This is a genomic window from Pseudodesulfovibrio sp. (genome assembly GCF_028692895.1).
Lineage (GTDB): Bacteria > Desulfobacterota > Desulfovibrionia > Desulfovibrionales > Desulfovibrionaceae > Pseudodesulfovibrio.
The window spans coordinates 1-57671 of the sequence record NZ_JAQUWN010000007.1 but is presented as its reverse complement, the minus strand read 5'-3'; the positions used below and the strand labels follow the sequence as shown (position 1 = coordinate 57671).

The following is a 57671-nucleotide window of genomic DNA, read 5'->3' as shown; positions in this document are numbered from 1 at the left end:
GGCGTACTCCGCGCCCACGGTGCCCGCCCCGGCCAGGAGCAGGGCCAGGGGGACGAAGGACGGCTCCGGCCGGACGAACCAGAGCAGCCCGGTGGCCGCCACGCACAGGGCGGTGAAGGCCGCAAGCCACGGCTTGCGGCGACCCGAGCGGTCGGCCACGGCCCCGAGCAGCGGGCCGCCCAGGCCGATGACCAGGCCGCACGCCCCCATCATGTTGCCCCACTGGGCCGTGCCCAGGGTCTCGCTCTCGGCCACGGCGCGGGTGAAGTAGGCGGCGAAGACGAAGGTCTGGACCAGGGCGGCGAAGCCGGAGTTGGCCCAGTCGTAGAAGGCCCAGGACCAAAGGGCGCGGCGTTCCGACTCCGGCCGGGCGGGCATGGGCTAGAGGATCGGCGGCAGGTCCGCCGCTGCGCGGCAGGCCGCCACAAAGGCGCGGGCCGCGGCCGGGTTGCTGCCGAAGTGGAGGTGGATGTAGGAGCCGAGCGTGTTGCCCGCCAGGAATCCCTCGGGCGCGTCGATGACGCCCTTGCGACCGGACACGGCGTAGGCCGTCGGCGGCCCGCCGGGCCCCGGCTCGCCCTGGATGAACGAGTAGTGGAATTCGTGGCCGCGCACCGCCGCCCCGGCCGGGCCCAAGGGAGATTCGCGCCGGAGGGTCACCTCGCGGTAGCCCAGGGCGCGGAACTTCCCGCCCATCTCGGCCCGCAGGGGAAAGACCCCGGACATGGCGTAGCGGCCGCGCCCGGTGACGATGTCGTTCATCAGGTACATGAACCCGCCGCACTCGGCGTAGACCGGGCGACCGGACTCGCAGAACTCGCGGATTTCGCGCCTGAGCCGGTTGTTCTGGCCCAGCTCGAAGGCGTAGAGCTCGGGATAGCCCCCGCCCAGGTAGAGCCCGGCCAGGTCGCCGGGCAGGTGCGGGTCATCGATGGGCGAGAACTCGACCAGCCGCGCCCCGGCCGCGCGCAGCAGGCGCAGGTTTTCCTCGTAGTAGAAGCTGAAGGCCGCGTCGCGGGCCAGGCCGATGGAGACGCTGGCGATCTCGGGCACGGGCTCGAAGGGAGGCACGGCCTCCACGTCCGGCAGGGCCGCGAGCAGCCCGTCCAGGTCGATGCCCGCCTCCACCCAGTCGGCCAGGCGCCGGTAGCGGTCCGAGTCCGGGCCGTCCTCCCCGGCCGTGACCAGGCCGAGGTGGCGCGAGGGCGCGGCCAGGGATTCGTCGCGCCGCAGGCAGCCAAAGACCGGCACGCCGGGCACCAGGGCCATGGCCTCGCGGAGCAGCTCGGCGTGGCTGTCGCTCCCGACCCGGTTGAGGATGACGCCCGCGATGTGCAGGCCCGGGTCGAACCCGGCGTATCCGGCCACCAGGGCGGCGGCGGAGCGGGCCATGGACCGGGCGTCCACCACCAGGATGACCGGCAGCCCCAGGGTCTTGGCCAACTGGCTGGTGGACCCGGCGTCGCCCGTGGGCGAAAATCCGTCGAAGAGGCCCATGACCCCCTCGACCACGGCCACGTCGCAGTTGGCCGCGTAGCGGTTGAAAATGTCCGCGTTGGTCGGCGCGTCGAGCATCCAGCCGTCCAGGTTGTGGCTGGGCACGGGCCGCCCGCCGCGCGCGCAGGCCAGGGCGTGATGTCCGGGATCGATGAAGTCCGGGCCGCACTTGTAGGGCTGGACCGCCAGCCCGCGCCGGGCCAGCGCGGCCATGAGGCCCAGGGAGACCGAGGTCTTGCCGCAGCCGCTATGCGTCCCGGCCACCACCCATGCCTTGATCGCGCTCATGGCTCCCCCCGATCCGGCGGATCAGATAAGGCCCTTCTTGTTGAGATAGTTGAGCATCTTCCGGCCGTGCTCGTGGCTCGGATTGAGCTGGAGGCAGTGGGTCACGGCGTCGGCCGCCCCGGCGAAATCCTCCTGCTCGAACCGGGCGCGGGCCAGGTTGTACCAGAGGTTCTCGTCGTCGCGGGTCAGCTCCAGGGCTCGGCCGTAGTATTCGGCGGCCTGGTCCAGCAGCTTTTTCTTGCGCAACTCGATGCCGTACTCGTTGAAGAGGTGCTTGTGCTCCTCCTGAAAGGCCGAGTCCAGGCGGACGATGCGCTCGAAGACCTCCTGGGCCCGGTCGGTTTCGTCCCTGGCGAGCAGGCACAGCCCCACGCCGAAGTTGGCGCGCACGTTCTCCACGTCCAGGTCCAGCGCCTTGTTGAACTCGAACTCGGCGGTGAAGGTCTCGCCCCGCTTGCGGAACTTCTCGCCGCGCGCCACGGACTTCTGGATCTCGCGCAGGTTCCCCATGACCTCCTTGTAGAGCTGGGGCATGGGCAGGTAATTTTCCAGCAGGTCGTCCTTGGAGACCTGCTCCACCGGCCCGAAGGGCACGTTCTTCTGATTGAGGAGCTGGACGTCTACCTGGCCGCCGTCGCGCTCGCGACAGTAGTAGTGCGCGGTCTGGGTGACGCGCCGGGCCGTGGTGCCCGCGCCGATCTTGCCGCTCTTTTCCACGGCGAAGACGCCCTCGATACGTCCTTCGGAGTTGCTCGTCGTCATGTGGCCACCTGTCGCGCCAGTATGCGGTTGAACGTTGCTCGGCCGATACTACACGGCTTGCGCCGGGATGAGAAGCCCCGCGTCACGCCTTCACGGCCGGGAGCCCGCGCAGCAGCAGGTATCCGGCCGCGCCCGCCAGGCAGGAGGCGCCGAGCACGCCGATCTTGGCCCCGGCCAGCAGCGCCGGGTCCCCCTCGAAGGCCAGGGCCGCGATGAACAGGGACATGGTGAAGCCGATGCCCGCGAGCATCCCCACGCCCGCGAAATGGCGCATGCGCAGCCCGGCGGGCAGCCCGCCCGAAAGCGCGGCCACGCCCCACACCGCCAGGACCACTCCCAGCGGCTTGCCGAGCACCAGCCCGGCCACCACGCCCAGGCTCACGGGGTTGGCCAGGACCGGTCCCGCGCCGCCGCCCAGGACCACGCCCGCGTTGGCCAGGGCGAAAACGGGCATGATGGCGTACTCCACCACCGGGTGCAGGGAGTGCTCCAGCCGTTGCAGGGGCGTCTGGGCCCGGGTGGCCAGGTCGTCGATGGACAGGAGCGCCGAATGGATGCCCGCGTTGGTCAGGACCGAGCTCCCCGGCTCCAGGGCGGAGCGGTACTCGTCCAGCAGCCTGCCCGCCCCGGTGATGAACCCCTCGGGCTCGCACCGGGTCCGGGCCGGGATGGCGAAGGCCATGAGCACGCCCGCCACGGTGGAATGGACCCCGCTCTTGAGGACCAGGACCCAGACCACGGCCCCCACCACGGCGTAGAAGACCGGGGTGCGCACGCCCATGCGGTTGCCGGCGAAGGCCACGGCCAGCCCCGCGGCGGCCGCCAGCAGCAGCCACGTGGAGATGGATGAGGTGTAGAACAGGGCGATGACCAGCACCGCGCCGATGTCGTCCACGATGGCCACGGCCGTGAGAAAGACCTTGAGCTGCACGGGCACGCGGTCGCCCAGCAGGGCCAGGATGCCCAGGGCGAAGGCGATGTCCGTGGCCATGGGCACGCCCCAGCCCTGGCCGCCGGGCCCGGAGCCGTTGATAAGGGCATAGATGGCGGCGGGCGCGACCATGCCGCCCGCAGCCGCCACGATGGGCAGCAGAGCCTGGCTCACGGTGGAGAGCTCGCCCACCATGAACTCGCGCTTGATCTCCAGGCCGACCACGAAGAAGAACAGGGCCATCAGCCCGTCATTGACCCACAGCAGCAGCGGCTTTTGCAGCATGGCCGGGCCGTAGCCCACGGTGAACGGGGTGGTCCAGAGCCTCTCGTAGCTCCCGGCCCAGGGCGAATTGGCCCACAGGAGCGCCAGGACCGCGCAGCCGATGAGGAGGACGCCGCCGCTCGACTGGGTCTTGAAAAAACGGGTGAAGGGCATCAGGACCCGGTCGATGGGGTCGAGGCCGCATTTGATAAGCTTCGGCATGATTTCCTCCCTGGTTCACGGCCCGGTCAGGAACCGGCTTTTCCGCAAAAGAGCATGTCGTCCACCTCGGCGGCGGACAGCGGACGGTAGAACAGGTAGCCTTGGACGTACCGGCACCCCTCCTTTTCCAAAAAGGCGAGCTGGGCCGGGGTCTCCACGCCCTCGGCGACCACCTTGAGTCCCAGGGACGAACCCAGGGAAAAGACGGTGCGCACGATGGCCTGGCTGTCCTGGTCGCGCTCCACGCCAGTGATGAAGGAGCGGTCCACCTTGACCACGTCGATGGGGAAGCGCTGGAGGTAGGACAAGGACGAATAGCCGGTGCCGAAGTCGTCGATGCAGACCTGAATGCCCAACCCCTTGAACTGGCGGAGCACCTCCTCGGCCATGGCCGGGTTGTCCATGAGCGCGGACTCGGTGATCTCGATGTTCAGGCTCCCGGCGGGCAGGCCGGACTCCTCCAGCACGCGCGAGACCTGGTTGAGAAGCATGGGCTGGCCCAGGTGCTTGCCCGAGATGTTGACGTTGAGGGTCAGCGAGTCGCTGAAGTGGGCGCAGTAGCAGTCCTGCCACTGGCGGACCTGGGCGCAGGCGTCGGCCAGGACCATGTTGTCGATGGCGTGGATCAGCCCGGTATCCTCGGCCAGCGAGATGAAGTCGCCGGGCATGATGATCCCGTGCTCGGCGTGCCGCCAGCGGACCAGGGCCTCGAACCCGCAGATCAGCCGCGTCTCCAGGCAGACGATGGGCTGGTAGGCCACCTCGAACTCGCGCAGGTCCACGGCGCGCCGCAGGTCCGTCTCCAGGGCCATGAGCTTGAGGGCCTGATCGTGCATCTTCCGGTTGAAGACCTTGAATCGGGACTTGCCCAGCTCCTTGGCGCGGTACATGGCCGTGTCCGCGTCCCGCAGCAGGGCCTCGGGCCGGTCGTAGCCCTCGGTCTTGAGCACGATGCCCATGGAGGCGGAGGTGAAGACCTCGTTGCCGCCGATGACAAAGGGCTGGCGCACGCCGTCCAGGATGCGCCGGGCGATGGTGATGGCGTCGCGCGGGGCGGAGATTTCCTCCAGGAGGATGGCGAACTCGTCGCCGCCGAACCGGGCCAGGGTGTCCACGGACCGGCCGCAGGACTCCAGGACGCGGGCCACGCCGCGCAACAACTCGTCGCCCGTCTCGTGGCCCAGGGAGTCGTTGATGACCTTGAACCGGTCCAGGTCCATGTAGATGACCGCGTAGAGGTGCTTGCGGCGTCTGCCGCGCTCCATGGCCAGGCGGAGGTGGTCCAGGAACAGGGCCCGGTTGGGCAGCCCGGTCAGCGGGTCGTGGAAGGCCTGGCGCTTGAGCTGGTCCTCGGCCTTCTTGCGCAGGGTGATGTCCTCGATGGACCCCTCGTGGTAGAGGATGGTCCCGTCCTTGTCCCGGATGGCCCGGGCGTTCTCCGAGACCCAGATGATCCGGCCGTCGCGGCGGCGGACCTTGGAGACGAAATTCTTGAGTTCGCCCTTTTCCTTGATGAGCCGCAGGTACTCCTTGCGTCGGCCCCGGTCCACGTAGAGCTGGGTGCCGCTGTCGTAGACCCCGTTCATCAGTTCGTCGGGCGACTTGTAGCCCAGGATGCGGGCCAGGGCGGGGTTGGCGCTCAGGAAGCGGCCGCCGGGCGAGGACTGGTAGATGCCCTCCACCGCGTTTTCGAAGATGGCGCGGTACTTCCGCTCCGCCTTGCGCAGCGCCTCGCCGATGACCTGGCGCTCGGCGATCTCGATCTTGAGCTGGGTGTTGGTCCTGAGCAGCTCGCCGGTGCGCTCCTCCACCTTCTGCTTGAGTACGTCGCGCGCCTCCTGCAATTCCTTGGTCTTTTGGCGAACGCGCTCCTCCAGCCCGCTCACCAGCTCGCCGATGTGCCGGGCCATGGTCCGCATGGCCCCGGCCAGCTCGCCGACCTCGTCCCTGGAGTCGATCTCCGGCGCGTCGCCGGAAAAATCGTTGCTGGCCACGCGCCGGGCATACTCCGAAAGCAGGGAGAGGGGTTTGGAGATGCTCAGGATGAAGACGAAGGCGATGACCAGACTGCCGCCGAACAGGAAGGCCATCAGCACCTGCTGCTCCACCACGGCGTCGCGGATGTGGCGGGCGATGATGCTGGAATCCATGCCGATGTGCACATACCCGGCCAGGCCGGTCAGGATGGGCTGGGCCACGTGCAGGTACTCGCCGCCGCCGAACTGGACGTCGCGCAGCAGGTGCTCGTCGCCGAGCAGGGTCCCGGCCGTCTCGCGGATGAGCTCGCGCACCTCGGGGGGCACGTCGGGGATGAAGGTGTGGGCGATGATCTGCCCGTCCTCGTCGGCCACGGCCACGTAGGAGACCCCGGCGATGGCCTGGTACTGGTTGATGCGCGCCTGGACGCTGCCCGCCTCCTGGTCCAGGATGGTCACGATGTCCGACTCGGCCACGCTGCGGGCCAGGGCCAGGGCCTTGGACTCGTACTCCCGGGTCATCTCCTGCTTGAGGCGGTTGCCGAAGGTGGCGGACGAGACCACGGAGATGACGCCGAAGATGATGACCATGAAGAGCATCGGCTTGAGAAAGAGTCTGGGAGCCTTCACGGGCGCAACCCCTCCCAGTCGGCCAAGGGCTGGAACCGGCCTTCCACCACGGTGGTGTAGTAGACCACGTCGAGCCCCTGGTGGTCGCCCGGCCCGAAGGTCACGTTGACCCCGATGCCCAGGTCGAAGTCGCGGATGGACTCCAGGACCTCGGGGATGCGCTCGCGCGTCGGGTTGTCGGCCATGCGCCGGACCATCTCGCCCAGCAGCACGCCGTTCAGAAAGCCCTCGAAGCTGACGAAACTGAACCGGCGCGGCTTGTATCCCTGTTCCGAGAGGTCCGGGATGCCGGCGTAGGCGTCCATGAGCTCCCGGTAGCGGCGCACGCCGGGCAGCGAAGTGTCCTCGTAGCTCGGGACCACCTGGGAATTGATCAGCCCGGAGGTATAGCCGCGCCCGGTCTCCCGCTCGGCCCGCATGAGCAGCTCCAGCATCTTGTCGCTGTCGGCAAAGGAGAGGCCGGCAACGGGGATGGCGTACCCGGCGTCACGCAGGTTGCGGACGAAGGCCGCCTGGGAGGCGTAGGTGCCCACCACGATGACGGCGTCGGGCTCGGCCGCCATGATGTGCTTTACCTCGCGGCCGAAGTCCTGGTCGAAGCTCGCGCCCCGTTGATAGGCCGCTTCGGAGACGAGGGGCAGCCCGTGGCGCCTCAGGGCCCGGCGCACGCCGTCCCAGCCCGTCCGGCCGTAGGCGTCGCTCTGGTAGAAGACCGCTATGCGGCTCCGCCCGATTCCGACAAGGTGGTCCACCAGCCCGGCCGTCTCCTGGAAATACGAGGCTCGCAGGTTGTAGACGTAGCGGCCGAAGGGCGCGGCCCTCAGCGGCATGGCCCCGGTGAAGGGAAAGAGCAGGTAGACGTGCCGGTCCTCGTATTTCTGGAGGAGCGGCAGGATGTGCGTGGTGGTCGGCGTGCCCACGTAGGAGAACAGGGCGAAGACCTCGTCGTCCTCGATGAACTTGAGCGTGTTGCGGAAACAGGGAATCAGGTTGTACCCGTCGTTGGCGGGCTCCACGCGGATGGTCCAGCCGCCCGCGCCGCCCTGGGCGTTGAACTGGTCGATGTAGGCCATGAAGCCGCGATAAAACTCGATGCCCAGCTCGCCCGTGGCCCCCGTGAAGGCCGCGGACATGCCGAACACCAGCTCCTTCGCGGGCTTTTCGCATTGCGCGGGATACGCCGAAAGACCGACCAGGGCCGCACAAAGGGCGCAGGAAAAGAGTAGCTGCCTGATTTTGGACACGATCAAATCAATGCCATCGGTCAATAAAAAGTGCAACCTCTCCTGCGGTTTCACACCATGATTTCCCGCACTGGACCGGCCCGCGCCCAGGGTGCTATAGCCGAAGCATGAGCCGATCCGCAGCCCGCCGACACCGCCTGGCCCTCGGGGCCCTGACCCTCGCCCTGGGCGGGGCCGTGATATTCCTGCTTCTGCGCGTCAACGAGTGGGAGACGGTCCGCTACCAGGCCGTGGGCCGCGTGGTCGACGCCGGGGGCGTCCCGATCCCCGGCGTGGAGATAGCCCTGCTCCTGGCTCCGCCGCCATCCGACGGCCCGGCGCGCGACGCCCTCTTCGAGCGCGAGGGCCTGGAGCACGGCCGCCTGGGCAAGGACGGGATCTTCACCGGCGCCGTGGGCCCGGCCGTGGGGCTTTCGGACGCGGGCGGGGCCATTCTCGTCCGGGCCAGGGGCCGCCTCGGCGCGGCCCACGCCATCCGCATGGGGCTCGACCGCTCCGGCCGCCCCGCCTTCGAAACCGCCTGGCTCGTCCTGCGCCGCCCCGGCAGCCCCGACGCCACCCGCACCCTTTCCCTCCTCGGCTGGCGGTCCGCCCCAAAGGGATGGGGCACCTTCGCCAACCGCATTCCGCTCATCGTCCTCGATCCCTAGGCCGCGCACGGCGCATCCCCTTCCCGGACGCTCCTCCCCCAAAAAAAAGCGGGCGGACCGTTCGGTCCGCCCGCATAGCCTGTCGTTTATCCCTGGGCCGGGGGTTCGTGCTCCCCTGCCCGGGGCTGCGCATCCGGGGCCTCGCCGTCGCCCTTTTCCCCGGGCTGGCCCTGGCCGTCGGGATTGTCCTCTCCCTCGGCCTCGCCCTTTTCCCGAGGCTGTTCCTGGCCGCCGGGCTGGCCCTGGCCCTGGCCCTGGCTCTGGCCCTGGCCCTGACTCTGGCCCTGACTCTGGCCGCCGTCCGCCGCCTGGCCCTGCTGGTCCTCGGGCCGGTCCTCATTGCCGGGCGCGGCGGGCCGCCCCGAGTCGCTGGGCGCGGGCCCCTCGCCCGACGACGATCCGCCGAAACCGGTCAGCGACATGGGCGGGAACTCGATCGGGCGAAGGAGCGGAAGCTCATGGCCGTTGTACTGGGCCGCCAGGGACCCGCGCGTGCCCGGAAGGGGCAGCAGGACCGGCTGGGACCCGCCGCCCGAAGCCGGGGTCTCGCCGCCGGGGCCCACGGGCGTCATCACGTTCACCGGTCGCGGCGAAGGCCGCATGTCCACGACGATCACGCCAGCGCCCACCGTGAGACTGTCGAAGTAACCGCCGGAGTAGATGAAGATCGTGGCCGGGCCGGACTGGAGGTCGATGACGTTCATGTGGGACTTCAGTTCGAAGGTGCTGTTGGCCGAGACCTGGGTGGTGGCGGAGATGTTGCTGAAACGGATGCCGTTCAGGGTGCCGCCGTTGTCGTTGTCCAGCTCCACGAGCCAATCGGCCGGAACCAGGGGGTCGTCGTAGGAGAGCGCGTCGCCCGCCTCGGAGCCGAAGATCTCGCTGACGCCGGTCATCGAGCCGATGCGCGTTGCGCCGCCCTCGGCCGTGAGGCTGCCGGTCCCGCCGCCGAAGCTCCAGGTGGAGCGCGTGGCGAGGCCGCTGCCGTCCACTGCGCCGTATCCTTCGCCCAGGGCCAGGGTGTTCACGCCGCCGGTCCCGGTCAGGACCACCACGTCGTCACCGCTCCCCGCCGCGATCTTCTCGATGGCGGAAAAGGCGAGGTCGAGGTTGCCGTTGCCCATCAGGCCGCTTCCGGGCCCGTCCAGGGTCCAGTTCCCGGCCAGTCCGCTGTCCGCGAAGTCGAGGACGTCGCTGTCCAGGCCGCTGCCGACCAGAACCACCGGACGGCCGTCCGAGGTGTGCAGGGACGCCCCGTCGGCGATCCTGACCCAGGACTCGCCGACGGCGTCAAGGCCGTTCAGCCGCAGGAGCACGTCCGAGCCCGTCAGGCTCGCGCCCTCGGCCAGGTCGATGGTGGAGCCCTCCAGCGCCAGCCCGTTGTCGCCATCCAGGTTTACGACGCCGCTCGTCGACACGGCCCCGGTCCCGGTCAGGGACACGGTGTCGCCCCGCACGGTAGCGCCGTTGGTCAGGGTCAGGGCCGCGCCGTCCACGGACACCGTGACGCCCCGCAGGCTGGCGTTGTCCAGAATGATGTCCGCCCCGGCCAGGGTCAGCGCGGTGGTCGCGGTCAGGGTCGAGCCCGTGGCCGAGATCGGGCCGGTCCCGGTCAGGGTCACGGCGTCGCCCTGCGCGGTCGCGCCGTTGGTCAGGGTCAGGGCCGCGCCGTCCAGGTTTACGATGCCGCCGTGCAGGGTCGCGCCGTCCAGGACGATGTTCCCTCCGGTCAGGGCCAGCGTGTCGGTCGCGGTCAGGGTCGAGCCCGTGGCCGAAATCGGGCCGGTCCCGGTCAGGGTCACGGCGTCGCCCTGCGCGGTCGCGCCGTTGACCAGGGTCAGGGCCGCGCCGCCCAAAGACACCGCGCCACCGTGCAGGGCCGTGTTGTTCAGCGCGATGTCCGCCCCGGCCAGGGTCAGCGTGGTGGTCGCGGTCAGGGTCGAGTCCGTGGCCGAGATCGGGCCGGAGCCCGTCAGGGACACGGTATCGCCCCGCACGGTCACGCCGTTGGCCAGGGTCAGCGAGGCGCCGTCGAAGGCCACCGTCCGGCCCTGCAGCGAGACGCCGTCGCTCACCGCGATGGTCCCGCCTTGGAGGAGCACGTCCTTGTCGCTCGTGATGGCGAGGTTGGAGTCCAGGGTCAGATTTCCGTTGATGAAGGTAACGTTCTCGGTGGAGTGGACCGCGCCGCCGGTGTCCGTGTTCAGCAACTCCAGGTTCAGCGCGGTTCCGGCCCGGTTCTTCAGATTGATCTCGCCCGAGGCGCGGAAGGCCGCCAGGGCGTGGGACCCGATGGTGAACGCGGCGTCGGCCGCGCCCAGGACGCCGTTGCTGGCCTCGGCCACCAGGAGTGTGCCCGCCGAGAGCCCGGCCCCGTCGGCCGTGGCGTAGAGGTTGCCGTCCGCCTTGATGCGCAGCTCGCCCGCCTGGGCCGTGGCGGCTCCCACGGTCAGGTCCTGCCCGCCGCTGAGGCTCAGGCTCTTCACGCCGGTGCCGATCAGGGCGTCCGCCTGGGCGAAGAGGTCGAGCTTGCCGCCCGCGAGCAGGACGTTCAGGTCGTCGTTCAGCCGGATGGTCAGGGCGTCGGTCGCCGCGTCATAGCCGCGGTCCGAGGATTCCGAGGTCCAGATGTAGAAGCGGTCGCGCTCGGTGAAGTCCATGGTCCCGCCCAGCTTGGCCTGGTAATCCTCCACCACGTAGTGTTGCAGCCGGATGGTCATGGTGTCCGCGCCGGTGTCGAGGAGCTTCTCCCCGGCCGTGGCGTAAGCCAGGTAGAACCGCTCGTCGTCCGAGAAGCTGTCCGCCGCCAGCTTGGCCGCGTAGCCGCTGATGACGTACTGCCGGTCGACTCCGCACTGCCCGATGGACCCGGCATGAAGGTTGATGTCGCGGGCCAGGATGTTCGCCACTTCCGTGTACAGGGTCGTGGTGGTGCCGCCGTAGAGGGCGTCCGTCATCTTGGAGGTCAGGGTCGCCTTGTCCCACAGGGAGGACTCGGCCTGCGCCCGCAGGGCGTCCTTCCGCCCCGCGTCGGTCAGGTTCGCCCAGTTCACGGACAGATCGGCGTCGTAGGGGGAGGCCAGGAGCGAGGAATCGAAGTCGTTGAGCTGGCCTTCCAGGTTCGCCCGGTACTCGTCGATCCAGGCGACGGCCGCCGCCTCGTCCGCGAATCCGCGGGACGAATCGGCAGCGAGCCGCGCGGCGTAGGCGTCACGCCCGCCCGCCTGCTCCATGGTCTCCATGAAGTCGTGGTGGCTGTGATAGGCGTTGGTGAGCTGCGCGCACTCCGCGTCGATCCTGTCCTGCACCTGCTGCTCGTAGACCGCCGGGTCGTCCGAGGCCAGGATGCCCAGGCGGGCCCACATGCCCTTGAGCCGCTCCAGGTCCTGCTGGTCCACGGTCTGCCGGGTGTTGGCGTCGGTCAGCGCGCCGGTGGCGAGGATGTCCACCGTGCCGGGGGCCGAGACCTGGACCATGCCCAGGTCCGACCACGGGGCGGAGAGGTAGATGTCGCCCGTGGGGCCGGTCACGGCCGCCGTGACCAGGGCGCCGGCCGAAGGATCGGTTCGGTTGCCGAGCTTGAGGGCGCTGGCCGCGCTGCCCATGCCGCCGAAGGCGGAGAGGGTGATCTCGGCCGCGCCGATCTCGCCGTAGAGCACGCGGTCGGACGACAGCGAGGCCGTCCCGGCCGCCTGAACCGCCACTGTGGCGTCGCCGCCGGCGAACCTGGCGTGGACGTCGCCGCCCGCGTTCAGGGTGATGGCGGAGCCGCCCGCCACAATCTTGAGCGTCGAGGAATCGGACGCGGCGCGGCCCGACTCCCGGCCCACGGAGCCGACGGTCGCCGTGACGGACACGGAGCCCGAGGAGCTGTTGATCCAGCTCTCCGCCGCGTCGGTGACGTCGCCCTGGCTGCTGGTGATGGAGATGTCGCCGGAGCCGTTCACCGCTCCGTCGAGGACCACGCTTCCGACGCTGTTGATCGAGATGGAGCCGGTCCCCTGTCCGGGTGCGGAGACGTTGATGGCCTTGTCGGTATCCAGTTGCACCCAGAACACGGTCTGCTGGGCCTGGGTTATCACGGTCTTGTAGTAGACGGACTGGTACCGCCACAGGAACGCGCCGTGCCAGGACACCTGGGGATCGTAGTTCTGCACCACGGCTTCGCCCGTGTTGACGACGTAGCGCGCATAGGTGCCGGAGACCTGGTTGGTCTCCATGGTGATGTTGAAGCCGATGAGCCTGTTCGTGAGGGCGCCGATGTCTAGCCTCGTGTAGCCGCCCACCGCGACCACCTGATTATGGGCGCTGACGCCGTCGGTGATGTAGCCGCCGGTGTCGTCCAAAGGCGTGTTGTTGGTCCGCTTCTCCTGGGTGAGGCTCATGTCCGACGAGTCGGGGATGAGCCAGTCGAAGGCGTCCCAGCCCTGCCACTTCTTGACGGTCAGTTCGTAGGTGCTGATCAGGCCCGAGGAGCTGCCCACCAGGAAGTTGTACTTGAGATTCCCGTTGGTTTGCCTGTAGGAGCCGGACAGACGGGTCCAGGACTGGCTGGACGTGGAGCGCCGGAAGACCCCTCCGGCCTCGGTGGAGCCGGTGTCCACGCCCTGGACGACCAGGGTGGACTGCGTCGTGTTGCGGATGTCGACGTCCGGGTTGTTGTAGACCGCGATCTCGCCCATGCCCGCGTTGGTGTTGAACATGGCGCCGGTGATGTAGACGTGGCCGCCGCCCGCGTAGATGGGGTCGAGGGTGTAGGTGTCGGTTGTGCCGTCGTAGGTGTAGAGCTTGACGCTGTACTTGGTGGACGCCGTGACCGAGGAGTTGGAATAGGCGGTGCCGTCGTCGCGGATGGCCAGGTACCCGGTGGTCTTGGAGCCCGTGATGTCGATGTCGTAGGACTTGAGACCGGACTGGATCAGCCCGTTGACGTTGATGTAGGTCGCGCTGATGTTGATGTCGCCCAGGGAGCGCAGGCTGCCCCGGCTGCTGAGGGTCAGCCCATTGATGTTGTACCTGTTCATGTCGCCGCCGATGGATATCGGCAGGCCGCCCGCGTTGTACAGGGAGCCGTCCTTGGAGAGATTGATGGTCAGGTTGCCCTTGGCGGTGACCGACATGGTCCGGGCGAAGACGTCGCCGACGATGGACATGTCGCCTTCGCTGGTCAGGATCGTGGTCCCGGAGAGGTTGTACAGGTTCCCGGCCAGCAAGGTGCCGCGCTGGTTCTCCTGCCGCACCGTCATGGTCGCCGCGGAGCCGGAGTGCGACCGGAGCGTCACCGTTCCGGCGGCCGCGCCATTGAAGATGTTGACCTTGCCGCCCTCCTTGGAGCTGATCGTCAGGTTGTCCACGTAAAGGGTGGAGATGGAGGTGCTCACGGTCAGCGAGGCATCGTCCAGGGCCTCCAGCACGCCGCCGCCCGACACGACGTCGGCATAGACGTTCACGTTGCCCTTGCTGACCAGCATGTCCTTGACCGTGACCATGCTGACGGAGCTGCCGTCGCCCAGGACAAAGGCCCCGGAGGCGCTGATGGTTCCGAAGCCGTAGGCCGCGAGATCGGCCTGCATGGACTTCATCTGCGCCAGGATGACCCGGGAGGAGGCGTCGGACTTGCCGTAGATCTCCACCATCCGCTGCAGGCGGCGGTATTCGTTGTAAAGGGCGTTCCCCTCGGTGTTCCTGCTGACCTCGTAGGTCAGTTGGTCCGCGTTCTGTCCGGTGACGTAGTAGCCGAGCTCGGTCTCCAGGTAGGCCTTGACGCTGTCGTCGACCACGTTCACCTGGCTGTTCAGCGAGTAGGCGTTGCAGTAGGTGGCGTAGGCGTGCGCGCCATACAGGGCCGTCAGGTCCGGGTCGCCCATGGTGACCTGCATCAGGCCGACCAGCACCAGTTGCTCCCGGGTCAGCGTCGTCCCGCCCAGCAGGGTGTTGCCCGCCTGTCCGCCGACTTCGCGCACCGTGGCCACGAACCCGTCGTCAAAGAGCATCGGGTGATCCTTCACGGCCTCCAGCCCGTCGAGCATGGACTGGGACAGCCCGTCCGAAACCGCCTGAAGCGCGGTGGCCAGGGAGATGGCCTCGCCCGAGCCCGAGGTCCAGGTCATGTCGGCGACCTTGTAGTACGTGGTCCAGTCGCCGCCCGCCGGACGGACGCCGTCGTCGATGCGCCCGGACAGGAAGGCGTCGAGCACGGCCTTGTCCGCCGTCGAGGCCTGGCCGTAGTCGAAGTTCTCGCCGTCCATGGCCTGGTAGGCGTCCTCCAGGTCGACGGTCCAGTCCGCGTCGTAGGAGACGGTCTCTATTCCCCCCGCCCCGGTGGTGACGTGCGAATCGCGGACCGCGTCCAGCATCCACCGCCAGCCGGCGGCGGTCAGGTTCGAGCCCGTCTTGAGGGTGTTGGCCGAGGTGAGTTGGCCGTAGGCGGCCCAGAGGGTCTTGGCCCGGGCGTAGCTGCCGCCCAGGGCGTCCACCAGGATGTTGATGGCGTCCGCCTGCGCGGCGCTCAGCGCGGCGACGTTCCGGTAGGCCGTGGCCAGCGTGGACCAGTCGGCCGCGCTCATGCCGCTCACGGCCGTGGCGTCGTAGCCGAAGCTCGCCGCGATGGCGCCCAGGGCGTTGGCCGCGGCCAGGTCGTCGGCCTGAAGGGTCGCGAAGTTGTAGCCGTCGGCCTCCAGGGCGTCAAAGTAGTTCATCTTGGTCCGAAGGTCGGCGTCGCCATGCAGGATGGATTGCCAGAAGAGGGCCGGGGCCGCGTTGCCGCCATCGTCCTTGTACAGCGCCTCCGCCACCGTCAGGTCCAGCCCGTCAAACAGGCCGGAGAAGCTGGCCGCGCTCGCCTGGAGGTTCCTGAGCTCCTCCATGGAGGAGTTGCAGAGGGTGGTGAACACGTCGGAGATGAGGGAGGTGACGCCGAAGAATTCGAGGCTGTCCGACATGGAGCCGATGATCTCGGTCCACTTGGCGTCGTCGAAGCCCTGGGCCTGGTTCAGGCCCGACTGCATGAGCTCGGACAGCTTGCCGTCCGGGTCGGCCAGGTAGTCGAAGTAGCTGTAGCCGAAGGCGCTCTCGAAGGTGGCCAGGGCCGCCTTGACCCGCGCCACCTCGGCCTCGGGCACTATCCCGGAGGCCACGGCGTCGTTCCAGTCCTGCTCGGAGGTCAGCTTCTTGATGGCTGCCGCGACGATGTTGTCCACTCCGGCGGTCACGACGCCGTTCATGACCACCTGGTTGGTGAAGATGGAGTCCTTCTTCGTATAGTCGGTCTTGCCGAAGATCGCCGTGGTCCAGTTGTGGGCCATGGTGTGGCTCTTGACGGTGAAGGAGCCCTGCTGGGCGTAAAGCTCCGCGTTCCCGCGCGACATCAGCTCCGCGCCCTGGTCCACGGTGATGATGTTGGACTGGGTCCAGACCAGGGCGCTGCCCGCGCCCGTGGACATGGGCAGGACCGTCCGGTCGTAGATGTCGCCGGACATGTAGAGCGCGGCGTCGCCGATCTCGTGGCCGGTCCCGGCCGCGTTGGCGTTCTCGTCCGTGGCGTACTTGTAGCCCATGCGGCCGGTGCCGACGGCCAGGTCCAGGGTGCTGTAGAGCAGCGCGTCCGCGTGGACGTTGACCTTGTTGGCGGAGGTGACCTCGGCCCTGGCCTTGAGCTCTCCGGCGCTGGCCAGGCCCCAGAGGCTGGACCCGACGTCCAGGTTCACGGCCTCGTAGCTGCCCGCGTGGATGACGAGATCCGCGCCCAGCGGGTTGGAGGTGCGCACCACGGCGCGCTCGCCGATGTCCACGGTGGCGTTCAGCTTGGTCTTGACCGAGCCCGCCACCACGGCCAGGTTGAGCGCCCCGCCCGCCGTGAAGGCGAGGGAATCGCTCACGTCGAGGACGTTGAAGGCCTGGATGGCCATCCGCTCGCCCGAGGGGATGCCGGTGGTGTCCTTGGTGGAGGCGCCGGTGTGCGTCAGCTTCGCGTCGCTGCCGATGAGCACGGAGCTGTTGGCGACGATATTGGTGGCGGAGCCGCCCGCGTTGACCGTGATGATGCCCACGGCCGTGCTGTCCGCGCCGTTGTCGTGGCCGCCCTGGCCGCGCACGATGACGTTCTCGCTCAGGATGGAGAGGTCCTCGGCCGTCAGCTCCGTGCCGTTCCCGACCACGGCCCGGGTGTCGGCCCCGATGTTCAGGACGCCGGTGCCGCCCGCGCCGCCCAGGAGGGCGACCGCGTCGGCCGTGAAGTACATGTTGGTGTAGAAGGCGTTTTGCGCCCGCAGGTTCAAGGTCTTGGCGTCGAAGATCGCCTTGTGCGAGGCGGCGGCCTCGTTTTCCAGGTCCGCGCCGATGGCGCTGGCGGTGATGCCGGACAGGTTCTGCCGGGCCGTGCCCGCAGCGATGGCCAGGCCGACCGCGCCCGCGCCCGCCGTGGTGTTCTGGTCGGTGTATACGGCGGATTCGGCCACCACGCTCATGTCCCCGGCGATGGACGCGGTCTGCTTGCCCGCGGGGTTGTCCGCGCCGGTGACGAAGGCCAGGGTGATCCCCTGCGACTTGACGGAGCTGGCCGCCACGCCCACGCCCGCCAGGAGGCTGACGCCGACGCCGAGGCCCTCGGCGTTCAGCGAGACCTCGTTCCTGGCGCGCACTTCGAGCGAGCCCATGCGGCTCTCCACCGCCAGGTTGCGCACGTAAGCCTCGACCACCGAGGCGTTGTTGGCCACGGCGCTGGTGCCGCTCACGCCCAGGAGGAGCCCGGCGGACAGGGCATAGCCGATGGCCTCGGCGCTGTACCCGAGGGGGGGACGCTTCAGCTCGGCCGAGATTGCGACGTCGGTGGGCGACAGGGAGGGATCGAAGGTCTTGACCGAGATGTTGTCGGCGTAGGCCCGGATGGTCGGGGAGATGTTCACTTCCGCATCCGCCGCGCCCACCGAGCCGAGAATGGAGATGGCGGGGGAGATGGAGAGGGCCCGGACGTTGCGGGGCGTGCCCGTGGCCTTGACGTCCACGCGGCCCACGTTGGCCAGGGTGACGCCGGAGAGGTAGGCGTCCACGGAGCCCTTCACCGAGACCGTGGTCACGGACGCGCTGCCGGAGACGATGCCCGCCGCGCCCGCCACGCTCAGGCCGTAGAGGTGCCAGTCGCCGTTGCCCAGGATGTCCACGGACCCGACCCTGCTCAGGGTGGAGTCCTTGACGTAGGCGGCGATGGGGTTGGTCAGGGAGATGGTCGAGACCACGACGCCGCCCGCGATCGCGCCCACGGCCGCGCCGATGCCCTTGATGGTCAGGTCCGCCGTGGACTGGGCGTCCACGGTCAGGCTGGCCACCGTGGTGAAGTCCGCCTTTTCCGCGTACGCCTTCACGGTGCCGGTGGCCGTGGTCACGGCCACGCCCGCGGCCAGGGAAATGCCGACGCCGCCCGCCGCCTGCACGCCCAGGGTGGTGGCGATGGTGGTTTCGTGCGCGCGCACCAGGACCGCGCCGGTGTTGGACACCGAGAGGCGTCCGGCGCCGCCGGAGAGGCCCGCCGTGGTGCTGCCGGTCAGCCTGTTGACGGCCACGCCGCCGGAGACCGCCCCGGCCAGGCCCAGGGAGACGCCGATGGCGTAGGCGTTGATCTTGCTGGCGCGGTCGGCCGTGACAGCCAGGCCGCCCGCCGCCTGCACGCTGCCGCCCCGGATCAGGGCGCTGACGTCGCCGGAGAGGGAGTTGACGACCAGGCCGAACCCGCCCGCGCCCGCGCCCGCCGCCACTACCACGGCCAGGCCGGTGATGGTCAGGTTCTGGATGGCCGCCACCGAGGAGGTGGTCACCACCTGGGAGACGTTGCTCACCTCGGCGGTGGTCTTGCCGGTGATGGCGTTGATGCCCAGGGAGCCGGCCAGGCCGATTCCGCCCACGGCGGCCGAGACCACGTAGGACTGGACCGAGGAGGCCATGCCCGATTCCACGGTGAAGCCGTTGGACCGGATGCTGGCGTCCTTGACCACGGCCCGGACGCTGCCGGAGATGTTGTTGATGGCCAGCGCGCCGGAGGCGGCCACGAGGCCGCCCGAGGCGGCGATGGACACCGAGAGGATGCCCGTGGCCGAAAGGCTGCCCGCGAAACTGGTGGCCTGGGTGTCCTCGTCCGGGGTGTCCGCGTGGGTGGAGTTGGCCTCCAGCTCGGCCGCCTGGTAGCGCTCGCTGGCCGTGCCGAGGGTGCCGGAAAGACCGCTCTTGCCGCTCGCCAGGGTGGCGATGTTCGTGGTGGCGGAGGACTTGCCCATGACGGCGTGGACCGCCACGTCGCCGGTGGCGGTGATGCTCTCGCCGGAGATCCGGGCCAGGGTGCCGCCCTTGATCGAGGTGACGGCCACGGTGGCCGCGCCCGCCCCGATGGCTCCAGCGGCCGCCAGGTTGAGGTTGAAGGCCGTGAGGGTCGTGTCGGCCGCGACGGTCACGTTGCGCACGCTGGTCACGCGGGTGTCCAGCAGTTCCGCGTTGGTGTCGCCGGAGTCCACGCCGACCGATACAACGGCCCCGCCCGCGCCGAAGGCCCCGGCCGCCACGGCCACGCCCACGCCGTAGGAGCCGCCCACGTTGTCGGCGGTCACCGATAGGTCGCCCCCGCCCAGGGCGAGAACGGAATTCTGCACCACGGCCTGGGTGAGGTTGTTGCTCACCGCCACGTTGACCGAGCCGTAGCCCGACGCGCCGCCGGAGGCCGCCACGCCAGCCGCCACCGAGACCGTGGTCCGGCCGGAGCTCGCCGCCACATCAAGGTCCACGTCGCCCACTACGCCGCCGATGTTCTCGCCGGTGATGGTCGCGCCGTCAACCACGGCCGTGGAGGAGGCCACTTCGGCCACCGCGTCGGAGGTATAGATCGGCGCGCCGTAGGGATTGCTGCGATAGAGGAAGGTCGCGTCCTCGGGCACGGAGGCCAGGCCTCGCGCGCCGGTCTCCGTGTCGACCAGGGCGGCCGCGTTGATGCCGCCGTCCGGGAGGAGGTCCGCCAGGGTGAAGGAGTAGAGGGTCTCGCCGCCGTCCTCGTCGGTCAGGGACAGATAGTGCGTGCCGTTGGTCACGCCGTTGCCGGACAGGGGAACCACCGAGTTGAAGTTGTCGAAGAGGTACAGGACCCCGTTAACGACGCGGCCGGAGAAGCTGGCGTTCTCATCCACCTGCCTGCCGCCGGTGCGCAGCCGGGTCGCGCCCGCGTCGGTCAGGCGGATCTGCCGGGCCGTGTCGGCCAGGCCCTCCTTGGAGGAGATGTTGATGGAGATGGAGCCGCCGCCCGCCGCCGTGCCGGAAGCGGCCACGCCCACGGAGCCCGCCACCAGGGTGGAGTTGTTCCGGCTCAGCACCTTGACCGAGCCGCCGCCGTCCACGGTGAGCACGAAGCTCGGACCGGGACCGGCGATGGAGGCCTTGGTCGGGTTGGTGGAGGCGTTGATGGCCAGGGAGCCAGCGCCCGCCGCCGCGCCCGAGGCCGCCACGGCCAGGGCCAGGGCGTACAGGTCCGCGTCGGACGAGGCCGAAACCGTCACGCCGCCCGCGCGCAGGGCCGCGCCCGCGATGCCCGCGATCTCCGCGGTGCTGCTGACGTCCGAAAGGTTGAGGGCCAGGGAGCCAGCGCCCGCCGCCGCGCCCGAACCGGCCACCGAGGCCATGGTGGCCCACAGCCTTGTGGTGTTCTCGGACGTGACCGAGACCGCGCCGGAAGCCGTGGCGTTGCCCTCCACGGCCAGGGTCGCCGAGGCGGCGGAATCCATCATGTTGAGGACCAGCCCGCCCGCTCCGGCGGCCGCGCCCGAACCGGCCACCATGATAAGGGCGGCCACGTAGGAAGACTTGTTCAGTGCGCGGACCGTGATGTTCCCGGCGTCGATGCCCGGGCTCTCGACCCGCGCGCGGGTGACGAACCCGGCGTCGGCCGCGTTGGTTCCGGCGAACTCCAGCGCGTCGTAGGAGCTGGACTTGGCCGTGGAGCCGGAGTTGGCCGGGTCGTAGGCGGCCGCCTCGCCCCAGGTGGCCAGGTTGATGGCCAGCCCGCCCGCCCCGGCGGCCGAGCCCGAGCCGGACACGCCGAGCGAGGTGGTGATGACCGAGGTGGTGTTCTCGGCCGTCACGGCCAGGTCGCCCGCCAGGTCGAGGGTGGCGCCGGTCACGTCGGCCGTGACAGTGTTGCCGCCCAGGGCCAGGACCACCGAGCCGCTGGCCGCGACCGTGCCGCCCGCGCCCACGCCCACGCCCACGGTCAGCATGTCCGTGCCGCCGTAGGCCGAGACGGTCAGCCCGCCCGAGAGGGTCGTTATGGAACCGCCGTCGGTGTAGGCCTGGGCCGTGCCGCCCACGCGGGACACGGAGAGCAGGCCCGTGACGCCCACGGTGCCGCCCGCGCCCACGCCGATGAGGAAGGCCCACGCCTTGCCGCCGCTCTCGGCGTTGACCCTGGCCGATCCGGCGGTGACGCCGGTCCCTGCCGTGTTGACGATGTAGGCGGCGGAGTTGATGGAAAGCAGGTTCAGGGCCACGGCCCCGGCCACGCCCGCCGTGGAGCCCGCGCCCACGGCCAGGTCGACGGAAAGGAACGCGCTGTTCTGGAGCGCCTCCACCACCAGCGCTCCGCTGGAGTGGATGTCGGTGTTCCGGACCCCGGCCTCGGCCGATTCGCCGCCCAGGGCCGAGGAATCCGAGGTGTAGGAGCCGGAGCCGTTGGTCAGCAGGTCTGAATAGTACTGGTCGGCGACGCCGGAGAGCTGGCTGTTGCGATCGGACGCGCTGGTGGAGGTGAAGCCCGGCTTGCCCGCGCTCAGGCCCAGGTTCAGCGTCATGGACGCGCCCACGCCCGCCGAGCCCGCGGTCGCGCCCACGCCCACGGCCAGGGCGATGGCCCCGGAGGTGTTGTCGGCCTTCACGGTGACGTTGCGCAGCCGGGCGTCGTTCCACGCCCCGCCGGACCAGCCGCCCACGGTGCAGTCTGCCAGGATGGCCTGGGTCTTGTTGTTCAGGACGTTGATGGCCGCCGCCGCGCCCACTGCCGCCGAGCCGGTGCCCGCGCCCACGGAGAGCACGCCGCCGAAGGCCGAGGCCGAGGACTGGGCCGACACGGTCATGGACCCGCCGCCCGTGAACTTGATGGCCCCCACGTTGCGCACCGTGGCGTTGACCTCGCGCTCCAGCCAGTTGAAGTTCAGCGCGCCGGAAACGGAGGCCCCGCCGCCGGCAGCGGCCGCCACCGAGACCACCAGGGAGAAGATGCCGCTCTGGGGATTGAAGAGCGCGGCGTTGGGGTCAACGCTGTGCTGCCCGCCGTCGGCCACGCCCACGCCGGTGTCGTTGTCGCTGGCGCCCTGGAACACGGACGTGTTCACGTCGCCGACGCCCGTGTTCGCCGCGTAGCTCTTGAGCCGCCAATCGCCGATGGCGGCGGGCTGGGCCTCGAATCCGCGCACCACCAGGTCGCCGCCCACCAGGATGTCGCCCACCCCGGAGATGCCCGCGTTGACCGAGCGGGTGATGACGTTCTCGCTGGCCGTGGCCTGGATGGCCGCGCCGCTGCCCATACCCACGGCCGCGCCGATGGCCACGTTGACGATCTGGGTGGAGGAGGAGGCCTCCACGGTCAGGCCGCCGCCCACCTGCATGGCGGGAAGCGCGCTGACCAGGTTGCCGTCGCCGTCCAGGAGCGAGGTGATGCTCGCCTCCACCGTGCCGACGATGACGTTGGTGTTGTTGGCCAGGCTGGCCGCCGTGCCGGTGCCCACGGACGCGGCCACGGTGAAGGCCCAGATGGAGGAGGTGTCGCGCGCGGTGACGCTGAAGTTGCCGCCGGAGACGAAGGTCCCGGACGAGTTGTAGCTGCCGGACACGGTGGCGATGGAATCCACTGCGATGACGTTGACGCTCGCATAGAGGCCCACGGCCTTGCCGCCGGTGGAGACCGCCGCATTGACGGCCAGGGCCAGTATGTCCGCATTGTCCAGGGCGGAGACGGAGACCTCGCCCAGCGGGGCCGCGAGGGTGCCGGCCGCGACCGTGGCGTAGGCCCCGCCGGTGATGGTGTTGGAGGCCAGGCCGCCGGAAATGGCCGAGCCGGTCCCCACGCTGACGGCCGCGCCGATGGCCACGGCCCGGATCACGGCGCTGTTCACGGCCGAGAGGTGGAGGCCGTCCGCGCCCGAGGCGTACAGGGAGGAGCTCTCCACGGCCGCCCTGGCCGTGGAGGTGACGACGTTGACGGCCACGGCGCCGGCCAGGGCGGAGCTTCCCTCGCCCATGGTCCCGGCCACGTTCAGGTTCAGCGACAGGATGTTGGTGTTGAAGTCGACGTCCGTTGTGTCGAGGTACTGGTCCAGGGTTGCGTCGTTGTCCGTGTACTTCCTGGTCCAGGACTGGGCCACGGCGGACCCGGCGGCGGCCTGCTGCGCCAGCACGGCGAAGCCCCCGGCGTTCAGGCTGCTGCGCACGATGTTCACGGCCGTGTCGTTGACGATGATGTTGGGGTTGACCGTCAGGCTCGTCCCGGAAAGACCCAGGTTGATGGCGCTGATGCTGTTCCTGCCCTCGGCCCTGATGGTGAAGAGCCCGTCCGCGTTCAGGACGACGTCGCTGATGGTGACGGTCTGGTCCGAATTCACCACGTTCACGGCCACGGCGCCGCCCAGGGTGGAGGCGTCCACCGAACCGATGGCGAAGGCCACGGTGGCCGAAATCCCGAGGATTTGCGAGGAGTCGGTGGCCCGGACCGTGACCGGCCCGGTGACGGTCTTGGCCGCGGCGGTCTTGCCGCCGCCGATGGTGGCGGCCACGTCCTTGTCGATGACGTTGACCGCGACGGAGACGCTCTTGGCCGAGGCGGACCCGCCGGAGTTGAGGGACACGGCCACGGACCCGGTGATGCTCAGGATCTGGGCGATGGAGTCGGCCATGACGTCCAGCCCGCCGCTGACGCCGGTCTGGGTCAGGTCGGAGCCGGTCAGCCCGGCCTTCACGTCGCTTGCGATGACGTTCACGGCCAGGGCCGCGCCCGCCTGGGAGCCGCCCAGGCCCACGCCCACCTGCCCGGCGATGGACAGGATGCGGCTGCCCTGCTGCGAACCGCCGCTCATGATGTAGTCGCGGGCCACGATGCTGACCTTGCCCGCCGCCAGAATGTCGCTGTCCGTCACCGTGGCCGAGACGTTGCGGGCGATGATGTTGATGGTCGCCGCGCCCGCCAGGTTCGTCTTCTGGGACGCGTCCGTCTCCGAACCGGTGGAGACGCTGATGCCCGCCGCAATGGAAAGGATGGAGCTGGAGGTCTCGGCCAGGACCCGCATGCAGTCGTCCACGTCGCCCGAAAGATTGATGGACGAGCCGGAGACCGAGGCCGTGACGTCCAGGTTGCCGGCGCCGGCGCCCCGGGCGGCCTTGATGTCCGCCGTGTCCGAGTCCGGGCCCAGGGCCGGGATGTCCGCCCCGGCGATGACGTTGGCCGCGATGGCCGCCGCCTTGTTGTTGCCGGTGGAGAGCCCGATCCCGCCCGCGATGGACAGGATGGTGGACTCGTTGCCCGCGCGCACGGCCAGGGTCCGGCCGGTGATGTCCGCGTCGGCCACGGACGCGGCCGCGCCCGCCGAAATGACGTTGACGGCCAGGGTCACGGCCACGGCGTCGCCCTGAGCAGCCGCGGCCGCCCCGGCTATGGCGAGGATCTGCTGGCTGGAGAGCGAGGTCACCGAGACGTCAGGGCCCGGGCCCGCCGTCCGCTTGCCCACGGTGAGGTTGCGGGCGTAGGCCGCGCCGGTGGAGTGGATGACGTTGACGGCCAGGACCGCGCCCACGGAGGTGGACTTCCGGGCCGTGGTGTTCCCGCTGTTGGCCGGGTCCGCCTTGGCCTTGCCCGAGAGGCCGAGGGAGCCGCCGATGGACAGGATGCCGAACTTGTCTGCCGCCAGCACGGAAACGGAGCCGTCGGCCAGGATCGTGGTCGGCTTGGCCGCGTCGCCGATGTAGGCCGAGGTCTCGCTGCTGACGATGTTCGTCACCAGGGTTCCGGCCAGGGAGCTGCCGCTCAGGCCGATGCCCGCGCTGGCCCCGATGGCGATGAGGTTGTACCCGCCGTCGATGGAGTCGATGCCCGAGACGGACGCCTCGGGATTGTCGTCGTCGATGTCGATGCCGTTTCTGTCCGTGCCCGCGCCGCTCATGGCGGTGACGGACACGGAATCGGAGACGGAGATGACGCCGTGGTTGATGTAGGCCGTGGCGTCGCCGGCGAGGACGTTCACGCCCAGGGAGAGGCCCACGCCCTTGGCGTCGCCGAACCCGCCGCCGCCGGCCACCGTTATCATGGTCACGTCCTTGAGGGCCGAAACCGAGAGCGCGCCCTGCTCCACCGTGAGGTCGCAGTCGGCCACGCAGGCCGTGACGTCCGAGAGGCGGGCGTTGACCAGCAGCGTGCCGCCGTAGCCCGAGCCCGTGGTGCTGCCCGCCAGGCCTGCGGCCGCCACCAGGGCGAAGCCGTCGTCCGTGGCGCTCACGTCCACGTCGCCGTCCGTGGCCCGCAGGGTGGCCACGTGGTCCACGCGCGCCTCGGTGTCGCGGTCGGTGACCGAGACCACCACGCTGCCCGCGCCCGCCTTGGATGAGCTGGAGCTCTCGTTCTCGGCGAAGGTCGCCTTGCCGCGCGCGTCGGTGGACTTGGTCTTGCTCTTCGTGGTCACCGAGAATGCCCCGGCCACCGTGATCTGCTTGGTGTCGTCCAGGGCCTTGGCCACAAACCCCGCCACCACCAGGCTGGAGAGGTTGCGGACCATGGCCTTGGTCTCCTCGGAGGAATAGCCCACGAAGATCTCGCCCGTGTAGGCCTCGCTGACCGCCGGGGCGTCGCTCTGCTGGGCCGGCTGGGTCTGGCCGCTCTCGCTGGTGCCCTGGGTCAGGCCGTTGACGTTGGTGTTGGCCTGGGTCAGGCCGGAGTCCAGGGCGGTGCCGATGGAGGCCGCCTTGTCCGCGCTGCCGGTGAGCAGGCTCAGGTAGTTGCCGCCCTGCTTCTGCGCGTCGCGCTTCTGCTTTTCCTCCTCGGTCAGGGCCGAGTCGTCGTCCGTGCCCTGAGGCAGCACGTTCTGGACCGTGGACTGGACCGTCTGGAGGCCCGCCAGGGGCGAGGTCGCGCCGGACTGGCCGGAGGTGGTGCCGGACGTCTGGGTCGAGGTCGTGGCGGTGGAGGCCTGCTGCTGGGCGGGCGAGGCGTGGCTGCCGCCGATGAGCACGGACACGCCGCGCCCGGTGTTCAGGGCGTTGACCTCGGCCGAGCCCAGGACCAGGACGCGGCCCGAGAGGTCGGCGGACCCGTCGATGGTGGCGGTGGTGGAGCGGTTCACCACGTCCACGAAGACCGTGCCGCCGATGGCGCTCTGGCCCGAGGATATGGCGGCGGAGAGCTGGGTGTAGATGGTGTTGTCCGTGGCCCGGACGAGCAGGCTGTTCACCCCGTCCGCGCCCAGGGCGTCGCCCAGGGCGACGCGGCCCGAGCCCACGCCAAGGGCGGCCGTGGTGACGTTGTCGAGCAGGAGCACGCTCCCGGTGCCGGAGATGGCGTCGAGCTGGCCGCTCGACCCGGCCTGGACGATGGCGATGACCCCGTTGTCCGAGTCGGCGGTGATGGACAGGCCGTGGCCCATGACCAGGGTATCGGCCGTGTTGGCCGCGGTGCCGAGGCGGGCCGTGGTGGTGCTGTCCAGGTTGAGGATCTGGAGCGAGCCGCCAGCGCCCGAGCCGGAGTCCGGGCTGCGCTGCGGGGAGATTTTGCTCTTCACGGCCTGGGTGATCTTGTCGCTGGAGAAGGCGGCCTTCTTGCTCGCCGTGGCCGTGGTGGTGCGGATGGCCCCCTTGCCGGTGCCCATCTTGCCCGTCAGGTTCACGGTCTTGTCCGAGCTGGTGGCCTGGATGAAGATGCCGTACCGCTGCGCCGTCTTCTGCAGCGTGCCGCCGGACGCGGAGATGGCTTCGGTCCGGGCGTCGCCCGCGTAGGCGTCCTCCAGGGAGTCGGCCAGGTAGAAGGTGTCCGCGTCGCGCGCGATGACGTAGCAGGTGGTCGTTTCCCCGGTGTCCTTGTCCTTGTATTCCAGGGCCTGGCCGGTGACGAACCCGTGGCCCGCCTCGGTCACGTAGACCGGGTTGTCCACCATGTTGTCGGCCGCGAAGGTGATGGACTCCACCGGCCGGCTCAGGGAGATGGCGGCTTCGCCGTCGAAGACGTAGGCGCGGTCGGCCCGCAGCCCGGTCTCCAGGTCCGTGAGGGTGAAGGCCTTCTCGCCGTAGGTGGTGACGGTGTAGCACTCCACCGAGCCGTCGGCGCGCTCGATGGTGACCACGCTGCCGTCGATCAGGTCGTGGGCCCCGGCGGTCTCGAAGACGTAGGCCCCGAGGGTGACGGTATTCTGGTTGAAGGTCTGGGTCGCGCCCACCTGGGCCAGGGCGCCGGAAAAACCGGTGACGTAGAGGCAGGCTCCGGCCAGGTAGTCCTCCTCGCTGCCCGCCAGGCGGACCGAGCCGTTGCCGTCCACGCTCGCGTAGAGCACGGAGCCGCGCGCCAGGACTTCCTCGGAGCCGTCGGAAAGGCGCACGGTGACCGGCGCGTCCACGGTCACGGCCATGCCGTCGTAAATGCCGGTGGTCGTGTCGGCCGCCACCCCGCCGCTGCCGTCGGCCTGGGCCGCGTAGGTCCGGGCGGAGGCCAGGGTCAGCAGGTGCGCGGCGTCGGTCAGGGCCACGGAAATGGCCGGGCCGCCCCTGGAGGCGGAAAGGGCGATGGCGGACGTGCCGTCGCCGTTGTCCATGACGCCCGAAACGTAATAGGTCGCCCCGCTGACCAGGCCCATGGCGGCCTGGCCGTCCACGGCCCGGTAGACCACGGCGTCGCCCGTCTCGAAGGTGTCGGAAAGGACGGTCAGGACCCCGCCATGGTCGGTGTCAGCCGCCATGGGGGAGCCGGAGGAGACACGGGTCAGCCGGTAGTCGTCCAGGCCCGAGCTCTCGCCCGTGGGCACGGCGTAGGCGTTGCCCTGGGCGTCGAGGAGCTTCACGCTGCTGTCCGAGAGGCGGACCAGGGTGAAGACGCCCACCGCGTTGTACATGGGCGTGCCGTCCGCGTTGAGCATGGCCCCGCCGTCGGCGTCCAGGGCCAGGCCCGCCAGCTCCACGGCGTCGCCGGTCTGAAAGTCGTTCGCGCCGATGTGGAGCGCGTTCCCGTCCGAGACCTGGGAGTCGGCTTCGATGGCCAGGGGCGCGTTGGCGTTGCCCTCGGTCAGGGTGAAGGTGTGGGTGGCCGATCCGTCGAGCCCTGCGCAGCGGTAGTCCACGGAGACGGCGTCGCCCGTGGCCTCGCCGTTCTCGTAGGCGTAGAGGGCCAGGGTCCCGGCGGAGACCTCCTCCACCACGTATTCCTTGCCGTTCTCCAGGCCGTCGATGGCCTCGCCCGAGCAGGTGTAGGTCAGGATGTCGCCGCTGCGGAAGGCGTAGCCCGCCTCGGCCGCCAGGGTGACGGTCCGCCCGCCCGTGGCGGCCGTGCCCACGGAAACGCCGCTGGAGGTGGAGACCGTCAGTTCGCCGCCGTCCAGGACGGCCGTGGCCCCGGCCTTGCCGAAGCTGTGGGTGGTCGCGGCAGCCAGGTCGTTCATGCCGAAGGAGACCAGGGTGTCGCCGCTCTTGAGGGCGAAGGTGGACCGGGAGGTCAGGATCAGGGTGTAGGTCCGGCCCGAGGTCAGGCCGGTCAGGGCGGACGCCGGGTCGGCGGCCTCGTAGGTGACGACGTCGCCGCTGGCGAAACCCGCGAAGGGATTGTGCGTCTCCGCGTTGGCCGCCTGGTAGTCGGCGGTGGTCATGGTCACGGACAGGCCCGCGTCGGTGCGCTCTCCGTCCGTGGCCAGGGTGATGGCGTAGCTGTCCCGCGCGGTCGGGGCCAGGGTGGCGAAACCGGCCTCCACCTGGCCGCCCGTGATCTTCTTGAACGCGAGCTCGGTGTCGCCCTGGACGAAGACCATGTACAGGGCGTCGGCGTCCAGGCCGAGGCCGTCGCCCACGGTGACCACGTCGCCGGTGGAGAAGCCGTGGGCGTCGTTGAGCCGCAGGATGGTGGACGTCTCCTCGGTGAGGTCGGCCTCGATGGCCGCCGCCGTCCCGCCGCCCGCGGGCTGCTGCTGGAAGAGGAAATAGTGCGCCACGGCCGCGTCGCCGCTCTTGCCCACGGTTATCCGCGAGCCGCCCTGGTCGGCGTACAGGCTCAGGTTGCCGCCCGCGTCCACCACGCCCCAGTAGGTCGCGCCGGAGTCGAGCCCGGCCAGGTCCGTGCTGGCGTTGCCAGCCTCGTAGGTCACGTAGCCGCTGTACCCGTTATAGTCGCCGTTAAGGCGCACCGTGCCGGAAGCGGTGTTCACCGCCGCGTCGGTGACGCCGCCGGTGCGGACGATGGACACGCCGTCGTCCACCACGGCCGTGGAGGTGTTGTCCTGCCCGATGTACGCGAAGCTCGCGGCCGTGGAGCTCGTCTTGGCCCCCTGGGTCACCGCATACACGTAGGAGTTGGGCATGAAGAAGGCCGAGTCAGTGTTCTGGAAGTTGATGGCGTCAACGCCGAAGAGGGAGCCGAGGGACTGCTGGGCGTCGAGGTAGGCGTCGTCGATGGACGAGGCCAGCTCCTTCACGGAGCCGACGGCCTCCTGGAGAAAGTCGACGGGCACCTGGGAGACCGCGCCCGAGACCTTGGTCATGGCCCCGGAGTTGGCCAGCAGGGTGCGCGAGCTGGTGGGGACCTTGTAGTTGGCGTCCGAGGTGATCTCGACCAGGGTGTTGTGCACGATGCGCGCGCCGCTGGCCACGGTGGTGGAGGCCGTGTTGGTGAACACGGTGACGCCCGCCGCGATGCTGACGCCCTTTTCCAGACGCGAGGCCGGGCTGGCGGCCCGGGTGAAGATGTGGTCCGTGGTCGCCGCCGCGCCGGCGGTGGAGACGTTGACCAGGTTCCCGTTGCTGTCGGCCAGTTGGAAATAGCCCTGGCCCACGGCCTTGACCGTGTAGGCCTGGCCCACCGTCATGCCGGTCAGGGCCGTGCCGCCCGCGGCCACGGAATAGGTGACCTTGTCGTTGACCTTGAACGGGATGGAGGCGGCCGTGAACTTGTTGCCGCCCTCGATCTTGGAGCCGTTGACGATCACCGTGGCCCCGGTGGTGGCCGGAGCCGTGCGGGTGAAGGTGTGGACCGTGGCCGCGTCGGCGTTCTGCGCCAGGGTGATGACCTTGCCGTCCGCGCCCTTGAGGGTGAAGAAGGACGCGCCGCGGGCCGCCACGGTGTACTTCTGGCCGCTGGTCAGGCCGGAAACGGCGTCCGCCGGGTCGGAGCTGGTGTAGGTCAGGATGTCGCCCACGGCGAAGGTGTTGGCCACGTTGACCTGGCCCATGCCGATGTCGGCCTTGGTCACCGTCAACGCCGCGCCGGCGACCGGCTCCACGTAGCGGGTGAAGGTATGCTGCGAGCCCGCCGCGGCCGCGCCGACGGTGATCTTCTTGCCCGTCATGTCGGCCAGGGTGAAGGTGTCAGCGGTCGCCGCGAAGACCTTGTACTTCGTGCCGCTGGCCAGCCCGGCGGCCGCGCCGGCCGAGGTGTAGGTGACCACGTCGCCGATCTTGAAGTTGTGCCCGGCGCAGGTCACCCCGCCGTTCACCAGGTTGGCGGCCTTGACCTCGGCGGCGTCCGCCGTGACCGAGATCACGCCGTTGTCCTGGGTCGCGGCCACCTTGGTGAAGGTGTGGGTGGCCGACGCCCAGTCCGTGGACGAGAGGTTGCGGAAGTGGAGGACCGTCGCCCCGTCCGCCGAGCGGAGCACGAACTGCTTGGTCTCGCCGTTGTACACGGTGACGGTGTAGGCCTGGCCGTCCACCAGCCCGGCGATGGCCTTGGCCGGGTCGGAGCTGTGGTAGACGACCTGGTCGCCGGTCTGGAAATTGTGGTCCGCCGTGGTGGTGACGACGCCGACCCCCGTGACCCCCGCCACCGTGGCCGGGGTCGTGGCCGGGGTCGTGGTGGCGGCCGGGGGGTTGGTGGTCGAGGTGGTGGGCGACTGGGTGGCGGACTGGCTGACCGGGTCGGCGATGGACGACGCGCTGACCTTGAGCACCGGCGTGGTGTTGGACACCGAGTCGAGGACGACCGCGCCGCGCCCTTCCGTGACCGGGCCGGACTCGACCTTGCCGAGGGCGGTGATGGTCGCGGTTCCGCCCACCGTGGTCTTGGCCTCGGCGTCGTGCAGGGCGAACCCGAGGGCGATGCCGAGCCCCATCTTGGCTTCCTGGAGCTTGGCGGTGGCGAAGCTGGTGGGCAGCGCGGCCAGGATGAAGTTCGTCAGCTTGGAGCTGACCTGGCTGGACACGCCCTTGACCTTGGAGACCATGTCCTGGGTCTCCTCCTGCGGCGGGGCGACCGGGGCGGCCGCGCCCACGGCCGAGGGGATGTTGGTGGTGCTGGTCGTATTGACCTTGGACTCCACGTCCGAGGTCCCCTTGATCGAGCCTTGGGCGGTGAGCTCGCCGTTGATGGTGGCGTAGCTCTTGGCCCCGCCGAAATTGAGGGCCAGGCCGATGGCCAGGTTGCCCGCCGAGGTGGCGTTGGCCAGGGCGGAGAGGGTCAGGGACTCGGTGGTCTTGCTGGTGACGACGATGTCGCGCCCCGCGTCGATGGTCACGTTCTCGCCGATGAGGACCGAGGCCTGGGCCTCGTTGACGCCGATGGCGATGGCCATGGCGTAGGTGTTCTTCTTGGCCGTGGCCTTGGTGGTGGTCTTGGTGGCGGGGCTCGTCTTGGAGGCGAATATCCTGGACGCCTGGTTGGCCGTGGCCGCGTCGTAGGTGCTGGTCAGGGTGACCGAGTTGGTGTTCTTGCTGGTGGCCCCGACAACGGCGTCGCCGCCCGCGTCGATGGCCGTGTTCCCCTGCACCGTGACCGAGGCGTTGGCCTTGTTGATGGCCAGGACGAAGCCGAACAGCTTCGCGTCCTTGGTCTGGGAGTTGGAGACCGAGCTGGAGGCGGTGATGGTTACGTCCCCGGTGGCGGTGATGGAGGTGTCGCCCTCGATGACCACGTCGGCCGTGGCCGAGCCGTAGGTGATGAGCACCGGGGCGCTGATCTCCAGGCTCTGGTACAGCTCGTTCAGGGTGTCGGAGAGCGGGCTGGAGAGGGTGTCGAGATACGAGTTGGCCGTGCCCAGCCCGGCGGGCAGGAAGCTGAGGGACGAGACCGAGGTCAGCGGGTCCTGGACCTGCTTGATGTCGATGCCCAGGTAGGTCTTGAACAGGTCGGCCGCCGACGTGGTCAGGAAGGTGTCCACCAGGGAGAGGTACTGGTTGTCGGTCAGTTCGCCCAGGGAGGGGAGCTGCTTGGTGGTCTCGGTGGTGGCCGTGGCCGTGATGGTCACGCTTTTCGCGTTGATGACGGCGTCGGCCACGCTGACATGGGCCGAGCCCGAGGCGATCTTGATGGGCAGGCAACTGAAGAGCGTGTTCAGGTGCGCGTTCACCGTGGCCTCGGCCTTGAAGTCGCCGCCCACGTCGATGGTGGTGGCGCCCGCGCCCGCCTCGCCGATGTCGATGGAGGACGCGCTCAGGGTCAGGTTGTTCAGCCCGTCGAGGTCCGCCCCGGCCGAGACCGTGATGGAGTTGGAGGCGGTCACGGTCAGGTCGCCCTGGCCGTCGCCCGTCACCGTGGAGCCCGAGGTGAAGTTGGCGTAGTCCATGGCAGAGATGGTCAGTTCGCCGCCGTTCAGGGTCAGGGATGTGCCGGAGTCGAAGGTCACGGACGCGGCCCGGATGGTGATGTACTCGACGCCCGAGAAGCTCACGTCCTGGAGGGTGACGTTGCCCGAGGCCATGATGGCCACCGCGTTGTAGTCGAAGCCGGTGTCGGAATGGAACGAGCCGGAGACCGTGACGTTCTCGCTCCACAGCGAGACCCAGAGGCCCGCGCTGTTGGCCAGGTCGTGGTCGCCGTCCAGCGAACCCTCGAAGAACCCGCCCCTGGGCAGGGCGTCGCTGATCTCCTGGCCGATGGCCGAGAGATCGAGGTTGTCCAGGTCCAGATTCTCCAGGCCGGGCACGTTCCGGATGGCGCTGGTGATGTCCGAGAAATCGGGCAGGGCCGCCTGCTTCAGGAGATCGGCGAGGTCGGAGACGGAGCCGAGCGGGTTCGACGCGGCGGACGAGAACGACTCCGCCACCACCGGGGCGCCGGCCAGGTTCTCGGCGGCGTCCACCTGGGTGCCGGAGAGGAGCTGGCGCGGCTCCAACTGCTCGAAATAGGAAGGAATCCGGTTCTGGCGAGCCTGGGGCGCGGAATAACAGGTGCTGACGCCGGAATCGGTGATGACCTGGGAGCTCTTCCTGAACAACTTGCGAATGGCGGACATGACGGTCTCCAACTCTGTCGGGTAACGCGCCGGCGGGGGGGTCCGCGCGGCTGCGGTTCCGGGTGATCGATCGCTATTTTGGAATACTAGGCGACAATAGGCGGGAAAACGGTCCGCGAATCAAGATATACGAACGTATACATTGGTCACATCATCCCGACATAACAGGATTTTTATCAAAAAATAGTTGCGTTTTTTCTCACTGGGGAAAGGGGGCGGGACGGGACGGGAAAAAACGGGCGGCAAACGGGGCGGGCGGCCGCCCCCCGGCCAGGGGGGGGCGGGTCAGCGTTCCGGGCCGCGCAGGAGCATCCACTTGTGCACCGCGTCGGTGCGGTTCCTGGCGTCCAGCTTGCGATAGGCGCGGGACAGGGCCTTGGCCACGGTGATGGTCCGCAGGTTCAGGCCGCGCGCGATGTCCGCGTTGCTCTCGCCCCTGGCCGCCAGCTCCAGCACCTCCCGCTCGCGCGGGGCCAGGGCGGCGACGCAGGGAATCTCGGCCGTGCAACCCAGGCGGGCCTGGAGGGCGTCGGCCACTCCGGAGAGGCGAGGGTCGCTGGCCCCCTTCTCTCGCAGGACGCGCAGGAGCGGCTCCGCGTCCTGCCCGTTCTCGGCGATGGCTTGGATCAGGGCGTCGAGCCGGGTGTCCGCGTCCCCATCCCCGCCCCTGCCCAGGGCGGTGCGGACCAGGGACTCCCAGTCCCCGCCGGAGGGGCCCAGCGGCAGTACGGCGCGCGAGGCGATGCACTCGCCCCCGGCGGCCACGGGCGCTTCGGCCCGGGAGGGAGCCACGTATTCCGGCAGGCCGCGCTTGGGCACCTGCGGGGTATAGATGCACGCCCCGATGTTGAGGCGGTCCGCCCGGATCTTCTTGCGTTCGGTTTCCCGGTTGTTTCCGTTCATGGTTCACTCCTGCCCGGCCGTGGCCGGGGTTTCAGCGCTCCCCGCCGCTGTAGCTGATCATGTCCGCGAACTGGCGCTTGCTGCGCACCATCCGCCGGCGCATCCGGAAGGCCTTGTAGTCGCCGAGCCGTTGCAGCAGCCGGGCCACGATCCAGGCCGCGCGGCGCGCCTGCCGCTCCGCCCGGCCGGTCCGGAGCAGCGCGGTGAGGGCGCGGCGGGCCCAGCGGGGCAGCGTGGCGAAGAGGTCGTCCTCCAGGCCGATGATCTCGGCCACGGAGCCGGGGTCGCCCTGGCGTCCGGCCCGGCCGTGGAGCTGGCGGTCCACGCGGACCGATCCGTGCAGCTCGGTCAGGATGACATGCAGCCCGCCGCTCTCGCGCACCCGATCGTCCAGCTTGATGTCCGTGCCCCGGCCGGCCATGTTGGTGGCCACGGTGACGGCCCCCTCGCGGCCCGCCAGGGCCACGATCTCCGCCTCCCGCCCGTGCTGCACGGCGTTGAGCACCTCGTGGAATATTCCGGCTTGCCGCAGGGCCTTCGAGACCTGTTCCGAGGCGCTGATGGACTTGGTGCCCACCAGCACGGCCCTTCCCTTTTCGTGTTCCTGTGCGACGTTGGCGACGATGTCGCGGATCTTTTCATCGTTCGTCACATGGAAGGCCCTGTAGCACACGCGGCGTATGCAGGGGCGGTGGGTCGGAATGCGCACCACGGCGAGCCGGAAAAATTGCAGGAACTCCCCCCTGGCCTCCCAGGCCGTGCCGGTCATGCCGCCCAGGCTCCGGTAGCGCAGGAAGAAGTCCTGGAAGGTGGTCTGGGCGCTGGTGGCGCGCGGGGGCACGACCTCCACCCCTTCCTTGGCGGACACGGCCTGGTGCAGCCCGTCGCGCCACTCGTGGTCCGGCATGGTCCGGCCCGTGGCCTCGTCCACGATGACCACCTTGCCGTCGCGGACCACGTACTGGACCGACGCCTGGAAGAACTCGCGCGCCTCCACGGCCTGGAGCGCCAGCTCCACGGCCCGGTTGCGCCTGGCCCAGGGCCGCGGCCCCTTGAGGCTCTCCGCCACCTTGCGGCGGCCCGCGTCGGTCAGGCTCGCCTCGCGGAACCGCCGGTTCACGCGGTAGTGCACGCCGATCCGGAGCGTCTCGGCCAGGGCCGATGCGGCCAGGTACTGCTCCGCGCTCGGGGCGTTGTCTTTGGGCACGGAGATGATGAGCGGCGTGCTGCCGCCGTCGCACAGCACCGAGTCCGCCTCGTCCACGATGGCGCAGGAAAGCCCGCGCTGGACAAGAACCGGCACCTCCCCGCCGGCGAGGGCGCGGGCCAGGACCCGGGCGTGGGTGCGGACCGTGCCCAGGGCCATCTGGTCGCGCAGGAAGTCGGCCGTGGCCTCCTTGCTGGTCAGGTAGGTGACGTCCTTCGCGTAGGCCGCGCGGCGCTCGTCGGGCGTGCTGTCCTGGGAGACCGAGCCGCAGGAGACCAGGCAGGCGGCGTAGAAGCCGGTCATGGTCTCGGCGTCGCGCGCGGCCAGGTAGTCGTTGGAGGTGACCACGTGGCACCCCTTGCCCCGCCAGCCCGCCACCGCGGCGGCCAGGGCGGCGGTCAGGGTCTTGCCCTCGCCGGTGGCCATCTCCACGATGCAGTGCTGGAGGATGCCCAGGGCCCCGGCCACCTGCGGCAGGTACGGCAGCTCGCGCCGGGTCCGCCAGGCCGTCTCCCGGACCAGGGCCATGGCCCGGAGCAGGTCGTCCTCCCCCTCGCGGCCCAGGCGGAACACGGCGCGCATCTCCTCCAGGCCTGCCGTGAGCTCCCGGCCGGACAGGGCCGCCGTCTCCGCCTCCAGGGCGAGCACGGCCCCGGCCTGCTCCAGCAGCCGGGCGGTCTCGGGCCTGGGCGCGAAGAAGAGCTCCGTGCGCGCCACGAGCCAGTCCCACCCCAGGGGGATGAACCGGGGCCTGTCCCGCCCCGCGAAGACCTGGTCGAAAAGATAGCCGTCCGCAAAACCCATGTTGACCGCCTCGCCCTACCGGGCCGTGAAGAATTGGCGCGCGCGGCGCATCCACTGCATGGCCATGGGCCGCTCCCCGAAGACCAGCCGGACCAGGACCCGCCCGCCGGGCCGGAGCATGGACGCGGCCCCCGCCGCCGGAAGCAGCCGCAGCTCGAAGAAGCGGCTGGCCGCCATCTCCTCGCCGCCCTGCCCCTCCACCGTAAGGATGTCCCCCCCGGCCCGCATGGACAGGGAGGGATGGATCAGCTCCCGGCGGCCCGCCGGGGTGGGCGGGCCCTCGGGCGTGGCCGGGAACAGCCCGCCGTCCCGCCCGCGAACGTCCATCCGGCCCGAGACGCAGAACTCGGCCCGGACGATGGGCTCGGCAAAGAGCCGGGCCGCGTCGAACTGGTCCACCACGGCGCGCAGCCGCAGCTTGTCCGGGGAATAGATGCTGCCGAGCATGTCGCCCTTGCCGATCCACTCGCCGTCGCGGCGGGAGAGCTCCGGGGCCACCCATACCCCGTCCACCGGGGAGCGGATCGCCTGGCGGGCCACCTGGGCGCGCAGGATGGCCAACTGGCGGCGGGAGGCGCGGTACGCCAGGGCCTCCATGCCCGCCCGGTCCATGTCTCCCCGCTCGCGGGCGTATTCCAGCCTGGCCCGGTCCACGGCCACGGAAAGGGCCATGCGGTTGCACTCCGCCACCAGGCCGGGGTTGCGGATGGTCACGATGACGGACTTGCCGCGCGCCACCCGCGTGTCCGTGGCCGCGTAGGAGGCCAGGGTGCCCTCCACCTCGGCGAAGATCAGTTGGCGGTCGCGGCTCTCCACCACGCCCTCCACGGTCACCGCGCTCTCCACCGGGACCCCGAGGAGCAGCACGGCCAGGACCGCGCAAAGCGCCCCGAAGCGAAGCACGGCCTTTTCCCGCGTGCCCGAGAGCTCGGGCCCGGCGGCCAGGTAGGCCAGTCCCTTCACGGCCGGGAAGCCGAACCAGACGCAGAACAGGCCGAGCGAGAGAAGCAGCCCGAGGGAGGCGAAGTTGTCCTCCAGGATGAGGAAGATGCTCACCGTGATGAGGGTGCGGTAGAGAAAGGCGGCCGTGGCGAAGACCGGGTACAGGACCTTTTCGTTGCGCCGGTGGACCACCGAGGCCGCCTTGTCCACGCCCAGGACGTAGCGCTTGAACAGGTAGACCACGTAGGCCTGGGAGCGCTGGTACAGGTTGGGCAGGCCGAGCAGGTCCGAGAGCACGAAGTAGCCGTCGAAGCGCAGCAGCGGGTTCACGTTGAACAGGAGCGTGGTCACCGAGGTGATGATGACGCAGTTGCGGGCCAGGAGGTGCAGGCTGGTCCCCCCGGCGGTGACGGACCAGAGCAGCACGGCCAGGAAGGCGAGAAAGAGCTCGGCATAGACCCCGGCCAGACCGATGGCCGCCCGCCGCCATTTGGAGCGGATCTGGACGCTGCTGCTGACGTCGATGTACGGCACGGGCGCGAAGAGCATGAGCATGACGCCCATGCTGTGCACGTCGCCCGTCAGCCCGTCCCGGGCCGTGAAGTACTTGCAGGCGAAGGCGTGGCCGCACTCGTGCGCAATCTTGGCCAGGATGATGACGAAGTAGACCCACGGCAGGTTGGCCGGGTTCAGGGTCTCCCGCGCCTCCAGGGCGAACTGGGGCCAGCCCAGGAGCAGGGACCGGGCGGCCAGGACCATGAGCAGAAGCCAGCAGGCGAACCCGGCGGGCCGGAAGAGCAGGCCGCCGATGCGCTGGTGGCGGGTGAAGAAGGCGTCCGGCGTCCACAGCGGAATGCGCAGGAACAGGAACGAGGACAGGGTGCCGCCCAGCTTCTTGAGCCGCCGCTCCTGGCGGCGGCGGAGCAGGTTCTCGGTGTCGGCGGGCATGTCGAGCAGCAGGAGGTTGGCCGCGTGCAGCCGCCCGAGCAGGGCGATGACCTCGCCCTGGGTCAGGCCCTCGTCGCCGTTCTCCTGGCACGCCTCCCAGGCCTCCTGCACCGTGCGCCGCCCGTCCAGCAGACAGACGAAGGCGTAGGCCCCGTGCGCCAGCCGGAAATGGGCGTTGTTGTCCGGTTCGCTCAGGATGTACCAGGGCGCGCCCCAGTAGGTCTGGCGGCGGACCGTCACCTCCGGCCGCAGGGCCGGGGCGAGGTTCTCCACCAGATACCACTGGTCGTGAAATGTGCTCTGCCGTTCGCGGCTGGTGCCTGTCGCCACTGCGTCTCCCCATGCCGGGGCGGTTTCCCCGGCGGCTCCGGCCCGGCGCGCGGCGCGCCGGGACCGGGAAAAATCAGAACCACCGCCACCAGAGCAATCGGACCCGATTGGCCAGCTTGCGCGTCCACAGGGCCAGCAGCGGGGTGGAGCCCGCGTCGATGCGGGCGTGCCCCTCCATGCCCGGCCGGAGCACGATGCCCTCCGGGACCCGGTCGATGTGCCCCCGGACCTCGAAGCCGTTCTCCCCGTCCTCCACCGTGGCGAAGGGATGGATGCGCTCCACGGTGAAGGGGATGCGCTGGTCCGGATAGGCGGTCAGGGTGAAGGCCCCCGGCGCCGCGCCCCCGGCCACGGCGCGGCCGATGTCGCTGATGTCCGCCTCGGCCACGTGGGCCACCACGCGCAGGGAGGCCGTGTCCGTGATCTCGAAGAGCTTCTGCCCCCGGCGCACGGGCTGGCCCAGGCGCGGGAACATGTCCTCCGAGACCACGAAGCCGTCCACGCTGGACCGGAGCTCGGTCATGCCCATGCGCTCGCGGGCCCAGGCCAGGTTGGCCTCGGTGCGCCGCTCCTCCAGGCGGGCGATGGCGGCCTCGGCGTCCTTGCCCTCCTGGAGGTACTGGTCGGCCTGGCTGGCGTTGATGTTCTTCTGGGCCTCCAACTCGGCGATCTCCAGGGATACCTCGGTGGCCTCCAGCCGCCCCAGGAGCTGGCCCTTCTTCACCTCGTCGCCGGGCCGGGCGTCCACCTCGTAGAGGTAGCTGTCCATGGGCGCGGTCTGGGTGTAGCTGTGCACCCCCTCGATGGCGACCGGGGCCGCCACCTCGATCTCGCCGGGGATGATCAGCGAGAAAAAGAGAAAGGAGCCGAGCACGGCGGCCCCGAGCTTGAGGGCCGTGCGCTGCGGCCCGAAGACGTCGGCGGACTTGAGCAGCACGTACCGCCACGCCTTTTTCAGGGGCAGCTCCTCGGCCCGCTCCAGGTCGCGCAGCCTGGGTTCGGCCAGGCGGCAGACCAGGGCCAGGGAATCCTGGAGCCGGGGAGAGAGCGACTCGCCGTCCATGACCAGGGCCATGACCAGGCGGACGCCGTCCGGCCCGCGCAGGGGGATGGTCAGGACCCGCCGGGCGTTGGCCAGGGTGGCTAGCTCGCGCGCGGCGCGGTTGATGACCCCGGCGACCTCGGGTTCCCCCTCGGCCGCGTAGAGGACCATGCAGTCCTGGTCCAGGGCCTCCTGCATGACCTCCTCAAGCTGGCGGACGCTCCGCGTCCCGCGCGCGAAGCTGTCCATCTGGTCCAGGGCCACGGCCTTGACGTGATGGTCGCGCACCACGCCCAGGGCCGCCCGCCGGCACTCGAACTTGCGCGCCACCTGGGCGCAGAGCGTGGTGGCCGCCTCGAAGAACCGGGTGCATCCCTGCACCTCGCCCACGATGTCCACCACGTCGAGCAGGGCCGTGTCGCCGCCCTGCCCCTCGGTTGCGGCGGCCGCGCCGTTGGTTCCGCCCCGCTCGGCCACCAGCAGGCCCGCACGCACGAGCTGGAGGATGTCCCCCACGCTCTGGAGGCGGATCTGGCGGCCGCCGTAGACGTAGGCCGCCAGCGCCAGGCTGCCCTGCTCGCCCGAGGCCAGGGGCACGAACACGCCGTAGCCGCAGTCCGGCCCGGCGCCCAGGGCCACGCTCTGACTGTTCTCGGCCAGCATCTGGCCGTAGCACTTGGCCAGGTCCAGCAGCCAGACCGGCGTCTCCCCTCCCTCCGCGGGCGGGGACGACGAGGTCACGACCCGGACCTTGCCCCGCTGCCGGGCGAGCAGGGCGATGCCCACCGCGCCCGCGGCCTCGCAGCCGAGGTCGCAGATCACCCGGAAGAGCGCTTCCGGGCCCTTGGCGGCGGCCAGGGAGGCGATGAGTCCGTCCAGCCGGTGGGCGGACTTCCTTCCCTCCCGCTCCCTATTGGTGCGACTTTCCGCCGTCATCGGTTCCCGCCGTCTGGTGCAGCCGCTTGGACACGTCCAGCTCGATGACGCCGAACCGCTCCTCGTGCTCGCGCACGCTCTGGAGCAGCGAGAGGGTCAACCGCTTGGCCGTGTAGTGGTTCATGATGATGCGGTCGGTGAACTGCAGGATCATGTCGGCGGCCACGCCTTCCTCCTGGGAGGGCAGGGTCTGGTTGATGCCGAAGGAAAGCAGCAGCTCCTCCGGGGTGGAGTGCGTCTGGAAGGCGTTGGCGTAGACCGTGTTCATCTTGTCCGCGTTGACGTTGAGGCGAATCTGCTGGTTCTCATTTTCCTGACTCATAGATTTCTCCTTGGTTGGTGTCGGTGGTGGCCGCGTCGGCGCGCGCGCCGGCGTCGATGCCGGGAAAACGGACCGTGACCATGAGCCCCACCGGCATCTTCCGGGGGTTGGGCACGTGAACGCGCACCTTCAGGGTCCGGTTGGAAAGAATGGCTATCTTGGCGATCTGGTCCACCTCGCCCGCGAGCACGGTCTCCGCGCCGGGCTGGCGCACCTCGACCCGGTCGCCGATCCGCAGGCGCATGGCCTCGTCCACGGGCAGGGTCAGGTCCACGAGGATGGGGTCGATGGCCACGAGCCTGAGCGCCGGGACGTTGCGGTCCACGGCCATGCCCTTCTCCACCGCGACGTCCTCCACGAAGCCGTCGCACGGGGCGTAGAGGTAGAGGTGGTCGCGCTGGGCCTCCAGCTCGCTCAGGCCGCGCCGGAGCTGCTCGATGCGGAACCGCTCCTCCTCCAGGGCGAGACGGCTCAGGTCGAAGGCGAGCTGGGCGTGCTGGTACTCCATGACCGTGGCCGCCTTGTGGCGCAGGGCCTCGCCGTAGCGGTCCATGTCGAGCTGGGCCTGCTTGATCCGGGTATCCAGGGTGCGGACCTTGATGCTGCTCGCGATCTCGCTCTTGAGCTGGGCGATGCGGCTGTCCTCCGCGCGCGAGTCCAGGTGCATGAGCAGGTCCCCCTGCCTGACGGCCTGGCCCGGCTTCACGGCGATCCCGTAGACGCTGCCGGGCGCGGCGAAGCTGAGCTGCGCGTTGTACTGCGGCCGGGTCACGCCGCTCGCCTCCAGGTCGCCCGCGCGGGCGGCGGAAGGGAGGAACGGCGGCAGGGCCAGCAGGGCGAGGGCCAGGAGCGGCCCGGCCCAACAGGGCCGGAACGGACGGCGCGGAGCGGTCACTGGATGCTCGCCTCCTTGTCGTCCACCGTGATGTGGCATTTGTCGAGCAGTTGGGAGCAGGCGTAGTTGTACTGCGCCAGGGCGATGTTGTAGTTGACGATGGCGGTGTAGAGCGTGATCTCCTCCCGTCCCAGGGCGTCCTGGGAGGTGAGCAGGTCGCGGTTGTTGACCCCGCCCAGCTCGAACCGCTTCTCCTCGCCCTCCTTGGTCATCACAGCCGCCTCGCGGGCCGCGCGGGCCACGGGCAGGCCGGACCGGGCCAGGACCAGGTTGTGCAGCGCCTCCCGGACCTCGGTCTGGACGGAACGCTCGGTCATGCTGATCCGGTCCTTGGAGATGCGGATCAGCTCCTCGGTCTTGGTGACGTTGCCCTCGGCCTCGCGGTTCTGGAGGGGGTAGGAAAAGGAGAGGCCCACGAACCAACTGGCCTTGTCGTCGGTGTCCTTGAAGTTGTCGCCGCCCTTCAGGTAGTCGTTGCCGTTGGAGCTGGTGGCCCCGACCGTGGCGTCCAGGGTCGGCAGGAGCTTGTTGCGGTTGACGTCGTACTCGATGTTGAGCTGCTTGAGGAGGATGGCGAGCTGCTTGAGCTCGTAGCGGTTCTTCAGGGCTGTGACGAGGGACTCCCGCTCGTCGGGCAGCGGGTCCACGTCGCCGTTGGGCGTGGAGGCGGTGATGATCGTGGTCTCGTGGGAATAACCCGGATAGTTGAGCAGCAGGGCGAGTTGCTCCTGGGCCACGGCCATGTCGCGCTCGTACTGGAGCACGACGTACTCCCGCTGCTTGACGGCCTGGTTGGCGCGCTCCACGTCCACGCCCTGGGACAGCCCCTGGTCGAAGCGCACGGCCTCGCGCCGCTGCACCTCGCGGGCCATGCCGAGAATCTGGCGGGCCACCTCCACGTTGTTGCAGGCGTTGTCGAGCTGCCAGTAGGCGCGGATGACGGCGAGAACCACCTGGGAGACGACCAGGTCCCTGGCTTCCTGGCTGTCCTGGACCGCCAGCACCGCCTTCTCGATGGCCCCCTGGTTCTCCTTGTCGCCGATGTTCTTGAGCAGGCTCTGGGCCAGCTCGATGGTGACGTAGCTCTTCTCCAGGTTCTTCGGCAGCCCGCTGGTTCCGAGCATCTTCTCGTGGGAATAGGTGTTGTAAAGGGAGACCGTGCCGCCCGTGGCCACGTGCTGGCGCAGCCCGGTGTCCAACCGGCCGTAGGACTTGGACGCGTTGGTGAGCTGGGCGGGGGAATAGTCGGCCGCGCCGAGGGAAGTGAAGCTGCCGTACCGGCCCGCGCTGAACACGTTGAGGTCGTAAGCTCCGCGGGCGACCAGGGCGGATGCCTCGGCCGCGCTGATCCGGCGGAAGCTCTCCTGGACGTCCTCGTTGTGGGCCAGCGCCGTACCAATGGCGTCGGCGAGGGTCATCCGCACGTCGCCGGACGCCCCGTCCGCCGCCCCGGCCGGAGCGGCGCAGGCGAGCGCCAGGAAAAGCGCGGCCGCCACGGCCTGTTTCCAAAAAAATGAACGAACTGGACGCATGAACTGTCCTCCACTGGGGATTGCCGAAAGCCCGCGCCGCCGAACCGGCCGGGCATACGCTGCTGCCATTCGAAGAAAATCAGGCGGGACCGGAGGCTCCTCCGGACGGCCGCACCCGGCTGAGCGACACCGAAAAGCTCGGGACATGGCCGGAAGGCCTCACGGGATCATCACCGCCACCATGGATTCGCCCCGCCGCCCTCCTCTCGTTGCCGAAATCGGGCATTCGGCGAATACCGTTGCGCCCTGGGCACGCCGGACCGAACACCCGTCCGGTCCTCCTGGCCCAGGGAGAAGGAACCATGTTTAGCCTTCCGATTTTTTTGCGGCAATATCACCCAAGGTGATAGCCACAACTGAAATTCAGTGATTCCGTATGGTTAGGGTGTTAATTATTTTTTCTTTTGAAAATCAGCATGTTATCATAAAAAATACAACAATTATCAGGACAGGACAGCCGGTTAGAGGGGAAAAAAGGCGAAATGCGACGGTTAGCCCCTTCCATGCGGCGACAAAGCCCGGTCGCCGGGCGCGGCAAGGGCCCCGAAGGACCACGGCGAGGGAACGTCATGGAAGGAAGGGCGGCGGGGACCGGTCGGACGGTCTGTCCGCGAAGGAGGACCGGCGGCCCCTCAGCGGCCGCCCGCGTCCTCGGCGTGAAAATACTGCTTCAACTGCTCGCGGTTGCTGATGCCGAGCTTCTTGTAAAGGGCGGCGAAGTAGCGTTTGACCGAATTGGGCGCCAGGCCGGTCGCCGAGCCGATCTTCTTGTAGGTCATGCCCGCCAGGGCCAGCCGGACCAGCTCGCGCTCGCGCGGGGTCAGGGGCCGGGTCGCCTCCGGGAAGCAGCGCGAGACGATGCCGTTGCGCGCCTTTTCCAAGATGGCCGACAGTTGCAGGATGCGTGTAACGCCGGGGCCATAGGTCGGATCGTCCTTGAGGGGCTTGAGCTGCGGCAGGAAGGAGGCGTGAACCGCGAAGGGCATGAGGATGTCGTCCGGCAGGGCGAGGTCCAGGGCGGCCAGCAGGGCGGTGTCCGCCTTGCCCAGCAGGCCCAGGCCGGTGTCGCCCGCCGCGACGAGCAGGTGGCCGTAGATGGAGAACATGAGGTTCCGGGCGAAGATTCCTTTTTCCAACTGCTGGCTGATGCGGCCAACCAGCTCGGCGTATTCCCCGGCGTGCAGCAGGGAGTAGCCGAGCACGATGTAGGAGCAGCCGCCCGCAAAGGCGTAGAACTTCTCGTCCCCGCCCTGGGCCAGCCAGGGCGGGATGCCCTCGGACCGGTGGAGAAAGGCGTGCAGGAACCCGGAGCACAGGTCAACGGTCTGGAGCAGGGAAAAGGCCCGCTTCTCCTCGATCCGCTCGCGCATGGCGCGCAGCCGGTCCATGGCCTTGCCGAAATCGCCTTGCACCAGTTCCAGCAGGGCGAGCAGGAACAGGGCGCAGATCTCGATGCCGACCTGGTCATACTCCCTCGCCGTGGACAGGGCCCGGTGCCCGGCAACGGCCGCCGCCTCGAACTTTCCGGCATAGAACAGCGCCTCGCCCAGCATGACGTCCTCGGCGCCGGCCCCATGCATCCCGGTCAGCCGGGTGTAGTGCGGCAGGCAGGCGCGCATCTGCTGGAGCGTCTCGGCCAGGGTCCCGCTCTCGCGGTAGAACATGTACAGCACCGACGGCGACCCCAGGGTCCACGGGTCATGGCCGAAAAAGCGGCTGCCCTCGGCGCCCGCCCGCTCGAAATACACCGCAGCGCGCCGATGGCACTCCGACATGCCCACGATGTCGTTGTACCGCGTGAAGGCGCGCAGGAGCTCCAGCTCCCCCCGCCAGTTGTTGGCCGCCACGTCGTCCTCGGGCAGGGAGGAGCAGTAGCCTTCCAGGCGGGCGAGCTGGGTCGTGAAGGTGGGGAAATCCTTGCCGCTCAGCGCGGCCATGGCATAGCGGAACATCACGCCGGGGTACTGCTCCAGCAGCTCTGGCGGGCAGGAGCGGAACAGGGCGAGGCGCAGGCCGCTGCCTTCGGTGATGCGCATGCGCTCGGCCACCGTGTTCAGGAGGTCGAGCATGCTGGCGCAGTCGTCCACCTCGGCCAGCAGCTTGACGGCCCGGCTGACCTCGTCACGCCGGATCAGCCATTCGGCGCTGCGCATGTAGGCGTCTCGACGCTGCTCCATGGGCAGATCGCCGAACCGCTTCCTCAGGAACTCCCGGAACAGCGCGTGCAGGGTGTAGCTCGACGTGACCGGATCGAAGGCGATGAAGGCGTTGCGGCGCAGCAGCTCCGCGAGGATGGCCTCGGCCCGGTCTGAAAAAAGCCGGGCCAGGGCCACGGGAAAACTCTCGTGGGGCGAAAGAAGCAGGAGGAGCAGCCGCGTCTCCTCCGGAAGCCGGTCGAAAATCTGGTTGGCCAGCAGGGTGTGCGGCTCCGTGGGCTCGGCCAGGTTCCCGTGGCGGACATAGTGCAGCAGGTAAAGGTAGAGCGCGCTGATCCAGCCGCCGGTGGCCTTGAGCAGGCGCGCGGCGTCCTGTTCATCCAGGGAGATGCCGCAACCGGCGTAGTAGGCGCGGATCTCCTCCCGGTTCAGGGCGAAGAGCGAGGGCTCGACCTCCGTGACCACGCCCTTGAGCAGAGGCTCGGCCAGGTCCTGGCCCGGCGCGTGGCGTGAGATGAGGACGATGGGCGGGCACCCGCCCTGCCTGGCCAGGAGCAGGCAGAGCGCGACCAGCCCCCCGGAGGCCGACTCCGGCAGCAAGTGCACGTCGTCGAAGACCAGCACGGTGTCGGGGGGAAAATCCACCCGCGCGATCATGCCCCGGGCCGCGTCAAGCTTGACGGGATCGGTGGGATAGCCGAGCTCTTCCAGGGCGTCCGCCACTCCCGACGCCTCGGGCAGGCTGCGGCGCAGCATCCGGCAGAAATCCCCCCAGAACGCGCTCTGGGCCGGGGTCAGCACTGTCGTCCAGATGGTCCGGGCCGCCCGTTTCCCAAGGTATTCCCGCACGGCCACGGTCTTGCCGTACCCCATGGGGGCGTGCACGAAGGTGATCGGCCTGGAGTAGATGACGGCGAGTGCCTGCATGAGTCGCCGGCCATGGTGCAGAGTGGAGGTGTCCACCGGAGCGGAGGCGTTGAGCATATAACGCATTTCACCTCAACAACGACCGAATGTAAAGCAGGTTGAGCGCGTCTTAAGGAATTCCCCACCCCAAAAGTCATCTTTCCGTCGTAAATGCCGGCGAGCGTTCGGCCCTGCCCCGCTATCGGAGAACAAGGGCCGCGGGAAGGCGGCCCCGAACGAGTGCGGGCTAGATGTCTATGAAGCGGCAGGCCATGCCGCCCTGCTCGTCCACCTTGATGTGGGCGAGCGAGCCTTCGCCGAGGGAGCCGGGGTTGCAGACCCGGACGCCGTCGAGCACGGACCAGTCGCGGATGTGGGTGTGGCCGTAGCAGACCAGGTCGCAGCCGGGACCGAAGGCGCGGGCCGCGGCCAGCCCGACTTGGGAGCGGGGGCCCCAGCCGTGGGTGACGCCCACGGTCAGCGGGCCGAGGGCGGCGGTGAGCATGGGTTCGAGCTCGTCCACCAGTTGGAGGTCGTGGTCGCAGTTGCCGCGGACGCAGTGGAAGCTCGGGTGCTGAAGAAAATAGGACCAGGTGGCGGGCGAGGTGATGTCGCCGCAGTGGACGAGGTGGTCGGCGGGCGCGAGCCACTTGGCGTAGACGCGGTCGAGCCAGGCCTCGGGGCGGGCCATGTGGGAGTCCGAAATGACGGCGATCAGCATGGGGAAAGGCCCTGGCGGGCCGGGGCTACTCCTGGACCTTCTTGGCCCGGAAGCGGATGTAGGCGTCGCGCACAGCGGCGTACTTGTCGATGGCGCCGCTGGTGATGGCCTCGTACTCGTTGGTCTGGAGCTCCAGCGAGATGTTGTTCACGTTCTTGTAGGCCTTGATGCCCGCCATCTCCAGCAGCGTGAGGTCGCAGTAGGAGAGCGGGTCGAGGAAATAGTCGCCCACCCAGCCCACGGTCTCGCGCACGGAGCTGGGGCCGAGGAAGGGCCAGACCAGGTAGACGCCGTGGCCGACCTGCGCCTTGCCCAGCGTCTGGCCGAAGCCGTCGGCCGTGGGGCGCTCGGGAAGCCAGAGCTTCTTCTTGTCCGCCGTGACGTCCACGAAGCCGAGCAGGCCGAAGCTGGTGTTGGCGATGAACTTGGAGAATTCCATGTAGGCCGCGTCGAACTTGCCCTGGAGGATGTCGTTCACGAAGCGGACCGGGAAGAGCATGTTGACGAAGAAGTTGCGCACCCACTGGCGGGGCTTGGCCGGCACGGCCCAGGCGTAGCCGGTGGCCACGGGCTTGAGCACGCCGTGGAACATGGCGTCGTTGAAGTAGAACCAGAATTTGTTCCAAACCACCAGGGGATCGTTGATCAGGGTCTTGGTGTCGGCGTATTCATCGTCGTTGAAGTCGGCGTAGTCCGAGGAGTCGGTGGCCGCGCCCGCGCCCTTCATGTCCGTGAGCTGGGAGACGACGATCTTGTCACCCCGGTTGGCGTCGGCGGCTAAGGCGGACCCCGCCCCCACGAGGAGGAGCGCGGTCAGGACAAAAGCGATCACCAGCCGGAGATTCATTTTCTTCAACTATCCTTTAGAGCACGTGGCGTTGTCGTCGCCGCCGTCGCCCTGTTCGTCCAGTTGCTTTATCCGCTTCTGGATCAAATCAAGCAGCTCCTCGCCGGTTCCGTCGGCCAGCACCTGGGAAAACTGACTGCGATAATTGGCCACCAGGCTCACACCTTCGGCGACCACATCGTATATCATCCATACTTCTTGTACCATTCTCAATCGAAATTCAACTACTAATTTCTTATCCTTGTCATTTATTTCCGAAACGACCTTGGCTTTCTTGCCGTCGATCTCCTCCTTGAGGTACTGCACCCCCTGCCCGTTGTAGGCGGGAATCCGCTTGAGGTAGGTGCGCTCCATGAGCTGGATGAAGGCCTCGGTGATCCGGTCCTGCAGGTCCTTGGACATTTTGAGCCAGGGCTTGCCCACCGCGTACATGGTGGTCAGGCGGAAGTCGATGTACTGCTCGGCGACCGTCCGCAGCTCCTTGATCGCGGCGTCGTGTTGGGCTGTGTCCCCGATCGCGGGCTCGGAAAGTATCTTGATGATCTTGTCCGCGCCTTCCTTGACCCGCTCGGTGGGGGTCTGCCCTGCGGCAGCAGCCGAGCCGACCAGGCACGCACAGATGAGCACGAACGCCGCAAATGTCTTTTTGTTAAGCATCGTCTCCCTCATGGACCCTAGAGTCTCTAGACCTTGCCGAAGGCAAATTTACTGATTAGGTCTTCTAAGTCGATAGCCGGGTTGGTGTCAAACAGCGTGTCCCCGTCCTTGACCGGGTCGCCCAGCCCGCCGGGCGCGATCTTGAGGTACTTGTCGCCGATCAGGCCGTTGGTCTTGACCGATACGATGGCGTCGTCCGCCAGCTTGACCTCCTTGTCGATGAGCATCCGCACGCAGGCCACGCCCTTGTCCTGGTTGAGCGAGATGGCCTCCACAAACCCTATCTTGACGCCGAACATCTGGACCGGGGCGTTGACCTTGAGCCCGGAGATGTCGGAAAAGTTGGCCTTGACCGTATAATACTTGTCCGTGAACAGTTGGACGTTGCCGAGCTTGATGCTCATGTAGGCCACGGCCACCAGGCCCACCAGGACGAAGAGGCCTACCGCCGTTTCTTTCTTGAACTTCATCGCTTACCCTTCCGGACGTTATGATTCACCCAGTATTTTGTCGCAGTTGCGCTTCATGACGCCCCGGTCCTGCCCGAGGGGGGGGCGGGTCAGCCTGGGCGCGTCACGCCCTTCGGCGGTGCGGTCCAGGAAGTTGCGCAGGTACGGATCGCCGGTGCGCTCCAGCTCCTCAAGGTTTCCCTGGAACAGGCACCGCCCGTCCCCGAGGACCACGACGTGATCGGCCAGGGCGCGCATGCTCGCCAGGTCGTGGGTGACCACGACCATGGTCATGTCGAAATGGCGCATCATCTCCAGCAGCAACTGGTCCAGCTCGGCGGACATGACCGGGTCCAGGCCCGAGGTGGGCTCGTCGCAGAACAGGACCTGCGGGTCCATGACCAGGGCCCGCGCCAGCCCGGCGCGCTTGCGCATCCCGCCCGACAGCTCGTTGGGGAAAAGCTCCAGCGCGTGGCCGAGCCCCACCAGCTCCAGCCGGTCGGCCACGATATCCATGATCTCCGCCTCCTTGAGCCGGGTGTGCTCCCGAAGCGGCAGGGCGATGTTGTCTTTGAGCCTCAGCGACCCGAGCAGCGCGCCGTCCTGGAAGAGGACGCCCATGCGCTGGCGGATGCAGTGCATCTGGTTGCGGGACAGGGAGCACATGTCGTGGCCGCCGAAAAATATCTTGCCCTCGATGGCGGGCTGGAGCTGGAGGATGTGCTTGAGCAGCGTGGACTTGCCCGAGCCCGAACCGCCGACCACCATGGTCAGCCTGCCGCCGGGAAACTCCAGGTTCAGCCCGCCGACCACGGCCTTGCCGCCGTATCCCACGGCGAGGTTCTCCAGCCGGATGCTCGGGGCCTTGCTCATTACCATATCGCGCAGTCCCTACCAGAGCAGCGAGGTGAGCACGTAGTCGGCCGCAAGGATGACCACGCAGGATTTGACCACCGCGCTGGTGGTGGACTGGCTCACGCCCTCGGGCCCGGCGTGGCCGGAGCGGATGTGCGTGAAGTACCCTTCGTAACAGCAGATGGTGCAGACCAGGACGCCGAAGACCACGGCCTTGATCAGGCCGCCCTCGATGTCCCCCCAGTCCAGGGCGTCCTGCACCCGCGCCCAGTACACGCCCTCGTTGGCGCCCAGCAGCTTGACGCCGGTGAGCCAGCCGCCCCACATGGCTATGAGGTTGAAGAAGGTGGTCAGGATGGGGAATGAAAGCAGGCAGGCGGCCATCTTGGGCGCCACCAGGTAGCGCTTGGGGTTGATGTCCATGATGGTCAGGGCGTCGATCTGCTCGGAGATGCGCATGACGCCGATCTCGGCGGTCATGGCCGAACCGGCGCGGCCCGTGAGCATGATGGCGGAAAGGACCGGCGCGAGCTCGCGCACCATGGACAGGGCCACGCCCGTGCCCAGGAAGCCGTCGGCCCCGAAGGTGGACAGGGCGTAGTAGAGCTGCATGCCCATGACCATGCCGGTGAACAGGCCGATGAGCGCGATGACGCTCACGGACTGGACGCCGATGAAATAGATCTGGCGCACGGTCTTGGCCAACTGGCCCCAGCCCGCGAATATCAGGGCCACGGACTCCAGGAAGAACAGGAACAGGTTGCCGAGTTCGTCCAGAGTCCTGCCGATCACGAGCCCCGCCGGGGAAACAACTGCGCTTTGCGCCTTTTCGGCCATGAACGGTCCCACCTCTTCCGCCCCTGCAAAAAAGGGGCGGATATCCCGAAATGCACTCCCGCCTCCTCGCCGGGACCACCGCACTTGCCCGACGTCTCGACGCTTACAACCTACTATAATTCTATGTTGTGTACCCAATCCGGCGACAAACGGCAAGGGCATTGCCCGATGAAATCGGGTCAGCTAATTATTTTCTTCTGTGCGCCGGGCCTACTCCGACTTGGGCTTGCCGTTCTTGCGGGTCCACCAGTCCCTGTCCGGGCCAAGAAACCACCACTCCTTGTGGTCTGTCCTGGCCACGGTCTCGGCCAGCTTGCGGCCCCACTCCGTGCGCACCCGCTGCACGGCCATCTCCAGCCAGTCGCCCGCATACCGGTTGCCCTGGTCCCACTCCTCCTTGAGGTTGAGGATGAAGTCGATCTGGTCCGCGTCCTGGGCCAGCTTCGCCTCCAGGGTCTCGGTCTCCTCCAGCTCCTTCCAGTAGCCGAGCACGTCCTCCTCCAGGCCGGTCCCCCTGGTGGCGTGCTCCAGGGCCTGGGTGCGGGTGGACTTGTTGTAGATGCGGTTGACGTAGTTGAAATCGCCGGTGCGCGCCTCGTGCAGGTCGTGGAAGAGGCACATGTAGGTGGTGCGGGCCACGTCCGCACCGGCCATGAGCGCCAGCACGTGGCCGATGACCGCCGTGCGGAAGGAGTGCTGGGCCACGTCCTCGCTCCCGGAGCCGAGAAACTGGTAGCCGGTGCGCGGCGTCTTGCGCAGCATTCCGCACTCGTTGAGGAAATCCACTATCCTGGTCAGCCTGTCGCGCCCGTCGGTCTCCGCCATCTCTTCCGCTCCAAGGTATTGTGTGCGGGCCCGGGCCCGCGTTCTTGCCGTGGCGCGCACCTTACAGCAAACCGACCCGGTTGGCGAGCGCGCCGGGGCCTCCACATGAAACAGCGGCCAAACCCGGCGTCCCGCGCCGCTTATGCGACGATTTATCCTCCCGATTATAATATGTTGGACACAAGTCTCCCGCATGGCTTACGAGTGTTTGCAAAGGCATGGCGAATACCCCGGCCCGCATGGCAGGGCCCTCGAAGCAAAATCGCGTCCGCGCGTGAACCTTTTTGCCAACCGGAGCCATCCTTGCGCACAGAGTCTGTGAAACCAACCCGTGAACGGGAGAAATGCATGGCGCAACCATTCGAATTATCCGATGAAATGCTGGACATCATCTCCGGAGGCCGCATGCTGTTCATCGCCGACAGGGTGACGGAATGCCTGGTGGACGAAAGGGGCTATACCCTGACGCTGGAGACGGGCGAGCGCTACTTCAAACCCCATGACGACGCATGGCGGGCCATATACAAAACCGACCCGAAGGCCTTCAAGGCCTTCTTCGACAATATGGTCAACGACAACGAACACTTCCACCTCGTCGATGTGTGGAACTATGAAAAGATATAGCCCCGGACTCGGCAGGAGAGAACCATGAGCGACAAAATTCCGCTTCCCGACGAACTGCTGGACGCCCTTTCCGGCGGCGTCTTCACCTACCAGGGAGAAATCACCCAGGTCCACCGGATCAGCCGGCGCGGCATCGAGGCTGAAACGGCGCAGGGCAGGATGTTCTTTCCCTGGAGCGACAAGGCGTACCGTGAATTCAGCACCCTTGGCGGCATAAATGAAAAAGAAGCGATGGTGGCGGCGCTGGTGCAGCACAAGGAATACCGGCTGGAGGAATTCGCGGGCATTCCCGGCTTCGTGGACGACTAACCGTACGAAAACAAGGAGTTTTCAATGACCAAGAAGATGGCGCTGCCCGACGACGTGCTGGACGCCCTTTCCGGCGGCGTCTTCACCTACCAGGGAACGGAAGTCCGCCGGATAAACAAGATCAGCCTGATCGGGATCGAAGCCGAAACGGCGCAGGGCAGGATGCTGTTCCCCTGGAGCGAAAAGGGCCACAACGAATTCCTCGGCATCTTCGGCGTGGACAAGGAGAAAGCGGCGGCGGCGATGTTCGACAGAAACAAGGAATACCGGCTGGAGGAATACGCGGGCAACCCATGCCCCATGGACGACTAACCGGACGAAACGAACAAGGAGTTCCCCATGACCAAGAAAACGGCAATCCCCGACGACATGCTCGACGCCATCTCCGGCGGCCTCATGACCTTCGGCGCCCACAAGGTGATCGGCGCCGACGTCGACGATTCCGGCGTAACCCTGACCCTGGACAGCGGCGACAAGTACTTCCGCGGCCACTCGGCCCAGGACCGGGCCATGTTCCAGTCCGATCCCAAGTTCTTCCAGACCCTGTTCACCAGGAGCGTGACCGACGACAACATCTACGCCCAGGCAGACCCCGGCCAGTACACGAAGATCTGAGCCCAGCCCACACCGGAGGAAACCCATGGGCACGAAAGCGCAGCTCCCCGACGCCACCAAACTGGCCATGGACAACGACGGCCTCACCATCACCCTGTTCGACGGCCACAACCTCTCGCTGAAAGGAGACAAGGAAGTCCGCACCAAGGCGGTCTCTTCCCCAAGCGGACTGCGCGACGCCCTGTTTGAAATAATGGACAAACACGCGGGCGCCCTTGATACCTACCGACTGGAAGACTACGTCGCATAGCGCCCCCAAACGGGCGGCCACGGCGGCCCGTCCAACCCGACAACCGACAAAAGGATGCGAAAAATGGCCAAGATGCAAATTCCCGACGAACTCCTGGACATGGTTTCCGGCGGCACCCTCTCCTATCGCGGTATGCCCGCCACCTATACCGGCATCAGCTCCTCCGGCATGACCTTCGACGCGGGCGGCGACTCGTACACCATCCAGTTCACCGACGAGATGAAGGGCTTCCTGGACAAGAACCCCAAAACCCTCGGCGACATGGACAGCGCCTTCAAGCAGGCCCAGGCCCATGGCGGCACGGTCAGCATCGAGTCCGCATTCATGGAAATGTTCGGCGAGTCCGTCTAGCCGGGAGCCACGGAGGCGACCATGCAGGAAAAAAGGAAGCTCCCGGACGAAGTGCTGGACCAGTTGGCGGGCGGCGTGGGCTTCGGCCTGAGCGTCCCGCCCGGCGTCACCTCGGGCGCGGACCCGGCCTCCCCGCCCGCCGACAACGAGTTGGCCGAGCTCATGGACCGCCTCAAGCAGGACATAACGGCTCTCGGCAAGTGACGACTGTCCGGCTTTGATACGCGCCATGAAAAAGCCCGCCGATTCGGCGGGCTTTCTTTCGCTATCTGTCCGGGAAACGCTCGGTGCAGAGCTGCCCGGCCGCGCCCCAGTTTTCCTTGGGGACCTCGTCGATGACAACGGTCACGGCCTCGGGCGGGCAGCCCAGGATGCGCACCGTCTCGCGGGTCAGGGTCTCCACGAAATCCTTCTTCTTTTCGACCGGCAGCCCGGCCCAGGTCTCCACGCGCAGGATGGGCACGGCGTCCTCCTCTCTCTTGTCATTTCCGATAAACGAACGGTTCAAAAATGGTGAGATGCAAGGCGCGAAAAAAAGCGAGGCCGAAGCGTACTCCCCGTACGCGAGGGTTCGCTTTTTTGCAGCAACGCCGCAGATCGCCGTTTTTCAACCGTTCGCTAGGAACGGTAGTCCGCGTTGATGGACACATACTCCCGCGTCAGGTCGCTCGCCAGCAGCAGGGAAGAGCCCGGTCCGTCGCCCACCGCGATGTGGATGACGATGTCCCGCTCCTTCATGATCGGCCCCAGCAGGTCGTCCATGTCGCCCGGCTCCGGCGTGCCGTTTCGGAATACCAGCACGCCGCCGATCTTGAGCACCAGGTCGTCCGCCTTGAAGTCCGCGCCTGAATAGCCCGCCGCGCAGACGATCCGCCCCCAGTTGGGGTCGGACCCGAAAAGCGCCGTCTTGACCAGCGGCGAATTGCCCACCGCCCGCGCCACCTTCTCGGCGTCCGCATCGTCCTTCGCGCCCGAAACCTCGATGAAGGCCACCTTGGTCCCGCCCTCGGCGTCCATGACGATCTTGTAGGCCAGGTCCTCCAGCACCGCGAGCAGGTGCTTGCGCAACAGGACGTAGTCGTCCTCGCTCTCGATGGCCACGCCCGACGCGCCGTTGGCCAGGGCCAGCACGCAGTCGTTGGTGGACATGTCGCCGTCCACCGTCACCCGGTTGATGGAAAGATTCACGCAGTCGGCCAGCATGGTCCGCCACGCCTCGGCCGAAATGTCCGCGTCGCAGATGACGAACGAAAGCATCGTCGCCATCTTGGGCGAGATCATGCCCGCGCCCTTGCACATGCCGAGCACGCGCACCTCGCCGCCCCCGAGCTCGAAGGACGCCTCGGCGATCTTGTGCACCGTGTCCGTGGTCATGATCGCCCGGGCGAAATCCTCGGGCGCGCCCGTCTTCAGCGACTCGGCCAGGGCGGGCATCGCCGCCTCCCACTTCGACATGTCGAACTGCGCGCCGATCACGCCCGTGGACGCGGGCAAGAGCCCCTCGGCCGGGACGCCCAGCGCCTTACCCGCCAGCTCCAGGGCCGCGCGGCAGTTGGCCCGGCCCGTCTCGCCCGTGCAGGCGTTGGCCTGGCCGGAATTGGCCAGAAAACCGGACATCCTTCGCCCCTCGGCCAGCATCTCCCGGCACTGGAGCACGGGCGCGGCCTTGAACTTGTTGGTGGTGAACACGCCGGCGGCCACGGCCGGGGCGTCGCTGACGATGGCCCCCAGGTCGAGCTTGCCGGGCTTCTTGAAACTGGCCGCGGCGGCGGCGAACCGGAATCCCTTGGGTACGTTCATGTCTGTCTCCGAATGATGTCGTGTTGCCGGGAGCACATCCTGTAGCGCAGAGCCCGGCCGATGAAAAGCAGAAAACCCCTTGTGCCCGCCGCCGCCCGGGCGTACCACCAAAAGGCCATGGACCCGTTCATCATCGCCTGCATCCTCGCCACCTTCTTCTTCGCCGCGTTCCTCAAAGGCACGGCCGGGCTCGGATTCGCCACCACCTGCCTCGGCGTCATGGCCGCCTACCTGGACATGCGCCTCGCCATCCCCCTGGTCATCATCCCGTCCCTGCTCGCCAACAGCATGGTCATGGTCGACGCGGGCGGCTTCGGCCGGGTCTGGAAACGGTTCTGGCTCATGTACGCCGCCGCCGTGCCCGGCCTGTGCGCCGGGCTTTGGCTCCTGGGCTCCAGCACCAGCGCCCTGCCCCGCACCGTCCTCGGCGTCGCCATGGTCCTCTACGCCTCCTGGGGCCTCTGGGGCGGCAACCTCCACCTCAAGCACACCCCACTCACCGCCACCGCCGTGGGCCTCTCCACCGGCCTGGTCAACGGCCTCACCGGTTCCCAGATCATGCCGATCCTCCCCTACCTCATCTCCCTCGACATCACCAAGGACGAACTCGTCCAGGCCATCAACACCTCCTTCACCGTCGCCAGCATCATCATGCTCCTCGGCCTCGGCAAACTCGGCCTGCTCTCCACCAACGCCATGCTCGTCTCCGCCGCGGGCGTCGTCCCCGTGGGCCTCGGCATCTGGCTCGGCGGCCGCGTCCGGCGGCTCCTGCCCGAACCCGTCTTCAGGCAGGTCGTCATGGTCCTGCTCATCCTCCTCGGCGCAGGACTCGTGGCCCGCTCCGTCCTCGCCTGATTTGCACTCCCCCATCTTGCCTTCCGCACCGCTTGCAGGCATAAACTAAACAGCCCAACCCCCATCCCAAGGAGCGCCACCATGCCCGCCCGCTGCAAAAAACCGACCCTTTTCCTTCTGAGCCTGGCGCTCTGCGCCCTGCTCGCCACCCCCGCCCTGGCCGGCCGCGCACTGAGGCACGCCACCGGACAGGAAGTCTACGTGCCCGTCTACTCCCACGTCTACCAGGGCATCAAAAGCCGACCCTACAACCTCTCCGCACTGCTCTCCATCCGCAACGTCGACCACACGGGCTCCATCGCCATCACCTCCATCAAATACTACGACGACCACGGCAAAATGATGAAGGAATACCTCGCCAAACCAGTCACCATCGGGCCCATGGGCACCTACGAGGTCCACCTTCCCGAACGCGACCAGCAGGGCGGCTCCGGCGCCAACTTCACCGTCAAATGGGCCGCCACCCGACCCGTCACCGCCCCGGTCATCCAGTCCGTCATGATCGGCACCGCCTCCACCCAGGGCATCTCCTTCGTCTGCGACGGCGTCGTCATCGAAGAACACTAGGCCAGGCCAAGCGACAGCCAGGCAGGCAGGGGAATGCCTCCGGCGGCCCCTCCGGGGAGGCCAGGGCGCTGCCCTGGACCCGGCAGGGACAAAGCCCCTGCACCCCACTCTCCGCTGCGCGGGCGAGTAGCGCGGGGGTTTGGGAGTTGGTTGGCGGGGAGATCGGCTGGCGGCGGCCAAGCGACGTCCGCGAAGACTCGACAGGCCCCTTTCCGCCCTGACGGGACGGAAAGGGGCCTGTCGAATCTTCACGGACACTAGCCCACGCCGTGTGAACCGCTCGGAGCAAATTTGCAGGTCATGCCATTACGGCGTCTGAGACATTGAGAGAGGCAAAGTTCTTAATTTGAAGAATGGCCTTTTCTTTGTCTTCAAAAAACACCCCGGCTGGGGCCGAAGGGGGCGGCGGGCGGTGTCCCGGTAAGCGGCACATACCTCCACCCGTCCCCTTCGGCCCCAGCCGTTAACCGGCACGGCGGGGCGAGCGGGCAGTCCGTCCCCGCGGACATGAGTCGCTTGAGCAGGCTATGGCCCCGCGAAAGCGGAGAGTGGATTCCAAAGGCTCGCCTTTGGCGGGTCCAGGGCAGCGCCCTGGTCTCCCCGAAGGGGCCCCCGGAGGGCCGCCGGAGGCATTCTTCCCCCTGCCGGTCGGCTATTTGTAGTAGAGCTTCCACCCTTCGGGGGTGGCGGCGCTGAGGTCGATGTGGATGGAGCCGAGGATTTGCTGGAGAACTGTTTGTTCTTTGACGGGTCCTTCAAGGAGGGCTACTTTGCCTGTGATATTGCAGAGTTCCTTGAGCTTGTCGAAGGCCTGGCGGCGGCCGCCGAGCATATCGACGAGCCCGAGTGCGAGGGCCTGTCGGCCGGAGACGGCGCGTCCGTCGGCGATGGCGGCGACGCGATCGCGCTTGAGGGAGCGGGCCTTGGCGACGTCGGAGACGAACTGCTCGTGCATGTCCTGCATGAGGCCGAGGAGTTGTTCCCGCTGTTCGGAGGTAAGGTTGCGCAGGGGGGTGCCTGCGCCTTTGTAGCGCCCGGTGGCGAGGACTTCGGGTTTGACGCCGAGTTTTTCCAGAGCGTCGGCCACGGTGACGAATTCGGCGACCACGCCGATGGAAGCGGTGAGGGAGCCGGGGTTGGCGACGATGACGCGGGCCGGGACCGAGGCGTAGTAGCCGCCGCTGGCGGCGACGGAGCCGTAGGAGGCGACGACGGGTTTGACTTTGTCGAGCGCGGCGACGGCGGCGTAGATTTCCTGTGAGGGGGCGATGGCTCCGCCGGGCGAGTTGACGCGCAGGAGGACGCC

The 57671-nt window shown here is 68.4% G+C and carries 35 protein-coding genes (1 of these 35 running past the window's edge); 10 read left to right on the top strand and 25 right to left on the bottom strand.

All coding sequences use genetic code 11. From position 1 onward, the window contains the following. The 6 genes from PHP91_RS03225 to PHP91_RS03200 form a co-directional block, all read right to left on the bottom strand. Window positions 1–378, bottom strand: the 5' portion of a protein-coding gene (locus tag PHP91_RS03225) for an MFS transporter (protein ID WP_300136769.1). Its footprint begins 894 nt before the window's first position; only the first 378 of its 1272 coding nucleotides appear in the window; it begins with the start codon at window positions 376–378; its stop codon lies off the left edge, out of view. Window positions 379–381: 3 nt separating this feature from the next. Then, window positions 382–1785, bottom strand: a complete 1404-nt coding sequence (locus tag PHP91_RS03220; protein ID WP_300136766.1) for a cobyrinate a,c-diamide synthase — start codon at window positions 1783–1785, stop codon at window positions 382–384. A 21-nt stretch (window positions 1786–1806) separates the two neighbouring features. Continuing rightward, window positions 1807–2547, bottom strand: a complete 741-nt coding sequence (locus tag PHP91_RS03215; RefSeq protein WP_300136763.1) for a tetratricopeptide repeat protein — start codon at window positions 2545–2547, stop codon at window positions 1807–1809. A gap of 82 nt (window positions 2548–2629) precedes the next feature. After that, window positions 2630–3964 carry a Na+/H+ antiporter NhaA gene (gene nhaA, locus PHP91_RS03210; RefSeq protein WP_300136760.1) on the bottom strand — a complete coding sequence of 445 codons (1335 nt, stop codon included), beginning with the start codon at window positions 3962–3964 and terminating at the stop codon, window positions 2630–2632. Window positions 3965–3990: 26 nt separating this feature from the next. Continuing rightward, on the bottom strand, window positions 3991–6570 hold the full coding sequence (locus PHP91_RS03205; RefSeq protein ID WP_300136757.1) for an EAL domain-containing protein: 2580 nt from the start codon (window positions 6568–6570) through the stop codon (window positions 3991–3993). After that, a complete protein-coding gene (locus PHP91_RS03200; protein ID WP_300136754.1) occupies window positions 6567–7814 on the bottom strand; it encodes an ABC transporter substrate-binding protein in 1248 nt (415 codons plus the stop codon). The genes PHP91_RS03205 and PHP91_RS03200 overlap by 4 nt, the downstream gene beginning before the upstream one ends. A gap of 107 nt (window positions 7815–7921) precedes the next feature. On the opposite strand from PHP91_RS03200, the gene PHP91_RS03195 reads away from it, so the two are divergent. Further along, window positions 7922–8464, top strand: a complete 543-nt coding sequence (locus PHP91_RS03195) for a hypothetical protein (RefSeq protein ID WP_300136751.1) — start codon at window positions 7922–7924, stop codon at window positions 8462–8464. Between the two features lie 86 nt (window positions 8465–8550). On the opposite strand, the gene PHP91_RS03190 is transcribed toward PHP91_RS03195, so the two are convergent. From PHP91_RS03190 to PHP91_RS03115, 16 genes are all read right to left on the bottom strand, one after another. After that, window positions 8551–32880 (bottom strand): hypothetical protein, encoded by a 24330-nt coding sequence (locus PHP91_RS03190; protein WP_300136748.1) that lies wholly within the window; start codon window positions 32878–32880, stop codon window positions 8551–8553. 285 nt (window positions 32881–33165) lie between these two features. Next, entirely contained in the window at window positions 33166–33783 is a 618-nt protein-coding gene (locus PHP91_RS03185; RefSeq protein ID WP_300136745.1) for a LuxR C-terminal-related transcriptional regulator, read from the bottom strand. Window positions 33784–33814: 31 nt separating this feature from the next. After that, on the bottom strand, window positions 33815–35794 hold the full coding sequence (locus PHP91_RS03180) for a prepilin peptidase (RefSeq protein WP_300136742.1): 1980 nt from the start codon (window positions 35792–35794) through the stop codon (window positions 33815–33817). Window positions 35795–35809: 15 nt separating this feature from the next. Next, entirely contained in the window at window positions 35810–38014 is a 2205-nt protein-coding gene (locus tag PHP91_RS03175; RefSeq protein ID WP_300136739.1) for an HlyD family secretion protein, read from the bottom strand. A gap of 73 nt (window positions 38015–38087) precedes the next feature. Beyond that, a complete protein-coding gene (locus PHP91_RS03170) occupies window positions 38088–39992 on the bottom strand; it encodes an HlyD family efflux transporter periplasmic adaptor subunit (RefSeq protein WP_300136736.1) in 1905 nt (634 codons plus the stop codon). Beyond that, on the bottom strand, window positions 39967–40314 hold the full coding sequence (locus PHP91_RS03165) for a DUF3467 domain-containing protein (RefSeq protein WP_300136733.1): 348 nt from the start codon (window positions 40312–40314) through the stop codon (window positions 39967–39969). Before PHP91_RS03165 ends, PHP91_RS03170 begins: the two co-directional genes overlap by 26 nt. Then, window positions 40298–41209 carry an efflux RND transporter periplasmic adaptor subunit gene (locus PHP91_RS03160; RefSeq protein WP_300136730.1) on the bottom strand — a complete coding sequence of 304 codons (912 nt, stop codon included), beginning with the start codon at window positions 41207–41209 and terminating at the stop codon, window positions 40298–40300. Before PHP91_RS03160 ends, PHP91_RS03165 begins: the two co-directional genes overlap by 17 nt. Next, window positions 41206–42705, bottom strand: coding sequence for a TolC family protein (locus PHP91_RS03155; RefSeq protein WP_300136727.1), 1500 nt, complete (start codon window positions 42703–42705; stop codon window positions 41206–41208). Before PHP91_RS03155 ends, PHP91_RS03160 begins: the two co-directional genes overlap by 4 nt. Before the next feature lie 668 nt (window positions 42706–43373). Continuing rightward, entirely contained in the window at window positions 43374–45890 is a 2517-nt protein-coding gene (locus PHP91_RS03150) for a LuxR C-terminal-related transcriptional regulator (protein WP_300136724.1), read from the bottom strand. A 160-nt stretch (window positions 45891–46050) separates the two neighbouring features. Next, window positions 46051–46524: a metallophosphoesterase family protein gene (locus tag PHP91_RS03145; protein WP_300136721.1), complete on the bottom strand. Its 474-nt coding sequence runs from the start codon at window positions 46522–46524 to the stop codon at window positions 46051–46053. Window positions 46525–46549: 25 nt separating this feature from the next. After that, window positions 46550–47371 (bottom strand): VacJ family lipoprotein, encoded by an 822-nt coding sequence (locus PHP91_RS03140; RefSeq protein WP_300136847.1) that lies wholly within the window; start codon window positions 47369–47371, stop codon window positions 46550–46552. Window positions 47372–47380: 9 nt separating this feature from the next. Next, complete coding sequence (locus PHP91_RS03135) at window positions 47381–47998, bottom strand: ABC transporter substrate-binding protein (RefSeq protein WP_300136718.1); 618 nt, start codon at window positions 47996–47998, stop codon at window positions 47381–47383. 56 nt (window positions 47999–48054) lie between these two features. After that, complete coding sequence (gene mlaD / locus PHP91_RS03130; RefSeq protein WP_300136714.1) at window positions 48055–48498, bottom strand: outer membrane lipid asymmetry maintenance protein MlaD; 444 nt, start codon at window positions 48496–48498, stop codon at window positions 48055–48057. Between the two features lie 18 nt (window positions 48499–48516). Continuing rightward, window positions 48517–49350, bottom strand: a complete 834-nt coding sequence (locus PHP91_RS03125) for an ATP-binding cassette domain-containing protein (protein ID WP_300136711.1) — start codon at window positions 49348–49350, stop codon at window positions 48517–48519. 18 nt (window positions 49351–49368) lie between these two features. Then, the gene (locus PHP91_RS03120; protein ID WP_300136708.1) at window positions 49369–50169 is read right to left on the bottom strand and encodes an ABC transporter permease; all 801 of its coding nucleotides are present in this window, start codon (window positions 50167–50169) and stop codon (window positions 49369–49371) included. Between the two features lie 210 nt (window positions 50170–50379). After that, window positions 50380–50994 carry an HD domain-containing protein gene (locus PHP91_RS03115; RefSeq protein ID WP_300136705.1) on the bottom strand — a complete coding sequence of 205 codons (615 nt, stop codon included), beginning with the start codon at window positions 50992–50994 and terminating at the stop codon, window positions 50380–50382. A gap of 405 nt (window positions 50995–51399) precedes the next feature. Between PHP91_RS03115 and PHP91_RS03110 the strand changes: the two genes are divergently transcribed. The 7 genes from PHP91_RS03110 to PHP91_RS03080 all read left to right on the top strand — a co-directional run bounded on the left by PHP91_RS03110 (window position 51400) and on the right by PHP91_RS03080 (window position 53347). Then, window positions 51400–51618 carry a hypothetical protein gene (locus PHP91_RS03110; RefSeq protein WP_300136702.1) on the top strand — a complete coding sequence of 73 codons (219 nt, stop codon included), beginning with the start codon at window positions 51400–51402 and terminating at the stop codon, window positions 51616–51618. 24 nt (window positions 51619–51642) lie between these two features. Beyond that, window positions 51643–51927, top strand: coding sequence for a hypothetical protein (locus PHP91_RS03105; protein WP_300136699.1), 285 nt, complete (start codon window positions 51643–51645; stop codon window positions 51925–51927). A gap of 24 nt (window positions 51928–51951) precedes the next feature. Further along, the gene (locus PHP91_RS03100) at window positions 51952–52239 is read left to right on the top strand and encodes a hypothetical protein (protein ID WP_300136697.1); all 288 of its coding nucleotides are present in this window, start codon (window positions 51952–51954) and stop codon (window positions 52237–52239) included. 27 nt (window positions 52240–52266) lie between these two features. Next, a complete protein-coding gene (locus PHP91_RS03095; RefSeq protein ID WP_300136694.1) occupies window positions 52267–52542 on the top strand; it encodes a hypothetical protein in 276 nt (91 codons plus the stop codon). 25 nt (window positions 52543–52567) lie between these two features. Further along, a complete protein-coding gene (locus PHP91_RS03090) occupies window positions 52568–52792 on the top strand; it encodes a hypothetical protein (RefSeq protein ID WP_300136691.1) in 225 nt (74 codons plus the stop codon). A 63-nt stretch (window positions 52793–52855) separates the two neighbouring features. Continuing rightward, a complete protein-coding gene (locus tag PHP91_RS03085) occupies window positions 52856–53143 on the top strand; it encodes a hypothetical protein (RefSeq protein WP_300136688.1) in 288 nt (95 codons plus the stop codon). A gap of 21 nt (window positions 53144–53164) precedes the next feature. Then, window positions 53165–53347: a hypothetical protein gene (locus PHP91_RS03080; RefSeq protein WP_300136686.1), complete on the top strand. Its 183-nt coding sequence runs from the start codon at window positions 53165–53167 to the stop codon at window positions 53345–53347. A 61-nt stretch (window positions 53348–53408) separates the two neighbouring features. Here the strand turns inward: PHP91_RS03080 and PHP91_RS03075 are convergent, their stop codons facing one another. Then, window positions 53409–53651 (bottom strand): tautomerase family protein, encoded by a 243-nt coding sequence (locus PHP91_RS03075; RefSeq protein WP_300136684.1) that lies wholly within the window; start codon window positions 53649–53651, stop codon window positions 53409–53411. Between the two features lie 110 nt (window positions 53652–53761). Next, window positions 53762–54943 carry a bifunctional glutamate N-acetyltransferase/amino-acid acetyltransferase ArgJ gene (gene argJ / locus PHP91_RS03070; RefSeq protein ID WP_300136681.1) on the bottom strand — a complete coding sequence of 394 codons (1182 nt, stop codon included), beginning with the start codon at window positions 54941–54943 and terminating at the stop codon, window positions 53762–53764. Between the two features lie 60 nt (window positions 54944–55003). Here argJ and PHP91_RS03065 point away from each other — a divergent pair, with 60 nt between their 5' ends. Continuing rightward, complete coding sequence (locus PHP91_RS03065; RefSeq protein ID WP_300136678.1) at window positions 55004–55798, top strand: sulfite exporter TauE/SafE family protein; 795 nt, start codon at window positions 55004–55006, stop codon at window positions 55796–55798. Window positions 55799–55879: 81 nt separating this feature from the next. Next, window positions 55880–56365: a DUF3124 domain-containing protein gene (locus PHP91_RS03060; protein ID WP_300136675.1), complete on the top strand. Its 486-nt coding sequence runs from the start codon at window positions 55880–55882 to the stop codon at window positions 56363–56365. Between the two features lie 652 nt (window positions 56366–57017). On the opposite strand, the gene sppA is transcribed toward PHP91_RS03060, so the two are convergent. Next, window positions 57018–57671: signal peptide peptidase SppA (gene sppA, locus PHP91_RS03055; protein WP_300136672.1), on the bottom strand; the 654-nt coding region annotated here is incomplete at its 5' end.

Excerpts from the sequence above, each read along its gene's own strand:
- PHP91_RS03150 (WP_300136724.1), bottom strand. The coding sequence starts at position 45,890 with ATGCGTTATATGCTCAACGCCTCCGCTCCGGTGGACACCTCCACTCTG.
- PHP91_RS03145 (WP_300136721.1), bottom strand. The coding sequence starts at position 46,524 with ATGCTGATCGCCGTCATTTCGGACTCCCACATGGCCCGCCCCGAGGCC.
- PHP91_RS03185 (WP_300136745.1), bottom strand. The coding sequence starts at position 33,783 with ATGAACGGAAACAACCGGGAAACCGAACGCAAGAAGATCCGGGCGGAC.
- PHP91_RS03220 (WP_300136766.1), bottom strand. The coding sequence starts at position 1,785 with ATGAGCGCGATCAAGGCATGGGTGGTGGCCGGGACGCATAGCGGCTGC.
- PHP91_RS03115 (WP_300136705.1), bottom strand. The coding sequence starts at position 50,994 with ATGGCGGAGACCGACGGGCGCGACAGGCTGACCAGGATAGTGGATTTC.
- PHP91_RS03120 (WP_300136708.1), bottom strand. The coding sequence starts at position 50,169 with ATGGCCGAAAAGGCGCAAAGCGCAGTTGTTTCCCCGGCGGGGCTCGTG.
- PHP91_RS03080 (WP_300136686.1), top strand. The coding sequence starts at position 53,165 with ATGCAGGAAAAAAGGAAGCTCCCGGACGAAGTGCTGGACCAGTTGGCG.
- PHP91_RS03110 (WP_300136702.1), top strand. The coding sequence starts at position 51,400 with ATGCTGTTCATCGCCGACAGGGTGACGGAATGCCTGGTGGACGAAAGG.
- PHP91_RS03085 (WP_300136688.1), top strand. The coding sequence starts at position 52,856 with ATGGCCAAGATGCAAATTCCCGACGAACTCCTGGACATGGTTTCCGGC.
- PHP91_RS03125 (WP_300136711.1), bottom strand. The coding sequence starts at position 49,350 with ATGAGCAAGGCCCCGAGCATCCGGCTGGAGAACCTCGCCGTGGGATAC.
- PHP91_RS03095 (WP_300136694.1), top strand. The coding sequence starts at position 52,267 with ATGACCAAGAAAACGGCAATCCCCGACGACATGCTCGACGCCATCTCC.
- PHP91_RS03065 (WP_300136678.1), top strand. The coding sequence starts at position 55,004 with ATGAAAAGCAGAAAACCCCTTGTGCCCGCCGCCGCCCGGGCGTACCAC.
- PHP91_RS03165 (WP_300136733.1), bottom strand. The coding sequence starts at position 40,314 with ATGAGTCAGGAAAATGAGAACCAGCAGATTCGCCTCAACGTCAACGCG.
- PHP91_RS03215 (WP_300136763.1), bottom strand. The coding sequence starts at position 2,547 with ATGACGACGAGCAACTCCGAAGGACGTATCGAGGGCGTCTTCGCCGTG.
- PHP91_RS03100 (WP_300136697.1), top strand. The coding sequence starts at position 51,952 with ATGACCAAGAAGATGGCGCTGCCCGACGACGTGCTGGACGCCCTTTCC.
- mlaD (WP_300136714.1), bottom strand. The coding sequence starts at position 48,498 with ATGAAGTTCAAGAAAGAAACGGCGGTAGGCCTCTTCGTCCTGGTGGGC.
- nhaA (WP_300136760.1), bottom strand. The coding sequence starts at position 3,964 with ATGCCGAAGCTTATCAAATGCGGCCTCGACCCCATCGACCGGGTCCTG.
- PHP91_RS03170 (WP_300136736.1), bottom strand. The coding sequence starts at position 39,992 with ATGACGGCGGAAAGTCGCACCAATAGGGAGCGGGAGGGAAGGAAGTCC.
- PHP91_RS03105 (WP_300136699.1), top strand. The coding sequence starts at position 51,643 with ATGAGCGACAAAATTCCGCTTCCCGACGAACTGCTGGACGCCCTTTCC.
- PHP91_RS03140 (WP_300136847.1), bottom strand. The coding sequence starts at position 47,371 with ATGAATCTCCGGCTGGTGATCGCTTTTGTCCTGACCGCGCTCCTCCTC.
- PHP91_RS03190 (WP_300136748.1), bottom strand. The coding sequence starts at position 32,880 with ATGTCCGCCATTCGCAAGTTGTTCAGGAAGAGCTCCCAGGTCATCACC.
- argJ (WP_300136681.1), bottom strand. The coding sequence starts at position 54,943 with ATGAACGTACCCAAGGGATTCCGGTTCGCCGCCGCCGCGGCCAGTTTC.
- PHP91_RS03180 (WP_300136742.1), bottom strand. The coding sequence starts at position 35,794 with ATGGGTTTTGCGGACGGCTATCTTTTCGACCAGGTCTTCGCGGGGCGG.
- PHP91_RS03060 (WP_300136675.1), top strand. The coding sequence starts at position 55,880 with ATGCCCGCCCGCTGCAAAAAACCGACCCTTTTCCTTCTGAGCCTGGCG.
- PHP91_RS03195 (WP_300136751.1), top strand. The coding sequence starts at position 7,922 with ATGAGCCGATCCGCAGCCCGCCGACACCGCCTGGCCCTCGGGGCCCTG.
- PHP91_RS03090 (WP_300136691.1), top strand. The coding sequence starts at position 52,568 with ATGGGCACGAAAGCGCAGCTCCCCGACGCCACCAAACTGGCCATGGAC.